Origin of the sequence: Pseudomonas sp. yb_9, from assembly GCF_043103635.1 — a bacterium.
Classification (GTDB): Bacteria; Pseudomonadota; Gammaproteobacteria; order Pseudomonadales; family Pseudomonadaceae; genus Aquipseudomonas; species Aquipseudomonas monteilii.
On the sequence record NZ_JBICKA010000039.1, the window covers coordinates 1 to 55,916 of the forward strand.

Annotated in this window: 54 protein-coding genes and 1 pseudogene; 21 read left to right on the plus strand and 34 right to left on the minus strand. The window is 63.1% G+C overall.

What is annotated here, in order from left to right; all coding sequences use genetic code 11:
• The coding region (locus tag ACF8MI_RS09155) for a hypothetical protein (RefSeq protein ID WP_232905595.1) at window positions 1-209 on the minus strand (209 nt) is incomplete at its 3' end.
• Between the two features lie 191 nt (window positions 210-400).
• Between ACF8MI_RS09155 and rhtA the strand changes: the two genes are divergently transcribed.
• On the plus strand, window positions 401-1,288 hold the full coding sequence (gene rhtA, locus ACF8MI_RS09160; RefSeq protein WP_200929241.1) for a threonine/homoserine exporter RhtA: 888 nt from the start codon (window positions 401-403) through the stop codon (window positions 1,286-1,288).
• A 193-nt stretch (window positions 1,289-1,481) separates the two neighbouring features.
• A complete protein-coding gene (locus ACF8MI_RS09165) occupies window positions 1,482-1,763 on the plus strand; it encodes a hypothetical protein (protein ID WP_016714998.1) in 282 nt (93 codons plus the stop codon).
• A 39-nt stretch (window positions 1,764-1,802) separates the two neighbouring features.
• Here the strand turns inward: ACF8MI_RS09165 and ACF8MI_RS09170 are convergent, their stop codons facing one another.
• Complete coding sequence (locus ACF8MI_RS09170; RefSeq protein WP_200929240.1) at window positions 1,803-3,611, minus strand: aminopeptidase P family protein; 1,809 nt, start codon at window positions 3,609-3,611, stop codon at window positions 1,803-1,805.
• 220 nt (window positions 3,612-3,831) lie between these two features.
• Between ACF8MI_RS09170 and ACF8MI_RS09175 the strand changes: the two genes are divergently transcribed.
• Entirely contained in the window at window positions 3,832-4,947 is a 1,116-nt protein-coding gene (locus ACF8MI_RS09175; RefSeq protein ID WP_060500567.1) for a DUF3182 family protein, read from the plus strand.
• A complete protein-coding gene (locus tag ACF8MI_RS09180; protein ID WP_060500565.1) occupies window positions 4,931-5,701 on the plus strand; it encodes a S9 family peptidase in 771 nt (256 codons plus the stop codon). The genes ACF8MI_RS09175 and ACF8MI_RS09180 overlap by 17 nt, the downstream gene beginning before the upstream one ends.
• Here ACF8MI_RS09180 and ACF8MI_RS09185 read toward each other — a convergent pair.
• Window positions 5,680-6,060: an antibiotic biosynthesis monooxygenase gene (locus tag ACF8MI_RS09185; RefSeq protein WP_060500563.1), complete on the minus strand. Its 381-nt coding sequence runs from the start codon at window positions 6,058-6,060 to the stop codon at window positions 5,680-5,682. The genes ACF8MI_RS09180 and ACF8MI_RS09185 overlap by 22 nt on opposite strands.
• 54 nt (window positions 6,061-6,114) lie before the next feature.
• A complete protein-coding gene (locus ACF8MI_RS09190; RefSeq protein WP_104835191.1) occupies window positions 6,115-7,134 on the minus strand; it encodes a GlxA family transcriptional regulator in 1,020 nt (339 codons plus the stop codon).
• Between the two features lie 82 nt (window positions 7,135-7,216).
• On the opposite strand from ACF8MI_RS09190, the gene ACF8MI_RS09195 reads away from it, so the two are divergent.
• Window positions 7,217-7,765: a cysteine hydrolase family protein gene (locus ACF8MI_RS09195; RefSeq protein WP_060500558.1), complete on the plus strand. Its 549-nt coding sequence runs from the start codon at window positions 7,217-7,219 to the stop codon at window positions 7,763-7,765.
• Between the two features lie 48 nt (window positions 7,766-7,813).
• Here ACF8MI_RS09195 and ACF8MI_RS09200 read toward each other — a convergent pair whose 3' ends face one another.
• A complete protein-coding gene (locus ACF8MI_RS09200) occupies window positions 7,814-8,377 on the minus strand; it encodes a helix-turn-helix domain-containing protein (protein ID WP_060500556.1) in 564 nt (187 codons plus the stop codon).
• 83 nt (window positions 8,378-8,460) lie between these two features.
• On the opposite strand from ACF8MI_RS09200, the gene ACF8MI_RS09205 reads away from it, so the two are divergent.
• The 7 genes from ACF8MI_RS09205 to ACF8MI_RS09235 all read left to right on the plus strand — a co-directional run bounded on the left by ACF8MI_RS09205 (window position 8,461) and on the right by ACF8MI_RS09235 (window position 15,615).
• Window positions 8,461-9,408 (plus strand): DMT family transporter, encoded by a 948-nt coding sequence (locus ACF8MI_RS09205; protein ID WP_060500548.1) that lies wholly within the window; start codon window positions 8,461-8,463, stop codon window positions 9,406-9,408.
• Between the two features lie 149 nt (window positions 9,409-9,557).
• The gene (locus tag ACF8MI_RS09210; protein ID WP_104835194.1) at window positions 9,558-12,473 is read left to right on the plus strand and encodes a monovalent cation/H+ antiporter subunit A; all 2,916 of its coding nucleotides are present in this window, start codon (window positions 9,558-9,560) and stop codon (window positions 12,471-12,473) included.
• On the plus strand, window positions 12,473-12,817 hold the full coding sequence (locus tag ACF8MI_RS09215; protein WP_003250128.1) for a Na+/H+ antiporter subunit C: 345 nt from the start codon (window positions 12,473-12,475) through the stop codon (window positions 12,815-12,817). The genes ACF8MI_RS09210 and ACF8MI_RS09215 overlap by 1 nt, the downstream gene beginning before the upstream one ends.
• Window positions 12,814-14,493, plus strand: coding sequence for a monovalent cation/H+ antiporter subunit D (locus ACF8MI_RS09220; RefSeq protein ID WP_104835196.1), 1,680 nt, complete (start codon window positions 12,814-12,816; stop codon window positions 14,491-14,493). The genes ACF8MI_RS09215 and ACF8MI_RS09220 overlap by 4 nt, the downstream gene beginning before the upstream one ends.
• The gene (locus ACF8MI_RS09225) at window positions 14,490-14,978 is read left to right on the plus strand and encodes a Na+/H+ antiporter subunit E (RefSeq protein WP_060500536.1); all 489 of its coding nucleotides are present in this window, start codon (window positions 14,490-14,492) and stop codon (window positions 14,976-14,978) included. Before ACF8MI_RS09220 ends, ACF8MI_RS09225 begins: the two co-directional genes overlap by 4 nt.
• A complete protein-coding gene (locus ACF8MI_RS09230) occupies window positions 14,975-15,253 on the plus strand; it encodes a K+/H+ antiporter subunit F (protein WP_003250109.1) in 279 nt (92 codons plus the stop codon). The genes ACF8MI_RS09225 and ACF8MI_RS09230 overlap by 4 nt, the downstream gene beginning before the upstream one ends.
• A complete protein-coding gene (locus ACF8MI_RS09235; RefSeq protein WP_060500534.1) occupies window positions 15,250-15,615 on the plus strand; it encodes a Na+/H+ antiporter subunit G in 366 nt (121 codons plus the stop codon). Before ACF8MI_RS09230 ends, ACF8MI_RS09235 begins: the two co-directional genes overlap by 4 nt.
• A 10-nt stretch (window positions 15,616-15,625) precedes the next feature.
• Here the strand turns inward: ACF8MI_RS09235 and ACF8MI_RS09240 are convergent, their stop codons facing one another.
• From ACF8MI_RS09240 to ACF8MI_RS09300, 13 genes and pseudogenes are all read right to left on the minus strand, one after another.
• Window positions 15,626-15,838: a hypothetical protein gene (locus ACF8MI_RS09240; RefSeq protein ID WP_060500529.1), complete on the minus strand. Its 213-nt coding sequence runs from the start codon at window positions 15,836-15,838 to the stop codon at window positions 15,626-15,628.
• Window positions 15,835-16,305 carry a hypothetical protein gene (locus ACF8MI_RS09245; RefSeq protein ID WP_060500527.1) on the minus strand — a complete coding sequence of 157 codons (471 nt, stop codon included), beginning with the start codon at window positions 16,303-16,305 and terminating at the stop codon, window positions 15,835-15,837. The genes ACF8MI_RS09240 and ACF8MI_RS09245 overlap by 4 nt, the downstream gene beginning before the upstream one ends.
• A gap of 345 nt (window positions 16,306-16,650) precedes the next feature.
• The gene (locus ACF8MI_RS09250; protein ID WP_012271507.1) at window positions 16,651-16,845 is read right to left on the minus strand and encodes a hypothetical protein; all 195 of its coding nucleotides are present in this window, start codon (window positions 16,843-16,845) and stop codon (window positions 16,651-16,653) included.
• Window positions 16,846-17,023: 178 nt separating this feature from the next.
• Window positions 17,024-17,428 (minus strand): TraR/DksA family transcriptional regulator, encoded by a 405-nt coding sequence (locus tag ACF8MI_RS09255; RefSeq protein ID WP_003250099.1) that lies wholly within the window; start codon window positions 17,426-17,428, stop codon window positions 17,024-17,026.
• A 284-nt stretch (window positions 17,429-17,712) separates the two neighbouring features.
• Window positions 17,713-18,486, minus strand: coding sequence for an enoyl-CoA hydratase (locus ACF8MI_RS09260; RefSeq protein ID WP_060500526.1), 774 nt, complete (start codon window positions 18,484-18,486; stop codon window positions 17,713-17,715).
• A 13-nt stretch (window positions 18,487-18,499) separates the two neighbouring features.
• Window positions 18,500-19,627 (minus strand): acyl-CoA dehydrogenase, encoded by a 1,128-nt coding sequence (locus tag ACF8MI_RS09265; protein WP_060500525.1) that lies wholly within the window; start codon window positions 19,625-19,627, stop codon window positions 18,500-18,502.
• Between the two features lie 8 nt (window positions 19,628-19,635).
• A complete protein-coding gene (locus tag ACF8MI_RS09270; protein ID WP_060500524.1) occupies window positions 19,636-20,829 on the minus strand; it encodes an acetyl-CoA C-acyltransferase in 1,194 nt (397 codons plus the stop codon).
• Window positions 20,830-20,840: 11 nt separating this feature from the next.
• The gene (locus ACF8MI_RS09275) at window positions 20,841-21,608 is read right to left on the minus strand and encodes an SDR family NAD(P)-dependent oxidoreductase (protein WP_060500522.1); all 768 of its coding nucleotides are present in this window, start codon (window positions 21,606-21,608) and stop codon (window positions 20,841-20,843) included.
• Window positions 21,609-21,621: 13 nt separating this feature from the next.
• Entirely contained in the window at window positions 21,622-23,268 is a 1,647-nt protein-coding gene (locus ACF8MI_RS09280) for an acyl-CoA synthetase (RefSeq protein WP_060500519.1), read from the minus strand.
• 122 nt (window positions 23,269-23,390) lie between these two features.
• Window positions 23,391-27,837, minus strand: a pseudogene (locus tag ACF8MI_RS09285) (NEL-type E3 ubiquitin ligase domain-containing protein).
• 83 nt (window positions 27,838-27,920) lie between these two features.
• Entirely contained in the window at window positions 27,921-28,250 is a 330-nt protein-coding gene (locus ACF8MI_RS09290) for a hypothetical protein (protein WP_125474438.1), read from the minus strand.
• A gap of 60 nt (window positions 28,251-28,310) precedes the next feature.
• A complete protein-coding gene (locus tag ACF8MI_RS09295; protein WP_164524347.1) occupies window positions 28,311-29,333 on the minus strand; it encodes an AraC family transcriptional regulator in 1,023 nt (340 codons plus the stop codon).
• Between the two features lie 57 nt (window positions 29,334-29,390).
• Window positions 29,391-30,254, minus strand: coding sequence for a LysR substrate-binding domain-containing protein (locus ACF8MI_RS09300; RefSeq protein ID WP_060500512.1), 864 nt, complete (start codon window positions 30,252-30,254; stop codon window positions 29,391-29,393).
• Window positions 30,255-30,366: 112 nt separating this feature from the next.
• Here ACF8MI_RS09300 and ACF8MI_RS09305 point away from each other — a divergent pair, with 112 nt between their 5' ends.
• Both ACF8MI_RS09305 and phnX read left to right on the plus strand, forming a co-directional pair.
• Window positions 30,367-31,473 carry a 2-aminoethylphosphonate--pyruvate transaminase gene (locus ACF8MI_RS09305; RefSeq protein ID WP_060500510.1) on the plus strand — a complete coding sequence of 369 codons (1,107 nt, stop codon included), beginning with the start codon at window positions 30,367-30,369 and terminating at the stop codon, window positions 31,471-31,473.
• Between the two features lie 34 nt (window positions 31,474-31,507).
• Window positions 31,508-32,335: a phosphonoacetaldehyde hydrolase gene (gene phnX, locus ACF8MI_RS09310; protein WP_200929238.1), complete on the plus strand. Its 828-nt coding sequence runs from the start codon at window positions 31,508-31,510 to the stop codon at window positions 32,333-32,335.
• A 39-nt stretch (window positions 32,336-32,374) separates the two neighbouring features.
• On the opposite strand, the gene ACF8MI_RS09315 is transcribed toward phnX, so the two are convergent.
• Entirely contained in the window at window positions 32,375-33,439 is a 1,065-nt protein-coding gene (locus ACF8MI_RS09315) for an AI-2E family transporter (protein ID WP_104835202.1), read from the minus strand.
• A 133-nt stretch (window positions 33,440-33,572) separates the two neighbouring features.
• Here ACF8MI_RS09315 and yegQ point away from each other — a divergent pair, with 133 nt between their 5' ends.
• The 3 genes from yegQ (at window position 33,573) to ACF8MI_RS09330 (ending at window position 35,850) form a co-directional block, all read left to right on the plus strand.
• On the plus strand, window positions 33,573-34,907 hold the full coding sequence (gene yegQ / locus ACF8MI_RS09320; RefSeq protein WP_060500503.1) for a tRNA 5-hydroxyuridine modification protein YegQ: 1,335 nt from the start codon (window positions 33,573-33,575) through the stop codon (window positions 34,905-34,907).
• 77 nt (window positions 34,908-34,984) lie between these two features.
• The gene (locus ACF8MI_RS09325; protein WP_060500502.1) at window positions 34,985-35,413 is read left to right on the plus strand and encodes a DUF411 domain-containing protein; all 429 of its coding nucleotides are present in this window, start codon (window positions 34,985-34,987) and stop codon (window positions 35,411-35,413) included.
• Window positions 35,413-35,850, plus strand: coding sequence for a YqaA family protein (locus ACF8MI_RS09330; RefSeq protein WP_060500501.1), 438 nt, complete (start codon window positions 35,413-35,415; stop codon window positions 35,848-35,850). The genes ACF8MI_RS09325 and ACF8MI_RS09330 overlap by 1 nt, the downstream gene beginning before the upstream one ends.
• Before the next feature lie 44 nt (window positions 35,851-35,894).
• Here the strand turns inward: ACF8MI_RS09330 and zapE are convergent, their stop codons facing one another.
• The 5 genes from zapE to ACF8MI_RS09355 all read right to left on the minus strand — a co-directional run bounded on the left by zapE (window position 35,895) and on the right by ACF8MI_RS09355 (window position 40,740).
• Complete coding sequence (gene zapE / locus ACF8MI_RS09335) at window positions 35,895-37,001, minus strand: cell division protein ZapE (protein WP_200929237.1); 1,107 nt, start codon at window positions 36,999-37,001, stop codon at window positions 35,895-35,897.
• Window positions 37,002-37,040: 39 nt separating this feature from the next.
• Window positions 37,041-38,186, minus strand: coding sequence for a PQQ-dependent sugar dehydrogenase (locus ACF8MI_RS09340; RefSeq protein ID WP_104835205.1), 1,146 nt, complete (start codon window positions 38,184-38,186; stop codon window positions 37,041-37,043).
• 22 nt (window positions 38,187-38,208) lie between these two features.
• A complete protein-coding gene (locus tag ACF8MI_RS09345) occupies window positions 38,209-38,526 on the minus strand; it encodes a hypothetical protein (protein ID WP_104835206.1) in 318 nt (105 codons plus the stop codon).
• Between the two features lie 143 nt (window positions 38,527-38,669).
• A complete protein-coding gene (gene speB, locus ACF8MI_RS09350) occupies window positions 38,670-39,635 on the minus strand; it encodes an agmatinase (protein ID WP_060500494.1) in 966 nt (321 codons plus the stop codon).
• 25 nt (window positions 39,636-39,660) lie between these two features.
• Window positions 39,661-40,740 carry a polyamine ABC transporter substrate-binding protein gene (locus tag ACF8MI_RS09355; protein ID WP_104835210.1) on the minus strand — a complete coding sequence of 360 codons (1,080 nt, stop codon included), beginning with the start codon at window positions 40,738-40,740 and terminating at the stop codon, window positions 39,661-39,663.
• A gap of 102 nt (window positions 40,741-40,842) precedes the next feature.
• On the opposite strand from ACF8MI_RS09355, the gene ACF8MI_RS09360 reads away from it, so the two are divergent.
• Window positions 40,843-41,733 carry a LysR family transcriptional regulator gene (locus ACF8MI_RS09360; protein WP_060500490.1) on the plus strand — a complete coding sequence of 297 codons (891 nt, stop codon included), beginning with the start codon at window positions 40,843-40,845 and terminating at the stop codon, window positions 41,731-41,733.
• Window positions 41,734-41,785: 52 nt separating this feature from the next.
• Here ACF8MI_RS09360 and ACF8MI_RS09365 read toward each other — a convergent pair whose 3' ends face one another.
• Window positions 41,786-44,212 (minus strand): TonB-dependent receptor, encoded by a 2,427-nt coding sequence (locus tag ACF8MI_RS09365; RefSeq protein WP_164525235.1) that lies wholly within the window; start codon window positions 44,210-44,212, stop codon window positions 41,786-41,788.
• A 227-nt stretch (window positions 44,213-44,439) separates the two neighbouring features.
• Window positions 44,440-45,564, minus strand: coding sequence for a sigma-70 family RNA polymerase sigma factor (locus ACF8MI_RS09370; protein WP_060500485.1), 1,125 nt, complete (start codon window positions 45,562-45,564; stop codon window positions 44,440-44,442).
• A gap of 134 nt (window positions 45,565-45,698) precedes the next feature.
• Here ACF8MI_RS09370 and ACF8MI_RS09375 point away from each other — a divergent pair, with 134 nt between their 5' ends.
• The gene (locus ACF8MI_RS09375) at window positions 45,699-46,181 is read left to right on the plus strand and encodes an LEA type 2 family protein (RefSeq protein ID WP_186723372.1); all 483 of its coding nucleotides are present in this window, start codon (window positions 45,699-45,701) and stop codon (window positions 46,179-46,181) included.
• A gap of 15 nt (window positions 46,182-46,196) precedes the next feature.
• Here ACF8MI_RS09375 and ACF8MI_RS09380 read toward each other — a convergent pair whose 3' ends face one another.
• The gene (locus ACF8MI_RS09380) at window positions 46,197-46,460 is read right to left on the minus strand and encodes a hypothetical protein (protein ID WP_060500481.1); all 264 of its coding nucleotides are present in this window, start codon (window positions 46,458-46,460) and stop codon (window positions 46,197-46,199) included.
• Window positions 46,461-46,589: 129 nt separating this feature from the next.
• Here ACF8MI_RS09380 and ACF8MI_RS09385 point away from each other — a divergent pair, with 129 nt between their 5' ends.
• Window positions 46,590-46,910 carry a YqjD family protein gene (locus ACF8MI_RS09385; protein ID WP_200929236.1) on the plus strand — a complete coding sequence of 107 codons (321 nt, stop codon included), beginning with the start codon at window positions 46,590-46,592 and terminating at the stop codon, window positions 46,908-46,910.
• A gap of 22 nt (window positions 46,911-46,932) precedes the next feature.
• Here ACF8MI_RS09385 and ACF8MI_RS09390 read toward each other — a convergent pair whose 3' ends face one another.
• Window positions 46,933-47,550: a tRNA-(ms[2]io[6]A)-hydroxylase gene (locus ACF8MI_RS09390; protein ID WP_016714954.1), complete on the minus strand. Its 618-nt coding sequence runs from the start codon at window positions 47,548-47,550 to the stop codon at window positions 46,933-46,935.
• Between the two features lie 157 nt (window positions 47,551-47,707).
• Here ACF8MI_RS09390 and ACF8MI_RS09395 point away from each other — a divergent pair, with 157 nt between their 5' ends.
• On the plus strand, window positions 47,708-48,571 hold the full coding sequence (locus tag ACF8MI_RS09395; protein ID WP_200929235.1) for a universal stress protein: 864 nt from the start codon (window positions 47,708-47,710) through the stop codon (window positions 48,569-48,571).
• 65 nt (window positions 48,572-48,636) lie between these two features.
• Here the strand turns inward: ACF8MI_RS09395 and ACF8MI_RS09400 are convergent, their stop codons facing one another.
• The 6 genes from ACF8MI_RS09400 to sfnG form a co-directional block, all read right to left on the minus strand.
• Window positions 48,637-48,840 (minus strand): formate dehydrogenase subunit delta, encoded by a 204-nt coding sequence (locus ACF8MI_RS09400; RefSeq protein ID WP_060500475.1) that lies wholly within the window; start codon window positions 48,838-48,840, stop codon window positions 48,637-48,639.
• On the minus strand, window positions 48,837-51,719 hold the full coding sequence (fdhF, locus tag ACF8MI_RS09405; protein WP_060500473.1) for a formate dehydrogenase subunit alpha: 2,883 nt from the start codon (window positions 51,717-51,719) through the stop codon (window positions 48,837-48,839). Before fdhF ends, ACF8MI_RS09400 begins: the two co-directional genes overlap by 4 nt.
• Window positions 51,716-53,275 carry an NADH-quinone oxidoreductase subunit NuoF gene (locus tag ACF8MI_RS09410; protein ID WP_104835215.1) on the minus strand — a complete coding sequence of 520 codons (1,560 nt, stop codon included), beginning with the start codon at window positions 53,273-53,275 and terminating at the stop codon, window positions 51,716-51,718. Before ACF8MI_RS09410 ends, fdhF begins: the two co-directional genes overlap by 4 nt.
• Entirely contained in the window at window positions 53,269-53,751 is a 483-nt protein-coding gene (locus tag ACF8MI_RS09415) for a formate dehydrogenase subunit gamma (protein WP_019098738.1), read from the minus strand. Before ACF8MI_RS09415 ends, ACF8MI_RS09410 begins: the two co-directional genes overlap by 7 nt.
• Before the next feature lie 227 nt (window positions 53,752-53,978).
• The gene (locus tag ACF8MI_RS09420) at window positions 53,979-54,539 is read right to left on the minus strand and encodes a hypothetical protein (protein WP_060500469.1); all 561 of its coding nucleotides are present in this window, start codon (window positions 54,537-54,539) and stop codon (window positions 53,979-53,981) included.
• Between the two features lie 94 nt (window positions 54,540-54,633).
• Entirely contained in the window at window positions 54,634-55,728 is a 1,095-nt protein-coding gene (gene sfnG, locus ACF8MI_RS09425) for a dimethylsulfone monooxygenase SfnG (RefSeq protein ID WP_060500467.1), read from the minus strand.
• Window positions 55,729-55,916: the final 188 nt, after the last annotated feature.

Below are 55,916 nucleotides of genomic sequence, written 5' to 3' on the forward strand. Positions count from 1 at the left end.
CCACTTGTGATGCTGATAATCTTTTTGACTATCAGTCCGTACTCACAAGCACCCACACGAATTGCTTGATTCGATTTGTTAAAGAGCGTTTGGTTAAGAGCTTTTCGTCTCAACCGAGGCGCGCATTCTACGCTTTCCTCAGAGCCTGTCAAGCGTTTATTTTGAAGTTTTTTGCGAGAAACTCGTTTAGCTTCAAACACTTGACTCAACAGGGTCGCTAGCTTTGCTTCGCTACCGCGTTGGAGTGGTGCGCATTATAGGGCCGCCTTCAAGGAGGTCAACCCTTAATTTCAATGTTTTGAAATATTTATGCCGAAGGCGCTTCAGGGCTACCACGCGCCCCATCAATTGCGCACTATATTGCTCATCACCCACCCCGCCCAAGGATCGCCGCGCAGAAATGAAAACCCAGCCCCGCAGCCTGGCCGCCACCTTCTTCCCGATTGGGCTGCTGCTTATCGCCATGGCATCGATTCAATCGGGTGCCTCCCTGGCCAAAAGCATGTTCCCCATTATCGGCGCACAAGGCACCACCGCCCTGCGCCTGATATTCGCCAGCATCATCATGCTGCTTATATTGCGCCCGTGGCGGGTACGCATGACCGCCAACACCCTGCGTAACGTGGTCATCTATGGCATGGCCCTGGGTGGCATGAACTTCCTCTTCTATATGGCGCTGCAAACGGTGCCCATCGGCATTGCCGTTGCACTGGAGTTCACCGGGCCGCTCGCCGTGGCGATCTTCTCTTCACGCCGGCCAATCGACTTTCTGTGGATTGCCCTGGCCATCGCCGGCCTGCTGCTGTTGCTGCCAGCAGGGCACAGTGGCCAGGCACTCGACCCGGCCGGTGCTATCTACGCGCTGGGGGCTGGCGTGTGCTGGGCCCTGTACATTCTGTTCGGCCAGCGTGCCGGGGCCGAACACGGCATCCAGAGCGCCGCGCTCGGCGTGGTGGTCGCTGCACTGTTCGTCGCCCCCATCGGCATTGTCCACGCGGGCAGTGCGCTGCTCACGCCCGCTGTCATCCCCATGGCGTTGGGCGTGGCGATACTGTCCACCGCACTGCCCTACAGCCTGGAGATGGTTGCCCTCACGCGCATTCCGGCTCGGACCTTCGGCACCCTCATGAGCATCGAACCGGCATTCGGGGCGTTGTCCGGCCTGCTCTTCCTGGGCGAAGTGCTGACGGTTACCCAATGGCTGGCGATTCTGGCAATTATTACGGCCTCTGTCGGCACCACGCTCTCCATGCGCAAGGAGCCCGCCCCAGCCGTCGCAGCAGACTGACATGAGAAATATTTTCATTTGAGACAGGATTAAAGATTGTAGCGATCCGTCTCGCTGATTAAGCTGTCACAGAATCATCATCTTTACGCTATCTACTGAACCGAACAGGGACGCTGGGGAAATTTCAGGAAGAACCGAAGCGATAACGACAGGGCCAGACGACAGCTGATCGGCCCTGCATTTAAGGACAGGAATGAAACGTATTTTTCTCATCCTGGCCATCTTGGCTATTGCTGGATGTGCCGCCACGGCCAAGACTGAGGTCAAGAGGGGCAAGAAGGGCCTGCATATCAACTGCTCCGGCCTCTCCTCTTCGTGGGACAACTGCTACAGCAAAGCCGCGAGCTCTTGCAGCACACGCGGCTACCGGGTCATCGCACGCTCGGGCGACAGCGATGAAGAAGCCGGCGATTACTTGTTCGGCATCAACCCGGCGGGTTACACCAGCCGCAGCATGATCGTCATCTGCAAGTAGAAAAAAGGGCAGCTCACAAGCTGCCCTTTTCATTTGCCGTTACAGCGGCGCGGTACGCGTCTCTAGCCAGGCCAAGGCGTCACCCTTGAGCAACGGCGCCAGGCGCTCACGCACCGTGGTGTGATAGCGGTTCAACCACTCCACCTCTTCTTTTGACAGCTGTTCGGCTAGCAGGCAGCGGGTGTCGATCGGGCACAATGTCAACGTCTCGAAGTTCAGGAAGCCGCCAAATGCACTGTTGCCGGCTTCGCGATTGACCACCAGGTTCTCGATGCGTACACCCCATTGCCCCGGGCGATACGTACCTGGCTCGATCGAGCTGATCATGCCCGCCTGCATCGCCGTCTGCGGTGCAGGTGCCGCCTGGTAGGCAATGACCTGTGGCCCTTCATGCACATTCATGAAGTAACCTACCCCATGCCCGGTACCGTGGCCGTAATCCACCTGGTCTGCCCAGATCGGTGCACGAGCAATGGCGTCGAGCAACGGCGACAGCACCCCACGCGGAAAGGTGGCACGCGACAGGGCAATCATGCCCTTGAGTACCCGGGTACAATCCTGCTTCTGCGGGTGGCTGGGGTTGCCCACCGGCACCATGCGTGTGATGTCGGTGGTGCCGCCCAGGTACTGCCCGCCCGAATCGATCAGCAAAAGCCCGTCGCCCTCGATGACCGCGTGCGACTGCTCGGTAGCGCGGTAATGCGGCATGGCACCGTTGCCATTGAAGGCAGCAATGGTCGAGAAACTCAGCGATACGAAACCCGGGCGCCGAGCACGGGCGGCACTCAGTCGCTCGTCAATCGTCAGCTCGGTGATAGTCTCTTTCCCCAGGCTGGCCTCGAACCAGGCGAAGAATTCGCACAAGGCCGCACCGTCCTGCTCCATGACCTGACGGATGTGAACAAGGTCTTCATCACCTTTGCATGACTTGCTCAGGGTGGTGGGGTTGATCCCCTCGATCAGCACAACCTCTGCCGAACGGTTTTCCAGCAGGCCACAGGTGACCCGTGCCGGGTCCACCAGCAACCTGCTACCGGCCGGTACGGCACCTAAAGCCTTGCCAGCCTCGCTGTAGTCGCGCACCTCGATGCCGTCGACTGCCAGCACTTGGCGCAAATGCGCATCCATCTTGTCCTGGCCAACGAACAGGATGGCCTGCTGCTGATTGATCAAGGCAAAGGCCAGGAACACCGGGTTGTAGGAAACATCGCTGCCACGCAGGTTGAACAGCCAGGCGATGTCATCGAGGGTCGCAATGAAATGCCAGTCCGCGCCCTTGGCTTGCATGCCTTGGCGCAACTGCGTGAGTTTTTCCGCCCGGCTCACCGTGGCATGAGGTGGCAAGTGCTGGTACACCGGGTTGCCGGGCAACGCCGGGCGCCCATCCCAGACCTGCTCCAGCAAGTCCTTGTCAGTCACCAACCGCGCACCACGCACTTTCAACCGTTCGACCAACTGGCGTGCCGAAGCCAACGCCATGACCGCACCATCCACCGCGACACTGCCGTTGAGCTCGACGTTTTCACCCAGCCACTCCAGTGCCCCGGGTTTGCCCGGCAAAAGCTTCATCAGCTCAATACCGCTGCCAGCCAACTCATGTTCCGCCTGCTCCCAGTAGCGGCTATCTACCCACAAGCCGGCAAACCCCGGGGTAACTACCATTGTGCCGACCGAGCCGTGGAAACCCGAGAGCCACTGACGCCCCTGCCAGTAACCGGGCAGGTATTCGGAAAGGTGGGGGTCGGCCGAAGGCACCAGCAAGGCATCGATGCCCTCTGCCGCCATGGCCTGGCGCACGCGTGCCAGGCGCTGTGGCACGCTTTGCTCAAGGGTGGTCTGGACGTTCATGCGCTCTCCTGCGGCAACATCACGGTTGATCCAATGTGCCGATAATGGAACAGCCGCCAGAACCCTGCAATCGCGACGACCAAGACACGGCATGCATTGCCCGCCACGCCTTGCACTGATCAGACACTTCATACAAGGCGCTCAGGACCACCGATCAAGTCCCGCTGAACTTCCGCAAAAGGGCGGCTTCACACACAGTACACTCACTGCCCACAGGCAAATGACCATGCCCAGTGCCTGGCATTCGAAAACCGGCGTGGTGCTGCTCGACACCCGCGAGAAAACGCCCGAGCATGAGCACGCCGTGCACCTCAAGCTTGCCGACGGCCTCGCCCGCCTGCTGGGTTGCCCACATGTGCTCAGGCAGCAGGCCAACACCAACGATAACTACTACTTCGTGCCCACCGAGACCCTGATCGACCACAGGCGCTATGCCGCCCTGGGTATTCTTGGCGAACAGGATCTGTTTGGCGGCCTGGTGTCCTACCCCCACATGGCGACCAAGGCAATCTCCCACCCGCTGCCGGCCAAGGCCAGCTTCCCACCGGGCTGGACCGATGCCTTCGCCCAACAGGCTTGTGATGCACTGCTGCGCGGCTACACCGTGTTCAGCAAAGCCGATGCGCGCACTGCCGCACAGTTGCTGCTGCTCGACGGCCCGCTACGGGTCAAGCCGGTACTGGCGAGCGCAGGCCGCGGACAACATGTCATCAGCACAGCGGACGCACTGGAACCCCTACTGGACGATATGGACGAACAGGCGCTGGCCGTGTGGGGGCTGGTACTCGAAGAAGACCTGAACGACGTAAAAACCTTCAGCGTCGGCCAAGTGCGCGTCGCGGGGCTGACATGCAGCTATCACGGTACCCAACAGCTGACCCATGACCACCAGGGCATCGAGGTGTATGGCGGCTCCGACCTTGTGGTGGTACGTGGCGACTATCAAGCGCTGCTGGAACTCCCCCTGGAAGACCACCTGCGCCTGGCGATCAACCAGGCCATGACCTACGAGCAGGCTGCCGAGCAGCACTTCCCTGGCTTCATCGCCTCACGGCGCAACTACGACATCGCTCGCGGCATGAGCCCTCAGGGCCACCTGCGTAGCGGTGTGCTCGAGCAATCCTGGCGCTTGGGCGGTGCCAGCAGTGCCGAGTTGCTGGCCCTGCAGGCATTTGCCGATGACCCGGCATTGCAGCAGGTGCATGCCTCCACTCACGAAGTGTTCGGCACGCCCGACCTGCCCGCTGATGCCACCCTCTTCTACCAAGGAAACGACAGTGAACTCGGACAATTCAGCAAATTTGCACGGATTCGCGAACATGGCCGTTCAGAGTGAAACCGTTGAACTGCAAGTCGACAACGACAGCATTGTCGGCACCCTGGTCAGCCCCGGCAGCAAGATGCCGGGCATCCTCTTCGTGCACGGTTGGGGCGGAAGCCAGCAGCGTGATCTGGCCCGGGCCCGGCACATCACCGGGCTGGGCTGCGTGTGCATGACCTTCGACCTTCGCGGGCACGAAAAGACCGAAAGCCAACGCCTGACAGTCACGCGTGAACAAAACCTGCATGACCTGATGGTGGCCTACGACCGGCTGCTGAGCCATCCAGCCGTGGACAGTAGCGCCATCGCCATCATCGGCAGCAGTTATGGTGGCTACCTAGCAACGCTGCTGACCCGCCAACGGCCAGTCAAATGGCTGGCCCTGCGGGTACCCGCCATGTATTGGGACGACGAATGGAACACCCCTAAGCAAACCCTCGACCGCCAACGCCTGAACGCCTACCGGCAGCAATCGCTTGGCCCGGCGGACAACCGTGCACTGGCAGCGTGCGCCGAGTTCGACGGGGACGTTTTGCTGGTAGAGTCCGAACAGGACGACTATGTACCGCACAGCACACTGATGAGCTACCGCTCGGCATTCATCAGCGCCCATTCACTCACCCATCGCATCGTCGACGGGGCCGACCACGCGCTGTCCAGCGAACAGAGCCAGAAAGCCTACAGCTCAATCCTGGCAGCCTGGATCAGCGAAATGGTCATCGGTGCCCGACTGGACCGCTACCCGCATTACGCGCCTTGGTATGCCTGAAGCTCGCCTACCTGACAATGCAGGCCGCCATCGGCGCCGCGCACCAGACTGCGCAGCGTCTGGTAGGCTGCAAAGTTCACCCCGCGCGCCTGATGCTGCCCCAGCAGCTCAAGGAAGGGCTCCTCAACGAAGTACACGGCCGCCGCCGACCAGGCCTGGCGTGACCGCCATTGCAGGTATTGCAGCACCCGGCTGCCATCGTCACTGGCCTGGACACTGACACCCTGCAGCCCTTCACAGCGCGCAGCAAGCGCTTCGCTGCGCGCCACCAAGGCCTGAGCCAATGCTTGTTGGCACATGCTAGGCACTTCGTACTCGATCATCTGGGTGAACCAAAGGGCATGAGGGATTGCCGACATCGGCGGTCTCCTGGTAACGGACGCATGCAGCGCGATGCCGAGCAGGGTAAAACCTCAAGTAAAGTCAAGGTCAAGTGGTTTATGCGTCCCCTCACCTGATACCGCAAAACGCCGCCGGTAGTCACTCGGCGTCAGGCCGGTAATGCGCTGGAACACCTTGCGAAACGCACCCGGGTCCTGGTAACCGACACCCCAGGCAATCTGTTCGACGTTGCGCCGGGTGAACTCCAGCAAACGGCAGGCTCGCCCTACCCTCACCTGCTGGCAATACTCGGTCGGCCGCAGCCCGGTGGCGGCACGAAAGCGCCGCAGGAAGGTGCGCGCTTCCAGCCCCGCGCACGCAGCCATCGCCGCAAGGTCAGCATCCTGCCCGCCATTGCCCTGCAACCAATGTTGCACCTTTAACACGGCCTCGTCGCCGTGGTCCAGGCGCGGGCTGAAGAGTGCTCCGGGCAAGGGCACTGTCGTCGGCTCGACTGCCAGGTAGCGAGCGGTCTCTCGCGCCACCGTCGCCCCAAGAAATCGCTCCAGCAGACGCAAGCCCAGGTCAGTCCAGGCCATCAACCCTGCCGAGGTCACGATATCGCCGTCGTCCAGCAACGGCTGCCGGGCCTCTACCCGCACCTTGGGGAAGCGCTGGGCCAGGGCATGTACGTAGTTCCAGTGGGTGCAGGCCGGGCGCCCGTCGAGTAGCCCACTGGCGGCAATGAAAAACACCCCGATGCAAACCGAAGCCAGCACCGTACCGCGCCCGTGCAACTGGCACAGCGACGCGCGGTGACGGTCAAGCAGCTCGGCTTGCGGGGCCGACTCAAGGCTTGGTGGAATGATCAATACACCCAGGCCCGGTGCAGCGGTCGCTGAGCTATCCGGGGTTGGCAGCAACTGCCCTGCTTCATCGGCCTGCCAGAAGCTGACCCGAATGTGCGGCAGCTCGACAGCCCCCAGTTCGGCCGCAACCCGGTTGGCCACCAGGAACAGGTCGGCCAGGCCGTATACGGCCGCGCGCTGCACGCCGGGGTACAGCAGCAGACCGATGTCCAGGCTGGCGGGGATGTCAGTTTTTGCCCGCATAGTGTCGTTCGCGCCAATCCTCAGGTTCGTGCACACAGCCTATAACTAACGCCTACCAACGACTACTGCCACAGGAGGCAGCATGAGCAAGCAGGCGCTGATCATCATCGACATCCAGAACGACTATTTCCCGGGCGGCAAATGGACCCTCGATGGCGCCGACGAGGCGGCCGACAACGCTGCCCGGTTGCTGGCAGCCGCGCGCCAGCGCGGCGACCTGGTGGTGCATGTACGCCATGAGTTCGACAGTGCAGATGCACCCTTCTTTGCACCGGGCTCGCAGGGCGCGGCCATTCACGCCAAGGTCGAACCGGCAGCAGGCGAGCCGGTGGTGCTCAAGCACAAGGTCAACGCCTTCCTCGGTACCGACCTTGAGCACACGCTGGACCGGCATGGCGTCGAGGCCCTGACCATCGTCGGCAGCATGAGCCATATGTGCATCGATGCCGCCACCCGTGCTGCGGCCGACCTGGGTTACGAGGTGACCGTGGCGCACGATGCCTGTGCGACCCTGCCGCTGGCGTTCGACGGCAGACAGGTACCGGCGGCGCAGGTTCATGATTCGGCGATGGCGGCGCTGGCATTTGCCTATGCAAAGGTCGTGAAGACCGATGAGTTGCTTGAAGGCTGATCGGCTCGAAAGCTTTGGGGCTATGCATCAGCCCCAAAGCTTGCAGGCTCAAATCACCACATTACGCACGAACCGCACCGCCACCGCCCCATCATTGCGGTATGCATACCGGCAGTTGCTGGGAAACACATGGAACTGCCCAACCAGCAAACGACGCTCGACCCCTTCGATGATCAACGTCAGCTGCCCTTGCGCCACATAAATCTGCTCGCTCCAGCCTTCGGCATCGGCCTCGCTGGAATAGCACTCGCCAGGCGCCAAGGTCCACTCCCACAGCTCCACCTCACGCCGCGCCGGGCTGGTGCCAAGCAACACTGCGCGACTCTGCGGATGCTCACCCGCCCAGGCCAGCTCTTCGATACGCCCGGGATCACGCCGATCAGGCGCCTGGATCAAGGTACTGAATGCCACCCCAAAGGCTTCGGCGATCAAGTCCAGCGTGGTCAGGCTGACGTTCTTTTCCCCCGCCTCGATCGCCACCAGCATGCGCCGGCTAACCCCGGAGCGCTCGGCCAACGTCGTCTGGCTCATGCCGGCCGCGTTGCGCAGGCTGCGCACATTGAGGCTGACATGTTGAAGCACCGATGCGCGGTGCGCGGAATCTTTGTGCACTATATTGCTCACTGGTCGAGATTGCGCAGTATACTGCCCACTTTGCGGCGATTGTGCGCCGCCCCCTTCGAGTGCGCAAGACCATGAGCCAGGCCAGCAACAAACCGACCCCCACCGTCACTTTTCGACTCAGCAAGGCTGAACTGGTACTGGTGTTCATCACCATGCTGTGGGGCGGCACCTTCCTGCTGGTGCACAACGTGATGACCGTCAGTGGCCCGATGTTCTTCGTCGGCTTGCGCTTTGCTGCAGCTGCACTGTTCGTGGGCGTGGTCTCGGCGCGGGCGTTGCCAGGGCTGACCTTCACCGAGCTCAAGGCCGGCATGCTGATCGGCGTATCGATCATGCTCGGCTATGGCTTGCAAACCATGGGCCTGCAAACCATCAGCAGCAGCCAATCGGCGTTCATCACTGCACTGTACGTGCCGTTCGTGCCACTGCTGCAGTGGCTGGTACTGGGCCGACGGCCAGGCCTGATGCCCAGCATCGGCATTTGCCTGGCGTTCATCGGCCTGATGCTGCTGGCCGGGCCGGAAGGCGGCAGCCTGCATTTCAGCGAGGGCGAGGTGGTCACCTTGGTCAGCGCAGTGGCCATCGCCGGCGAAATCATCCTGATCAGCCGCTACGCCGGCCAGGTCGACGTGCGCCGGGTTACCGTGGTGCAACTGGCGACCGCGTCGTTGCTGGCATTTCTGATGATCGTGCCCACCCAGGAGCGTATCCCCGACTTCTCCTGGCTGCTGCTGGGCAGCGCCGTAGGCCTGGGCGCCATGAGCGCAGTCATCCAGGTGGCGATGAACTGGGCACAAAAGTCGGTTTCCCCCACCCGGGCCACGCTCATCTACGCCGGTGAGCCAGTGTGGGCCGGAATCGTCGGGCGCCTGGCGGGCGAACGCCTGCCGGGCGTGGCACTGCTCGGTGGCCTGCTGATCGTGATCGCGGTGGTGGTGAGCGAGCTCAAAGTACGTCGAGCACGCGCCACCGAGGCACGCGATGTACAGAATGAAGGCGAACGCCAGGCGGAGCTGTGAAGTCGCTAACAGCAGCTATGCTTTGTAAACAAATGTTATAAAAAAACAGCTTGTCACAGCCTGTTTGTAGGATTCTGCGACAGCTTGCGTGTTGGTGATCACCCCCTTGGCACGTATGATCTTTGCAAACTTCTCCAGAATAGGCCGCTATGTCATTGATAGTGCTATTGCTTCTGCCGTTCGTGGGCAGTTGCCTGGCAGCCGTGCTGCCGCACAACGCACGTAACGCCGAGTCCATTCTTGCCGGGCTCGTAGCCCTGGTCGGTACCGTCCAGGTAGCACTGCTGTACCCCCAGGTTGCCCATGGCGGTGTGATTCGCGAAGAGTTCCTGTGGCTGCCCAGCCTGGGGCTCAACCTGGTACTGCGCATGGACGGCTTCGCCTGGCTGTTCTCGCTGCTGGTACTGGGCATCGGCACGCTGGTGTCGCTGTACGCGCGCTACTACATGTCACCGCAAGACCCGGTACCGCGCTTCTTCGCCTTCTTCCTGGCCTTCATGGGCGCCATGCTTGGCCTGGTGATCTCCGGCAACCTGATTCAGCTGGTGTTCTTCTGGGAGCTCACCAGCCTGTTCTCCTTCCTGCTGATTGGCTACTGGCACCACCGCGCCGACGCCCGTCGTGGTGCCTACATGGCGCTGATGGTGACCGGTGCAGGCGGCTTGTGCCTGCTGGTCGGGGCCCTGCTGCTCGGCCATGTGGTCGGCAGCTACGACCTGGACAAGGTCCTGGCTGCCGGCGATACCATCCGCCAGCATGCGCTGTACCCGGTGCTGCTGCCCCTGATTCTCATCGGCGCCCTGAGCAAGAGCGCACAGTTCCCCTTCCAGTTCTGGCTGCCCCACGCCATGGCAGCGCCCACGCCGGTATCGGCCTATTTGCACTCTGCCACCATGGTCAAGGCCGGGGTTTTCCTGCTGGCGCGGCTGTGGCCGGTGCTTTCCGGCAGCGAAGAATGGTTCTGGATCGTCGGCGGTGCCGGTGCCCTCACCCTGCTGCTCGGCGCGTTCGCCGCCATGTTCCAGAACGACCTCAAGGGCCTGCTGGCCTATTCGACCATCAGCCACCTGGGCCTGATTACCCTGCTGCTGGGCCTGAACAGCCCACTGGCTGCCGTTGCAGCGGTGTTCCACATTCTCAACCATGCCACGTTCAAGGCCTCGCTATTCATGGCCGCCGGCATCATCGACCACGAAAGCGGTACACGCGACATCCGCCGCCTCAGCGGCCTGATCCGCCTGGTGCCCTACACCGCGACCCTGGCCATGGTGGCCAGCGCCTCGATGGCTGGCGTGCCGCTGATGAACGGCTTCCTGTCCAAGGAAATGTTCTTCGCCGAAACCGTATTCATCAGTTCCACCGCGTGGGTCGAAGCCACCCTGCCCGTGATCGCCACCCTGGCTGGCACCTTCAGCGTGGCGTATGCCCTGCGCTTTACCGTCGATGTGTTCTTCGGGCCGACCGCCCAGGACCTGCCCCACACCCCGCACGAGCCGCCACGCTGGATGCGTGCGCCGGTCGAACTGCTGGTGCTCACCTGCCTGGTGGTGGGGATCTTCCCTGCCCAGTCGGTCGGCCCACTGCTGGCCGCTGCGGCGCTACCGGTGGTAGGCGGCACCCTGCCGGAGTACAGCCTGGCGATCTGGCATGGCTGGAACGCACCGCTGATCATGAGCCTGGTAGCCATGAGCGGCGGTATCGTGCTGTACCTGTTGCTGCGCAAGCAGCTGCGCCTGGGCCGCTTCCCCTACCCGCCGGTGATCGAGCGCTTCAACGGCAAGCGCCTGTTCGAGCACGGGCAGGTTCACCTGATGGTGCTGGCGCGTCGCGTCGAGCGCCTGTTCACCTCTCGCCGCCTGCAATCGCAGCTGTTCATGCTGGTGGTCGCCGCCTTTCTCGCAGGCCTCACGCCCATGCTCTACAGCGGGCTGAGCTGGGGCGACCGGCCGAAAATTCCGGGCTCGGGCGTGTTCGTCGCACTGTGGCTGATCGCCATTGCCTGCGCCATCGGCGCCGCCTACCAGGCCAAGTACCACCGCCTGGCGGCACTGATCATGGTCAGTGTCTGCGGCCTGATGACCTGCATCACCTTTGTCTGGTTCTCCGCGCCTGACCTGGCCCTGACCCAGCTGGTGGTGGAAGTGGTCACGACTGTGCTGATCCTGCTGGGCCTGCGCTGGCTGCCACGGCGTATCGAAGGCGTATCGCCACTGCCGGGTAGCCTGGAGCGCGCGCGCATGCGCCGCCTGCGCGACCTGCTGCTGGCCGTGCTGGTGGGTGGCGGCATGGCCGTGCTGTCCTACGCCATGCTGACCCGGCCAACGCCCAACGACATCTCGTCGTTCTACCTAAGCCGTGCGCTGCCCCAAGGCGGCGGCACCAACGTGGTCAACGTGATGCTGGTGGACTTCCGCGGCTTCGACACCCTCGGTGAAATCACCGTGCTGGTGGCCGTGGCGCTGACCGTGTTCGCCCTGCTGCGCCGCTTCCGCCCACCCAAAGAGAGCATGCAACTGCCGGCGCAGCAGCGCCAGCTGGCACCCGACGTGGTCACCGACCTGATCAACCCACGGCATGCCACCGACACCGCCCTGGGCTTCATGATGGTGCCTGCCGTGCTGGTGCGCCTGCTGCTGCCCGTCGCGCTACTGGTCTCGATGTACCTGTTCATGCGGGGTCACAACCAGCCGGGCGGCGGCTTTGTCGCCGGCCTGGTAATGTCGGTGGCGTTCATCCTGCAGTACATGGTGGCCGGTACCCAGTGGGTCGAAGCGCAGATGAGCCTGCGCCCGCTGCGCTGGATGGGCACCGGACTGCTGTGCGCGACCCTGACCGGGGTCGGCGCCATACTGCTGGGTTATCCGTTCCTCACTACCCATACTGCCCACCTGCACCTGCCACTGCTGGGTGATGTGCATGTGGCCAGCGCGCTGTTCTTCGATGTCGGCGTATACACCGTGGTGGTCGGCTCGACCTTGCTGATCCTCACGGCCCTGGCGCACCAGTCGGTGCGCGCTTACCGCCCGGGCAACCCGGCGAAAACCAGCCAAGCAGGAGCCGCCTGATGGAAGAAGTGATTGCAGTCGCCATCGGCGTGCTCGCCGCCTCGGGGGTGTGGCTGATCCTGCGCCCCCGTACCTACCAGGTCATCATGGGCCTGTGCCTGCTGTCGTACGGGGTCAACCTGTTCATTTTCAGCATGGGCAGCCTCTTCATCGGCAAAGAGCCAATCATCAAGGACGGCGTCACACAGGACCTGCTGCACTACACCGACCCGCTGCCGCAGGCGCTGGTGCTTACCGCCATCGTCATCAGCTTTGCCATGACCGCGCTGTTTCTGGTGGTGTTGCTGGCCTCACGCGGCCTGACCGGTACCGACCACGTGGATGGCCGGGAGCGTGACGAATGAATGGAATGAGTCAACTGATCGTTGCACCTATCCTGCTGCCGCTGGTCACTGCCGCAGTCATGTTGTTGCTGGGTGAAAAGCACCGGCAGATCAAGGCCCGCCTAAACCTGCTGTCAACCTTCGCCGGCCTGGCAATCGCCGTCAGCCTGCTGCTGTGGGTGCGCACCCAGGGGCATGCAGCGTCGATCGGCGTTTACCTGCCGGGCAACTGGCCGGCACCGTTCGGCATCGTGCTTGTCGTGGACCACTTGTCGGCCCTGCTGCTGACCCTGACCGGGGTTATCGGCTTCAGTGCGCTACTGTTCGCCCGCGCCCGGTGGGACGGTGCCGGGGCAAGCTTCCATGCGCTGTTCCAGATCCAGCTGATGGGCCTCTACGGCGCCTTCCTCACGGCCGACCTGTTCAACCTGTTCGTGTTCTTCGAGGTGCTGCTGGCCGCGTCCTATGGCCTGCTGCTGCATGGCTCGGGCCGCGCCCGGGTGCGGGCCGGCCTGCACTACATCGCCATCAACCTGTTCGCCTCGTCGCTGTTCCTGATCGGCGCCGCCATGCTGTATGGCGTGACTGGCACCCTGAACATGGCCGACCTGGCCCTGAAGATTCCCCTGGTACCAGAGGCCGACCGTGGCCTGCTGCACGCCGGTGCGGCGATCCTGGCGATGGCGTTCCTGGTCAAGGCCGGTATCTGGCCGCTGAACTTCTGGCTGGTGCCCGCCTACGCTTCGGCCAGCGCACCCGTGGCTGCGCTGTTCGCCATCATGACCAAGGTCGGCCTGTATGCCGTGCTGCGCCTGTGGACATTGTTGTTCTCCGGGCAGGCCGGGGCCTCGGCGCATTTCGGCGGCGAATGGCTGGTATACGGCGGCCTGGCCACCCTGGCGGTGGCTGCGGTATCGATCCTGGCTGCACAGCGCCTGGAGCGCATGGCGGCCCTCAGTATCCTGGTCTCGGCTGGCACCCTGCTCGGCGCGGTTGGCTTTGCCCAGGCGCCGCTGACCGGCGCGGCGTTGTTCTATCTGGTCAACTCCACCCTGGCCCTGTGCGCGCTGTTCCTGCTCGCCGAACTGGTCGAACGCTCACGCTCGGCCAATGAGGCGCCCCTGGACGAAGAAGAAGACATGATGCCGCCCCCGCTGGAGTCGCTGCACCCGCCCAAGGGTATCAACCTCGACGACGAGCAAAAGGCGGTGATCGGCCAGATCATCCCGTGGACCATGGCCTTCCTGGGCCTGAGCTTCATCGCCTGCGCGCTGCTCATCATCGGTATGCCGCCACTGTCGGGCTTTGTCGGCAAGCTCAACCTGATCAGCGCGCTGTTCAACCCGCAGGGCCTGGGTGTGCCGGCCGAACAGCCGTTGAGCCCGGCAGGCTGGGGCCTGGTGGCACTGCTGATTCTGTCCGGCATGGCGTCGCTGATCGCCTTTGGCCGCGTGGGCATACAGCGCTTCTGGAAGCCCGAAGAGCGCCCGTCACCCGTGCTGCGCCGCTATGAGTGCCTGCCCATCGTCATCCTGCTCGGCCTGTGCATGGTCCTCAGCCTCAAGGCCGAGCCTTTGCTGCGCTACACCCAGGACACCGCCGCCAGCCTGCAGGCACCGGACGCCTACATCGAAGCCGTGATGGCCGCCCGGCCGATTCCTGGCCCCACCTCGCTCGACGTACAGGTGCAGCCATGAGCCGACTGTTCCCCGCCCCGCTGCTATCGGTTTCGCTGTTCGGCCTCTGGCTGTTGCTGAACCTCTCGGTCAGCCCCGGCAACCTGCTGCTGGGTGCCGCACTGGGTGTGCTGGCACCGCTGCTGATGGCACCGCTGCGTCCGCAGCATGCCCACGTACGTCGGCCGCTGGTCATTGCCCGGCTGATCGGCCGGGTCGGCATTGATGTGATCGTCTCCAACCTGCTGGTGGCTCGCGGCGTACTGCGTGCCGGCAAGCAGCCGCCACGCTCGGCGTTCGTGCACATACCGCTGGCATTGCGCGACCCGCACGGCCTGGCGGCACTTTCGATGATCACCACGGTGGTGCCCGGCACCGTCTGGTCCGAGCTGGCGCTGGACCGCAGTGTCTTGCTGCTGCATGTGTTCAACCTGGACGATGAAGCGGCCTTCATCGAGCACTTCAAGGACACCTACGAACGCCCGCTGATGGAGATCTTCCAATGACAGGCCTGCTCGCCAATGCTGTCCTCGCCAGCCTGTTCATCTTCGCCCTGGCCATGGGCCTGGCGCTGATCCGGCTGTTCCGTGGCCCGTCCGCCCAGGACCGGGTGCTGGCGCTGGACTACCTGTATATCCTGGCCATGCTGACCATGCTGGTGCTGGGGATCCGTTACGCCAGTGACACCTACTTCGAAGGTGCCCTGCTGATTGCGCTGTTCGGCTTCGTCGGCTCGTTTGCCTTGGCCAAGTTCCTGCTGCGCGGAGAGGTGATCGAATGACCGAAACCTTGGTACTGCCCTTCTGGCTGGAGGTGGTCACTGCCGTGCTACTGCTGACCGGCAGCCTGTTCGCCCTGGTGGGTGCCATAGGCCTGGTACGCCTGAAAGACTACTTCCAGCGGATGCACCCACCGGCACTGGCCTCGACCATTGGCGCCTGGTGCGTGGCGCTGGCCTCGATCATCTACTTTTCCTGGCTCAAGGACGCGCCTGTGCTGCACGCCTGGCTGATTCCGATCCTGCTGTCGATCACCGTGCCGGTCACCACGCTCTTGCTGGCACGGGCGGCGCTGTTCCGTAAGCGCATGTCAAAAGAGCCAGTGCCCGAAGAGGTCAGCAGCGGTCGCGACTGCGGTAACTGAAGGTTGCGTCTCACGTTTGGCTGAGGCGCTGCAGCTCCCGCCGGACCATGGCGACATAAGGCGGTGGGCCGAGCCGGTAGAGCTCACCCGCCACCCAGCTCAACCAGGTGCTTTGCAGTTCCTCGCGCCTGGCCAGCAAACGTTCGGCCTCGGCCACGGCATCCGCCTGATGCTGCCGATGAAATTCAGCCCGCGAGGCAGGTGCACCGTCAGCGCCGGTCACTCACTGGCCTTGAAGGTGGTCAGTTCACCCTTGCGCCATTTGGCAACCTTGCCGGTCACCGCCTTGAGCAACTTGCCCAGGCCTTCCTGCACTTGCTGCTGTGCGGCGAACACCAGCATCACGCCCTGGCCCTCACGAAACACGATGCCCTCGCCTTCCGGCACCGAAACGAAGGCGTAATCGCCCACGCCATACACATTCAACTTGATTTCGCGAAAGCGCATTTCCAGCTTGCCACCCTCACGGCTGGGCAATACAGCAGCGCGGAAGTGGTCGCCTACTTTTAGCTCCAGACGTTGCTTGTCATCGACCACCAGTGCACTTTCGGTGTCGATTTCGGCCATGTAAAGGCCTTCTGGATTCTGTTCGGTGACATAGATGAAGCGGCCCTGGAACAGTTGGGCCAATTTACCGCGCAAGTCGCCCAGGGCGAACAATGCATGGGTATCAAGAGTGCTGACTGCCAATGAAGTAATCCTCAACCGGTTACAACCCGCCCTCACCCAAGCTCGGGGAGGCACGGCCATTTCTTATCGATAGGCGAAAAGAGTAATAAAGCGATATACGAAATGTCTGTGCCCGCTGGCGATGCAGCGTGCAGGAATCTTTACTCTGGTTTGCCAGATTCGCCCTCAACCGAAGGCGTTTGGCTCATTCCCGGCGTGGGAAGCGTGATGCCTGAGATCACTCGCCAGAAAGCGCAACCAAGGAAGCGGGCCTGCGAGAACACAAGGCTTGCCATCCCGATGCGCATTACTGTAGGACAAATATGCCCGAAAACACCGAAACCCGTCGAGAGGCAATAAACATTTTCAGGCAGCCAGCCCTTTCTTCAGTTGTTGCTGCCAGGCGGCCTGACATTCCAACGCCTCTTCACGGGTGGCAAATGCAGTACCACGGCGTTCGCCATTGACCAGCACCACCCAGCAGATGCGTTTGCCCAGCGCTTGCAGGGTGGCCGGCACCCCCGAACCAATCATCACGGCTACATCGACTCGGCTATTCATCATTCCCTCCGGAACTTAATTAGCAACCTAACGATATAGCCATGATACGCCTGCTCGTGGCGAGGAAACAGCGCATGCCGGTACAGCAGTGTTACGCACGGGGCAACAAAAACGGCGCCAACGAGAAACGCAAAAAGCCCCAGGGATTGCTCCGTGGGGCTTGGCACCGCGCGCGGGGTTATACCTGGCGCTGGTGGCGGTCGAGCTGCTCGTGGCGCTCCTGGGCTTCGATGCAATACTTGGTGGTCGGGCTGATCAGCAGTCGCTTCAGGCCAATCGGCTCACCGCTGTCATCGCACCAGCCGAAGCTTTCGTCGGCAATACGGTCCAGGGCCATTTCCAGCTGTGGCAGCAGGCGCTGGTCGCGGTCGATGGCATTGACCAGCCAGCTACGCTCTTCTTCGACCGAAGCCACGTCGGCAGGGTCCGACGGTGTGTCCAGGCCTTCGATGGTGGTGCGGCTGAGCTCGATGCGCTCATGGGTTTCGACTTTCATCGCCTGCAGCAGCTCAGTGAAGAAGGCTAGCTGGTCGGCGTTCATGTAGTCATCGGCCGACATGGCCAGCAACTGTTCCTTGGTCATCGATTTCTCTATGAAAAAATGTGCATTTGGGCGATTCATGTGCCGCCGACGCCTTGGCCTCGGCAGCGGAATTCTTCAAGCGCCAACCGGCACTCTTTTACAGGGGGCGGCAGTCTAAGGCGCCACGTCGCGTGGAGCAACTGCAAATGGGGCTGAATTTGCCTCAGGTGCTTACAATCCGCTGGTCGGTGCCAGGGAGGTAGCGTTGGGAAAGGCCGTGCTGGCCTGGCGCCGGGCTTCTCCAGGCATGCACCTGGAGGCCCGGCTAAAATCCCCTGCCAGTATTAACGGTCCTTGAACTGCGCCTCGCGCTTGGCGATGAACGCGGCCATGCCTTCTTTCTGGTCTTCAGTGGAGAACGCCGCATGGAACACTCGACGCTCAAAGCGCACACCCTCGCTAAGGGTAACTTCGAACGCCCGGTTGACGCTTTCCTTGACCATCATGCTCACCGGGATCGATTTGCTGGCAATGGTCGCTGCCACCTTCAGCGCCTCTTCCACCAGCTCAGCCTGCGGCACAATCCGCGCCACCAGGCCAGCACGCTCGGCCTCTTCGGCACCCATCAGGCGGCCAGTCAGGCACAGTTCCATGGCCTTGGCCTTGCCCACCGCACGGGTCAGGCGTTGGGTACCGCCCATGCCCGGCAACACGCCGAGGTTGATTTCCGGCTGGCCGAACCTGGCGTTGTCGGCGGCCAGGATAAAATCACACATCATCGCCAGCTCGCAGCCACCGCCCAGGGCAAAGCCAGACACCGCAGCAATGATCGGCTTGCGGCGGTTGGCAATGCGGTCGGCATCGCTGAACAGGTCGTCAACGTAGATCTGCGGGTATTGCAGCCCGGCCATTTCCTTGATGTCGGCGCCAGCGGCAAAGGCCTTGGCCGAACCTGTCAGCACCACGCAGCCGATATTCGGGTCACGCTCCAGCTGGTCCAGGGCCTGGTTGATTTCACCGACAATCTGCGCGTTCAGCGCATTGAGCGCCTGCGGGCGGTTGAGGGTGATCAGGCCGACCTTGCCGTGGATGTCCAACAGGATGGTTTCGAATGCCATGCAGTCTGCTCCTTCAAAGATTGCGCGCAATAACCATGCGCTGAATGTCGCTGGTGCCTTCGTAGATCTGGCAAACCCGAACGTCTCGGTAAATCCGCTCCAGCGGGAAGTCACTCAGATAGCCATAACCGCCCAGGGTCTGCAAGGCATCCGAACAGACCTTTTCGGCCATTTCCGAGGCAAACAGCTTGGCCATCGACGCTTCCACCAGCGCTGGGCGCCCGGCATCACGCAGTGCGGCAGCGTGCAGCACCATCTGCCTGGCTACGGCAATTTTCGTGGCCATGTCGGCCAGGCGGAACGCCACGGCCTGATGCTCGATCAGCGCCTTGCCGAAGCTTTGCCGTTCGTTGGCATAGTCGCGGGCCACTTCGAATGCGGCGCGGGCCATACCCACAGCCTGCGAAGCAATACCGATGCGACCACCCTCAAGGTTGGCCAGGGCGATCTTGTAGCCTTCGCCCTCCGCGCCCAGGCGGTTGGCCACGGGCACACGCACATTGTCGAAAACGATCTGGCACGTGTCGGAGGCATGCTGGCCGAGTTTGTCCTCGACCCGTGCCACCTGGTAGCCCGGCGAATCGGTCGGCACGATGAAGGCGCTAATGCCACGCTTGCCGGCGTCCGGGTCGGTCACGGCAAACACGATCACTACCCCGGCGTTTTGCCCAGAGGTGATGAACTGCTTGCTGCCGTTGAGCACGTAGTGGTCGCCATCAAGCTTTGCACGGGCTTTCAGGCTGCTGGCATCAGAGCCTGCCTGCGGTTCGGTCAGGGCGAAGGCACCGAGCATCGCGCCCGTGGCCAGGGGGGTGAGAAACTGCTCTTTTTGCTGCTCGCTGCCAAAACGCAGAATCGGCACGCAACCTACCGAATTGTGCACGCTCATGATGGTCGAGCAGGCGCCATCACCGGCAGCGATCTCTTCCAGGGCCATGGCATAGGCCACATAACCGGTATCGCTGCCACCCCACTGCTCCGGCACCAGCATGCCGAACAGGCCAAGCTCGGCCATCTCGTCGATGGCCTCTTTCGGAAAGCGGTGTTCCTTGTCCCATTGTTCGGCAAACGGTTTCAGGCGCTCCTGGGCGAAAGCGCGCACGGCGTCGGCGATCTGTTGTTGCTCGTCAGTTACCAGCATGGTTCACCTCAGTACAGGCATTCGACAGCCATGGCCGTCGCTTCGCCGCCGCCAATGCAGATGGCCGCTACACCCCGACGCAGGTTGTTCTGGCGCAGGGCTGACAGCAGGGTGACCAGAATGCGCGCGCCAGAAGCACCGATCGGGTGACCCAGGGCGCAGGCGCCGCCGTGAATGTTGACCTTGTCGTGGGGCAGGTCGAGGTGCTTCATGGCCGCCAGGGTGACCACCGCGAAGGCCTCGTTGATTTCGAACAGGTCGACCTCGGCCAGGTTCCAGCCGGTGCGTTTCATCAGTTTGTCGATGGCCCCGATCGGCGCGGTCGGGAACAGCGCCGGGGTGTCGGCGAATGCGGCGTGGCCATGGATCACCGCCAGCGGCTTGAGGCCACGTTTCTCGGCTTCGGAGCGGCGCATCAGCACCAGCGCGGCAGCACCATCGGAAATCGAGCTGGCGTTGGCTGCCGTCACCGTGCCGCCTTCGCGGAAGGCAGGCTTGAGCTGCGGGATCTTGTCCAGGCGCGCCTTGGGCGGCTGCTCGTCATCCTTGATGACGCGTTTTTCCTTACCCTCGGTGACTTCCACCGGCACGATCTCGGCGGCAAAGCGGCCGCTCTTGATCGCGTCCTGGGCACGGGTCAGCGAGGCGATGGCGAACCGGTCCTGGGCTTCGCGGCTGAAGGCATTGGCTTGGGCGCAGTCCTCGGCGAAGGTGCCCATCAGGCGGCCTTTGTCGTAGGCATCTTCCAGGCCGTCCATGAACATGTGGTCGATGATCTTGCCGTGGCCCATGCGGTATCCGCCACGGGCTTTGTCCAGCAGATAGGGGGCGTTGGTCATGCTCTCCATGCCACCCGCTACCACCACGTCTGCGGTACCGGCCAGCAGCAAGTCATGGGCCATGATCGCGGCTTGCATGCCCGAGCCACACATCTTGTTCAGGGTGGTGCAGGTGGTGTGCTTGTCCAGCCCGGCGCCCAGCGCCGCCTGACGCGCCGGTGCCTGGCCCTGGCCGGCAGGCAGCACGCAGCCGAACAGCACCTGCTCGACGCTGGCAGCGTCGATGCCGGCGCGCTCCACGGCGCCGCGAATGGCCGCACTGCCCAGTTGTGGCGCGGTCAGGCTTTTAAGGTCGCCCTGCAGGCCGCCCATGGGCGTGCGCACGGCGCTGACGATTACGATTGGGTCATTGGCGAGGGTCATGTTCGCTCTCCTTACTTGGCTGCCATGCGCAGTGCGCCGTCGAGGCGGATCACCTCGCCGTTGAGCATGCTGTTCTCGATGATGTGACGGGCCAGTGCAGCGTATTCCTGTGGGCGGCCCAGGCGTGGCGGGAATGGCACACCGGCCGCCAGCGAAGCACGCACCTCTTCGGTCATGCCGGCCATCATCGGTGTTTCGAAAATGCCCGGGGCAATGGTCATCACGCGGATGCCAAAGCGCGCCAGTTCACGGGCGGCCGGCAAGGTCAGGCTGGCGATGGCGCCCTTGGATGCCGCGTAGGCAGCCTGGCCAATCTGCCCGTCATAGGCGGCAATCGACGCCGTGTTGATGATCACGCCACGCTCCCCACCCTCATCGGCAGACCCTTCGGCCATGGCCGCCGCAGCCAGTCGCAGCAGGTTGAAACTGCCGACCAGGTTGACGTTGATGACCTTGGCGAAGCTGGCCAGGCCATGAGGCCCCTGCTTGCCCAGCACCTTCTGCGCACCGACGATGCCAGCGCAGTTAACCAGCCCATGCAGGCTGCCAAAGCTGCTGACAGCCGCATCGACAGCCGCTTGGGCCGCCTGCTCATCACTGATGTCAGCCACGGCGAAACGGGCGTTGTCACCCAGCTCCCGGGCCTTGGCCTCGACAGCCTGGGCATTGAGGTCGACCAGCATGACCTTGGCGCCGGCCTCGACCAGCATCTGCGCAGTCGCGGCACCCAGCCCGGAGGCGGCGCCGCTGACGATGAAGTGTTTGTTGGCTATCTGCATGATCGGTTTCCTTTCAGGCGCTGGCAGGGGTGGCCTGTTGCGCGTTTTGTTTGGCGACTTCCTGGTTACGCAGGATGAAGCGTTGCAGCTTGCCGCTCGGGGTTTTGGGCAGCTCGCTGACGAATTCGATTTCTCGGGGGTAGGCATGCGCGTACAGCCGCTGGCGTACGTGCTGACGCAAGGTTTCTTCCAGCTCGGCACTGCCGTTGTAGCCACTGGCCAATACCACGAACGCTTTGATCAGCTCGGTACGCTCCGGGTCGGGCTTGCCGATCACCGCCGCCTCGATCACCGCCGGGTGCTCGATCAGCGCGCTTTCCACATCGAACGGGCCAACCCGGTAACCGGAGGTGGTGATCACATCATCGCTGCGGCCAACGAAGCTGATGCTGCCGTCCTGGTTCAGCTCGACGGTGTCACCGCTGAGGTAGTACTTGCCAATGAAGGACTTGGTCGGCAACCCGTGGTAGCCACCGAACCAGCACAACGGCGATTGCTCACGGTCGACAGCAAGGATGCCCGGCTGGCCGGCCGGCAGTTCGTTACCCTGCTCGTCCACCACCACAATGCGGTGGCCAGGGATGGCAAAGCCGGCCGAGCCCAGGTGCACCGGGTGCTTCAAACCATGGTGGTTGCACAGCACCATGCCCAACTCGGTCTGGCCGTAGTGATCGTGAATGGTCACGCCCAGTTCGTCGGAGAACCAGCGGATCACCTCCGGGTTAAGCGGTTCGCCAGCACTGCTGACCACCCGCAGGCGGCCCTTGATCGGCGCCGAGAATTCATTGCCCGCCGCAATCAGCAAACGGTAAGCGGTGGGAGAGCCGGCCAGGTTGGTGATGCCCAGCTTGTCGATCACCCGGGCACAGCTTTCAACACTGAACGGGCCATCGTAGAAGGTGGTGGCGTGCCCCAGTGACAACGGGCCGGTAACGGCGTAGTACAGGCCATACGCCCAACCCGGGTCGGCCAGGTTCCAGAAGTTGTCCTCTGGACGCAGTTCGATGGCATCGCGCATGTAGCCCTGGAACGCGACAATCGCCCGCAGTGGCACTTCCAATGGTTTCGCCGGGCCGGTGGTTCCGGAGGTGAACATCAGCAGGAACGGATCGTTGCCCGAGCGCATCACCGGCTCGCAGGCATCCGCTGCGCGCTCCAGGCATTGCTGGAAGTCCAGCTCACCGCTGCGGGCCCTGACGGTGATGATGGTCGGACAGGCCTGCACATCGTCCAGCTTGGCGCGGTTCTGGCTGTCGGTGACGACCACTCGGGCATGGGATTGCTCAAGCCGGTGCTCGATAGCCTTGGGGCCGAACGCCGTGAACAAGGGCTGGTAAACCGCCCCCAGGCGCCAAGTGGCGAGAATGGTGACCAGCAGTTCGGGCGTGCGCGGCATCAACCCGGCCACCCGGTCTCCGGCCCCCACCCCCTGCGCCTTGAGCACATTTGCAAAGCGGGCTGCCTGCGCCTTGAGCTGATCGAAGCTGTAGCGCGCGCTGTTGCCATCGCGGTCTTCGTAAATCAGCGCCAGCTTGCCGTTTCCGGCATGCCGATCACAACATTCGACACAGGCATTGAGGGCTTCGAGGTTGCCATGCAATGCCGCCGTAACAGCATTGGCATGGTCGAACGCACGGGCGGCCTCGGCGTAATCGCGCATCGTCAGACTCCTGGCTTCTTGTTTTTGGAGTTAAACCATCGGTCCAACGATGTTCGCGCCGCTCAAGCGCGGCGGCAATGGCCAAAGTTGTCAATCTGGATGACCGGTTTGGCCGCCACTCGTTACCCTTGCCCGCGCTCGGCTGCACGCAGGTAGGACTGGGTGAGCGCCACGACCAGGCGCTCGATATCGACGCCCTGTTGCTCTCGTAGTCGCGTTTGCTGCTGCTCAAGGGCCGTCGCCGACAAGGCAGGCCGCTGAGCCTGCAGCCGAAGCAGGCGCTGCGAATAGTCTGCACGGATGGCATCAAACATGCGGCCATGCTGCTGGCGCAGGTAACGGTTCCAGAACGCGCGCTGACTCAGGCTATCGGCCAAATTCTCGAGGGTCTGCGCGTGGTTAACCCGCCGAAATGCATCCTCTATCCGGGCCTGTGCAAGCGTGACAGCGTCGGGATAGCGCATGGCGTACGGCTGACCAGGCAGCTGCAAACGGCTGCGAAGGCGGATCCTGTAGGCAAGTCCCAATGCCAGTTCATCAACGGGCTCACCGGCGGCCAGACGCTGCCGGTAATCCTGGCGGGCAATTCCTTCCACCTGATCCAGCCGGAACAGTTGCCGGCCCAGTTCCAGCAGCTGGTTGCCGCTTTCAGGATTGACCGCGTTTGCCTCAGCCTGCGCCTGGCTGGCCTGTACCCTCAATTCACTGAACCGGCTGGCGACAGCATCCGAACACGACAGCGGCGCGTCAGCCCGTTCAAATATTCGCCGGCAGAGCACGGGATCGTTGTCCAGCGCGCCCAGCAGCACCCATACTCCGTCAACCAGCGCAACACGTCCGTCGCCAGCGCCCGTGTAGTCAGCCGTCATTTCCAGGCGAGCCAACAACCTGAAGAACCCACTGCTATTCGCTTGCGCCAGCAAACGCTGCCACAGGGCCTCTCGCGTCGCCCGAACCGCCGTATCGTCATGCTCGGCCAAGAGCGTGCGAGTCCGGGCCAGGTCAAATGTCCATGACGGCTCAGGCGAGTGCCGATGCTCCTCAATCACATCGAGCGCGTAAAATCTACGGAGCTGCATGGACGACAAGGGGTTGCGCTCTATCAGAATGGAACGCCGAAACGCATGAGGCATCTGCTGGATTTGCGCCGGCACCTCACGCAATTGGTTGTCGCGCAGGTCAGCACACTCAAGCAGGCCACACAGCTCCAGGCGTCGCGGCCAGGCGCCGAGACGGCAATGGCGCAGGTTCAGGTTTTTCAGTCGGGAGAGTTGATAGAAGCTCATGTCCAGCGCTTCCAGCCGGTTGTAGCTCAGATCAAGAAGCGTAAGGTTTGGCAGCCCATGCAGAATACCGATTGCCTGGGCGTCAAGCCGTAGCTGGTTACGCGCCAATCTGAGCGCTTGAATACCTGGGAGGTACGCAAGCCCCGTCGGCATGCGCATCAAACCGTTGTTGTTGAGATTCAGGTGCGTCAGTGCAGTGAAAGGACGAAGGAAATCGACCGGAATGTCAGTGACCAAGGTGTCGTTCACGCTGAGCAGGGTAATGCGATGGAAGTCGATTTGTGGTGGCAGTGCCGGCAGCGTACGCAAGTGCAAACCGCTCAGCGACAGGCGCTGCTCCTGTGTTTGCGCTTGACCGGTCGAGACAGGCTCGCCCTGCAATCGCCAGGCGCGCAATATGCTGTCGGCCGTCAACCTGCGTGCGGCTTGCCGCCCCTCCCCCAACTCGGCACTGACCCAGCGGTTCAGGTGCTGCATCAGCTGATCATGGTCATCCTGCAGCGCCACGAGGCGCTCCAGCACGGGCTGCGCGCTTTCCTGCAAACGCGCCAGCTCCACGTCAAGCGCGGCCTCATCCAGGCCAGGATAAAGCGATCGCAGCTGGTTACGAGCGATTGCCCGCTCATCGCGGGGCGCAGCTGAAGCGCGGCCACTGAGCGTGTAACCCACGCGCCCGTCCTCCAGGCGGCGCCCCGGATTGAACCAGGCACCTTGCTCCGGCCAACCGAGCATGCGTGCAATACCCCAATGGGTACCGGGTAACCGCTCCAGAAGCAGCGTACGCAGTTGGCCGGCCAAACCACTGCCCGTCAACTGCATCGCCGCGCGCTGTTCAGACGTGAGGGCGGCAACGAGTGCCTCGAAGATACAGCCAGGCTCGCCGGGCGGAGCCGCTTGTTGCTCACCTAACCCGTTGTAGACCTGAAACCTGCCTTCATGGCGAACCAGTACCCTTTCCGCCTCGCTCTGCCCGCCGCTACCGAGGTGCTTGACAGACCGCCCATCCAGCGCGCTGTCACGCAAGTCGATGTCGAGCTGGTCAAGCTCGAAGGAATCCAGCAACGCAAGGGCCAGCTCGCCGGTGACGTCACTATAGGCTGTACTCAGATACAACCCGGCCAGCCCCCGGTTCAACCGCGCCAGGCGCAGGAGCGAACGGGCGTGCTTCGCGCACGACAAAGGCAAGCGCTGCTCGACCCGCGCCATTTCGTGCTCAAGCTCACCTGCCTGGCCGACAAGCTCGTTTATGTAGGCGGCAGGCAGGCCGGGGAAGTCGCGCTTGACCAACAGGCTCAAGGGGCCTTGCACAAGCGGCTGGTCTGTCAGGTGGGCAAACAGTTGCGGGCGCAACTCGGCCTCGTGCGCCAGTAACGGCTCCAGCCCCACCCCAACATCTGGTCGGCCTTCACTCCAGGTCAACAGCTCACTGTCGGATGGCATCAATGCCTTCAGCCGAACGCGCTCGAAAAATGTCTGAATACGCGCATGTGCCTGGAAGGCGCGCAGGGTTTGCCCGAGGTTCACGGGGGCCGCTCGGTTCTCCACCAGCACCGCGCGTAACTCATCTTCATCCATATCAGCGACCCGCAGTATCTGCTCGGCCTGATGCGCATCGACAGCGGGATGCTGTGGCCACAACGCATCCAGCATGCGCGCAGGGTCCTGCCAGCCAAGCGGTTGCTCGCGCATTAGGCGCCAGCCACGCTCACCGTTGTGCAACACGACCGGCCCGTAGCCACCCTCACCCGCGGCATGACGCAAGCGATAGGGGCCGCCAGGGACCGGCTGATGCACTTCGTGATAGCGCCCGTCGATACGAACCCAGCGACGTGCATCCTCACCATACCGTCCCTCTTCCAGCAGACCGATAGAGCCCGGCATGGAGCGATAATTCGCGGGATCGAAATGCCATAGCCGACCGCGCCCATTCCCAATGGCTTACCGGCTCAAGGCGCGCGACAAACGCACTGCGCACAAAACTGACCGCCGCCACTGTCGCAGCCGTGGCCGCCAAGGTCTCGGCCACCCCTAGCAAATGCTCCAGCGCTTCATGTTGGTGCCCGCTCGACCAGTCCCTTATCCCTTCGAACACGTCCGAGCAGGTCTGGGCAACCAACTGACCCAACAACAAGGCGCCCACGACGGGAATGAACAATCCGGCGAGGTTTATCAGGTCCAGACCCGCAGCCTTCCATTGCGCGTGTCTGGCGCTTATGGCCTGGCTATCAGCATCGGCGGTTGGTACCAGCAACAAGCGGGCATCATGCTTGACCCTTTGCACTTGCCGGGTAGCCAGTTCCGTGAAAATCCCCCCGCCCGGTGCCGTGCCTTCAAGCGCCAGGTCCGGTAGTGCATCCTTCAGGCGCTTGCCAAGGGTGCTGACAAACGCGGCGCGGTGCTCAATGCTGATCAGCTGCGTGAAGTACTGCCTATACGATGGCTCCTTCAACAGCGATGCCAGCCTGCTGTTCATGGATGGCGCATCATCGAAAAAACGCAGCGCTTGCCGAGGATCACTCGCCAGGTAAAGGACGATGCCCCGTTCATTCCCTGCCTTGTCACGCAGGCGAATCAGCAACCCATCGGCCACAGGTTGCCCTAGCGCCTTCAGCAGCATGGGGTCGCCCGTCAACCCTTGCTGTCGGTGCGACTTACCGTGGTCCACCACCTCACGCAAGGCGATCTGTACATCGGCGCTTATGTTTCCCTGCAAAGCTGCAATTTCGGTGGCCAGTTTCAACCCCGAACGTTTGTCTGCAGCCAGCATCGCTTGAGTAGCCGGATGAAAGATCCTTTCCAGCTCGTCCTGATATTTCTGGCCAACGTCCAGATCGCGACAAGCCGCAATCAATGCGTCCAGCGATGCATTCAAGGGCTTATCGCTGCCGGGCAGAACCAGCCCGGTACCTATGTAATAGCTTGTATTCGCAGCGAAGTTGCGCATCAGCCGCAGCAACCCGTTTTCACGTGTCTGGCTGTACGCGTACGTCTGCTGCAATGTGCCTGGCAGAGTGCCGAACCGCGGAGCAACCCTCAGCCATTCGAGCTGGGCAAACGCCTGCCCATCAGGCAACGGTGCATCCAGCAGTGCCAGCAGGTGTTTCTCGGCAAACGGCTGGAGCGGCAGTAGCTCGACGGTGAGCCCACGCAGGCGCGCCTGGCTGGCATGATGCGCGTTCAGGCTGGTACGCAAGGCATTGATCTGGCCCTTTGAAGCACGTTTGAGCCACTCAGGTAATCTGGCAGCCATGAATTGATCGTGGCCAGTCGCGTTGGTGGTCATGGTTGGTTCCCCAGCTATTGGACGAAGCCAACCATGTTGCTCAACTGCCTGACCAGGATGCAGAGGGAACGGGTGCGGGCAGCTCAGACGCCTTGGTGCGGCTGCCCCTGCAACGGCAGGTTCAGTTCCTGCTCGGTAAGCTGCAAGGCAAGCGCCTCGAACGCCTGTTCCGTTTCCCGTTTAAGCTGCTCACAGCGGTGCACATACTCACCACTGCCGGGCTTCCTTTTCCTGACCCAGGGTATCCATCCGCGTGTCGAAATCGTCGGAGATACGCGCATACGCCTCGGGATACCTGGCACCCAGGTACGGCGCCCAGAAAAATGTGCCGTCATGCAGGCCCGCAGCAACGCCAGTGGTTTTGGTCCGGCACCCCTCAGCCAGGCGGGCAACTGCTCGGCGATATCATGCATGATTCGACCTGCCACCTTGCCCTTACCGCTTGCCGCACTACAGCCGGAAGCGTTAGTCCCTCAGTGCCCTGCCCCGCGCGCCTGAATCAATGCCCGATAATGCCCAGGGTTGCAGCCAAACCATTTGCGAAACGCCTTGTAGAACGAACTGTTGTCGGCAAACCCCAACTGCTCGGCAAGCTCGCCCATGGCCACGTCTTCCCGGCTTAGCCAGGCGATCGCCAACTCTCTGCGTACACTGTCCTTCAACCCCTGGTAGTTCTGCCCCTCTTCGGCCAGGCGCCGGCGTAGAGTCGAAGGCGACAGGCACAGCTGCCGTGCCAGGCTGTCGGCATCTGGCCAATGTTCAGGGGCCAGGCCCAGCAGGTCGGTACGTATGCGTCGCCCGAGGCTGGCCGGATCACGGTACTTGACCAAGATATTGCCCGGCGCTTCGGCAAGAAATCGCTGCAGTTCCTCCTCGTTGCGCTTCAGCGGCAGGTCAAGGCACGCCGAGGCAACGATCATGCGTGTGCGCGGGCGCTCAAAATGCAGGTTTTCCGAAAACATCACCCGATAGTCGTCACAAAAGGGTGGCTCGGCACAACGCAGGTCAATGCTCAGGATCGGGATACGCCGCCCAGCCAGCCAGCACGCCACCCCATGCACGATCATCCAGAACGTGAAATAGGTGAACGCGCGGCGCGGTTCGTCACGCGGCTCATTGATGACAATCTCGGCCAGACCTTCCTGGCGCACCAGGCTGGGCTGCATGTCCTGAAGCATCAGCGAAAGGAATGCCAGCGCGGTTTCCAGCCCCGCGCCCAAGGTCGGTTGGCCCATGCTGGCACGGCACATGAACGCCAGGCTGCCACTGCGAAGGCCGCGTGGGTCCATGGCGAAGAACTCGTCGTTGCAGCGGCGTGCCAGCAGGCGCCACAACCGGGCATAGGACTCTGCACTGACACGCGCCTCTGGCAATTGCAAGTGTTCAACGGCGATTCCCGCCCGGGCCAGCAAGGCGCTATCGGGCTCACCGGCGGGGCAGGTCTGCAACAGCGCTTCACGCACCAGCTGCATGGAAATAGTGTCTTTTTCGCTCATCGACGGTCCTGTCGGCGGGTTGCCGGCCATCTTAGGCCGCCTTGCTGAAAACAGCCATCACAGCCCCACCGCCAGGCCCAGGAACGCCTGGATCAGGCGCAATTCGCGACGGCGCTCCAGGCAACCGATCAGGTGTTGGTTGACCAGGCCCTCGCCAGACAATGGCCGTGCCACCACCCGCGGATCATTGGCCACTTCTGTAGAAGAAACAACACCAATACCCAGCTCCGAAGCCACCGCCTCGGTCACCGCCTCACGGCTGTCCAGTTCCAGCAGTACACGCGGCTGCACGCCCGCCGTGATGCAGGCTTTGTCGAAGGTGCGCCGCGTGGTGGAGCTGGGCTCGCGCAGCACCATGATCTGCTGGTGCAGTTCGGCCAGGGGCAAATCGCCGTCGCCGTGGGCCCAGCCATGCCCCGCAGGCAACAAGGCACACAGGCGTGATTCGCAGAGGTTCTGCAGGTACAGGCCCTTGCGCGGCTCGATCTCGGTCAGCACCGCCACGTCGGCATGCTCGGACAACAGCGCAGCCAGCGTCTCCTGAGCATTGCCCAGCCGCAAGTTGACAGTGATGCCGGGGTAGCGCTCACGCAGCTGCGCCAGCATGGGCATGACCCGGTGCGGGCCATCGGCCGCCACCTCCAGCCGCCCGGTCAGCAATTGCCGGTTGGCTTCGAGCATGGCCTGTGCTTCTTCGGCGAGGCCGAACATGGCGCGGGTGATGGCCGCCAGCCGGGTGCCCTCTTCGGTCAATTCCACCCGCCGTGCGGTGCGCCGCAGCAAGGTGATCTGGTAGTGCTCCTCCAGCGCCTTGACGTGCCCGGTCACGGCCGGCTGGCTGATGAACAGCCGCTCGGCGGCACGGGTAAAGCTGCCCTCGCGGGCCACGGCATCGAAGGCGCGGAGCTGGAACAGGTTCATTTCTATCGGCCTGACTTATAGCTGAGATAACAACAAACAATTTGATTGATAGCAGCGCGAATTGCAACCTAGGCCCCGTCGTTTCAGCCCACCGCTTGTGAGGAATAACGGAATGAGCAACGCCCCGATTCTGCTGACCCCAGGTCCACTGACCACATCAATCCGCACCCGCCAAGCCATGCTGGTGGACTGGGGCTCCTGGGACCGCGATTTCAACCAACTGACGGCCAGCGTGTGCGAGCAGCTGCTGGCGATCATCGACGGCAGCGCCAGCCACCACTGCGTGCCCCTGCAAGGCAGCGGCACCTTCGCCGTGGAAGCGGCCATCGGCACTCTGGTGCCACGCGATGGCAAGGTTCTGGTGCTGATCAACGGCGCTTACGGCCAGCGTCTGGCAAAAATCTGCAAAGTGCTGGGCCGCACGTACAGCACCTTCGAAACCGCCGAAGACCAGCCAACTACCGCCGCTGATGTCGACCGCCTGCTGGCTGCCGACCCGTCCGTGACCCACGTGGCATTGATTCACTGCGAAACCAGCACAGGCATCCTCAACCCGCTGCCCGAGATCGCCCAGGTCATCAAACGCCACGGCAAACGCCTGATCATCGATGCCATGAGCTCGTTCGGCGCCTTGCCAATCGACGCCCGCCAAATCCCCTTCGAAGCACTCATCGCCGCCTCCGGCAAGTGCCTGGAAGGCGTACCCGGCATGGGCTTCGTCTTCGCCGAAAAAGCAGCCCTGGCCGCCGCCGAAGGCAATGCCCACTCGCTGGCCATGGACCTTCACGACCAGCACGCCTACATGGCCAAGACCGGTCAGTGGCGCTTCACACCGCCCACCCACGTGGTCGCGGCCCTGCATGAAGCACTGCAGCAATACAACGAGGAAGGCGGCCTGCCAGCGCGCCACCAGCGCTACGCCGACAACTGCAAGACCCTGCTCGACGGCATGGCTGCCATCGGCCTGCGCAGCTTCCTGCCGGCCGAGATCCAGGCGCCGATCATTGTCACGTTCCATGCACCCAACGATGCCCGCTACCAGTTCAAAGACTTCTACGAGCGGGTCAAGGCCAAGGGTTTCATCCTTTACCCAGGCAAGCTGACCCAGGTCGAAACCTTCCGTGTCGGTTGCATCGGCGTGGTCGGAGCCGACGGCATGCAAGCCGCCGTGAATGCCGTGGCCCAAGTGCTGCGGGAAATGGAAGTGCTGGACATCTGACCCCTTTGCCCACCCGACTTCAGGAATTAGCCACATGAACTACAACAACCCTACCCAGCTGCAAGCCGCCATCCTCGACTGGGCCGGCACCGTGGTCGACTTCGGCTCCTTCGCGCCGACCCAGATCTTCGTCGAGGCGTTCGCCGAATTCGACGTGCAAGTGACCATCGAGGAAGCCCGAGGCCCGATGGGCATGGGCAAATGGGACCACATCCGCACCCTGTGCGACGTACCGGAAATTGCCGAGCGCTACCGCAAGGTGTTCGGCCGCCCCCCCACCGACGATGATGTCACCGCCATCTACAACCGCTTCATGCCGCTGCAGATCGAGAAAATCGCCGTGCACTCGGCATTGATCCCTGGCGCCCTGGAAACCTTGACCAGCCTGCGCCAGGACGGCCTGAAGATCGGCTCCTGCTCGGGTTACCCGAAAGTGGTGATGGACAAGGTGGTGGAGCTGGCCGCGCAGAATGGCTACGTGGCCGACCATGTGGTAGCCACCGATGAAACCCCGAACGGTCGCCCATGGCCAGCCCAGGCCTTGGCCAATGTGATTGCCCTTGGCATCGACGACGTAGCGGCCTGCGTGAAGGTGGACGACACCGTGCCGGGCATTCTCGAAGGCCGACGCGCCGGCATGTGGACCGTGGCCCTGGTATGCTCGGGCAATGCCCTGGGGCTGACCTGGGAAGGCTACCGGGCACTGAGCGCCGAGAAGCTGGAAAGCGAGCGCACGCGCATCCACGCACTGTTTGCAGGCTCCCGCCCGCACTACCTGATCGACACCATCAACGAGCTGCCCGAAGTGATCGCCGACATCAACCGGCGCCTGGCCAAGGGTGAAATGCCGCAATCTTTCTGATCCGGCCAGTGGGGCTGCTTTGCAGCCCCCGTGCACGTTCTACTGCGGCAACTGCACTTGCGGTTTGGTCGAGGCAAAGATTGCCCAGCTGGACACGAACAGCGCCGCAATCAATGGCCCGATTACGAAGCCGTTGAGCCCGAACACTGCCAGCCCACCCAGCGTCGACACCAGGATCAGATAGTCCGGCATACGCGTGTCCTTGCCCACCAGGATCGGCCGCAGCAGGTTGTCCACCAGGCCGATCACCAGCACACCGAACGCGCTCAGAATCACCCCCGGCAATATGGCCCCGGTCAGTAGGAAATACGCTGCAACCGGCGCCCAGACGATGCCAGCGCCCACTGCCGGCAGCAGCGACAGAAACGCCATCAGCACCGCCCACACCAACGCACTGGGGATATCCAGCGCCCAGAAGATGAAGCCGCCCAGCGCCCCTTGGGTAATGGCCACCAGCACGTTGCCTTTCACCGTCGCCCGCACCACCCGGTTGAATTTCAGCTGCAAACGGCGCTTCTGGTGTTCGGGCAGTGGCACGGCCAGGCGCACACGGCGGGCCACCTCGGCGCCTTCTCTCAGGAAGAAGAACAGCAGGTACATCATGATGCCAAAACTGATCACGAACTCGAATGTACCCTGACCGAAGCTGAACGCCTGGCTGGCCAATACCTGGCTACCCTGGGTTGCCCACTTGGTGATTTTTTCGCGCAACCCGTCGAGGTTGCCCATGCCTATGTTGTCCAGGCCATGCTGGGCAAACGCCGGGAGCATGTCCTTGCCACGCTCGATGTAACCGGCGATGTCCAGTTGCCCGCTTTCGATACGCTGGTACAGCGTGGCCCCCTCCTGCACCAACAATGCACTGGTGATGATCACCGGCAGGATCGCCACCAGCAGGCACACCAGCGTCGTGGTGGCAGCGGCCAGGTTGCGCCTGCGCCCAAAGCGGATCAGCAGGTGCCGCTGCAGCGGGGCAAACAGAATGCCCAGTATCACCGCCCAGAAGATCGCACCGTAGTAAGGCAGCAATATCCAGAAAAAGGCGATGGTCACCAGCGCCAAAAGTACGGCCAGGGCTTTGTTCTGTAGCGCAGCTTCGTTCATCGCAGGTCCTCGAATGGCTTCTGGGATATTAGTGCGCGCCGCTTGGGTAAAAGTGCCACCACTCCCTTGATGTAAATCAATACGTGTATTGTCCGCCGGCTATAGCATCCGCGCCTTTTGCCCCGGTGCGCACATGAACCCGACCGCCAAGCCCGAACTGCTGGCCCCCGCCGGCACCCTCAAGACCATGCGCTATGCCTTTGCCTACGGTGCCGACGCAGTCTATGCAGGACAGCCGCGCTACAGTTTGCGGGTGCGTAACAATGAGTTCGACCATGCCAACCTGGCGCTGGGCATCCAGGAGGCGCATGCGTTGGGCAAGCGCTTTTACGTGGTGGTCAACATTGCCCCGCACAACGCCAAGCTCAAGACCTTCCTCAAAGACCTGGCGCCCGTGATCGACATGGCGCCGGATGCACTGATCATGTCCGACCCCGGCCTGATCATGCTGGTGCGCCAGCACTTCCCGCAGATGCCGGTGCACCTGTCGGTGCAGGCCAATACGGTCAACTGGGCCAGCGTGCAGTTCTGGCAGCAACTGGGCCTGAGCCGGGTCATCCTGTCACGCGAGCTGTCGCTCGAAGAAATCGAGGAAATCCGCCAGCAGGTGCCGGGCATGGAGCTGGAGGTGTTCGTCCACGGCGCCCTGTGCATGGCCTACTCCGGCCGTTGCCTGCTGTCGGGCTACCTCAACAAGCGTGACGCCAATCAGGGTACCTGCACCAACGCCTGCCGCTGGAAGTACGACGCCACGCCGGCCACCGAGAACGCCACCGGCGACATCGTACGCGAAGTGCAGCCCACCCTTGGCCTGGGAGCCCCGACCGAGCAGGTGTTCCTGCTGCAGGAAAGCAACCGCCCCGGCACTGAAATGCCCGCTTTCGAGGATGAACACGGCACCTACATCATGAACGCCAAGGACCTGCGTGCCATCCAGCACGTCGAGCGCCTGGCCACCATGGGCGTGCATTCGCTGAAGATCGAAGGGCGCACCAAGTCGCATTTCTACTGTGCCCGCGCGGTGCAGTCGTATCGCCAGGCCATCGACGACGCGGTGGCCGGGCGGCCGTTCGACCGCACCTTGATGGGCAACCTGGAGTCCCTTGCGCAACGAGGCTACACCGAAGGGTTCCTGCGCCGTCACGTACACGATGAGTACCAGAACTACCAGCGCGGTAATTCGGTCTCGGAGCGCCAGCAGTTCGTTGGCGAGCTGACCGGCGTGCGTGTCGATGGCCTGGCCGAGGTCAAGGTGAAGAACCGCTTCGCCGTGGGTGACCACCTGGAGCTGATGACCCCGCGCGGCAACTACCACTTCGACCTGCACCGCCTGTGCAACCGCCAGCAGCAGGCCATCGAGGTGGCGCCGGGCGATGGCCATGTGGTGTACCTGCCCATTCCGGAGCAGGTCGCGCTCGAGCATGCTCTGCTGATGCGCGACCTCGGTGCCGACGAGGCAGCAAGCTGACAGTAGTGTAACGTGCAACTCAGCGACCAGCCGCTTACGCTATGCTGCTGAACCCATGCTGGAAGGAGTGCTTTACCATGCTGCGCAAACACCTGCTGACCCTGGGGCTGCTGGCCATCACCGGCCTGGCCCAGGCCGCCGAGACCATCGATGTCTACCGTGACCCCAACTGCGGCTGCTGCAAGGCCTGGATCAGCCACCTGCGTGACAACGGGTTCACCGTCAATGACCACGTCGAGCCGAACATGAGTGCGGTGAAGCAACGCCTGGGCGTGGCGCCACGCCTGGCGTCGTGCCACACGGGGGTGATCGACGGCAAGTTCGTCGAAGGCCACGTTCCGGCCGAGCAGGTACGCCTGCTGGCCAAACGCAATGACCTCAAGGGCCTGGCCGTACCGGGCATGCCCATGGGTTCGCCAGGCATGGAAATGGGTGACCACAAGGACGCCTACCAGGTTATTGGTATGACCCAGGATGGGCAGGACACCGTGGTCGCCACCTACTGATGCTCAGCCTGTGGGCGCTGTTTCTCAGCGCCTTTGGCGCCGCCACCCTGCTGCCGCTGCAATCGGAGGCCGTGCTGGTCGGCCTGTTGCTGCGCCAGCCCGAGGCCTGGGCGACCCTACTACTGGTGGCCACCTTGGGCAACGTGCTGGGTTCGGTGGTGAACTGGCTGTTGGGCCGGGCCATCGAGCACCTGCGCGACAAGCGCTGGTTCCCGTTCAGCGCAGCCCAGCTGGCGCGTGCGCAGGAGCGCTACCAGCGCTGGGGCCAGTGGTCGCTGTTGCTCAGCTGGATGCCAGTGATCGGGGACCCGCTGACGCTGATCGCCGGGATCATGCGCGAACCGTTCTGGCGCTTTCTGCTGCTGGTCACCCTGGCCAAGGCTGGCCGCTATGCAGTGCTGGCGATGATTACCCTGGGCTGGTTTCACGCCGGCTAACACTGAACCCGTGCGGTGGGGCCGCTTTGCGGCCCTTGCACCATTCAGCCAAACCGCTGCAGTTGCATCTCCCGCAGGCGGCTGAGGGTTCGTTGGTAGGGAAACGCCAGATACCCCTGCGTATACAACGCTTCAAGCGGTACCTGCGCCTCCAGGTACAACGCCACCCGGCGGTCGTAGCACTCGTCGACCAGGGCAATCAAGCGGCGCACTGCGTCGTCCTTGGGCGACAGTGCCGGCAGCTCGCGATCACCGGCCACCACCCGTGCGGCAGCATCTTCAGTGCCACGGGCAATGCGCCCGGCCCGCTGCTCGCCACCCAGCGCAGGAATGCCCGACACCAGGACGGCGGGATAATGATCGCACAGGGCCATGAACTCCATGGCTGCCAGCGGTTGCTCACACAGGTCGGCGAAACGGCACCAGATCGCCTGCTCGCTGCGCCGCACGACTTGAATGTGCCTGGAGCCAATAACCAAGGGCTGATCAGTGCCGGCGTCATCCGGGCTAAGCTGGCGGAAAACCTCGGCCAACCGGCTGGCCTGCCCCACCTCGGCCACCCAATAGCGCTGCCGCGCTGCACCAGGGTGCAGGCGGTGGTCCTGTTCGCCCGCCACTGGCAGCACCTGCATATGCCGCTGGATAGCGGCGATGGCCGGCAGGAACCGCTCGCGGTTGAAGCCGTCGCGGTAGAGCTGCTCGGGTGGCTGGTTGGAGGTGGCGACGATCACCACGCCCTGGTCGAACAGCACCTGGAACAGGCGGCCCAGGATGATCGCATCACCGATGTCGTTGACGAACAGTTCGTCGAAGCACAGCACGCGGATCTGCCCGGCCAGTTCCCGGGCCAAGGCCAACAGCGGGTCGGCCGTGCCGTTCAGCTGGAACAGGCGCTGATGGACCCAGGCCATGAAGTGGTGGAAGTGCTGGCGCAGGCTGGGCAGGCGCAGGCAGCGGTGGAACTGGTCCGGCAGCCAGGTCTTGCCGCGACCGACCGGGCCCCAAAGGTAGATGCCCTGGGTGGAGCGGCCCTGTTCGACGGCCAGGAAGCACGCTTGCAGCGCCTCGACGGCGCGGGCCTGTGCAGGGTCGGCGACATAGCCCTGAGTGGTCAGGGCTTGCTGGTAGAGGGATTGGGGATCTATGGCCATAACGAATTCTACACGGCTAACGCTATCCGTGTAGGAGCGTCAGTTGGCCAGGCCTACCTTCAGCAACGCGCCGTCCTTGTCATCGGTCAGCACATACAGGTACCCATCCGGCCCTACCCGCACATCGCGGATGCGGGCCTTCAGGTCCCCCAGCAGGCGCTCTTCATGCAACACCTTGTCGCCGTCCAGCTGCAAGCGAATCAGCTCCTGCGTTGCCAGCGCACCTATGAACAGGTTGTGGTCCCAGGCCTTGAACGTGGGGCTGTCGTAGAACGCCATGCCGCTGATGCCTGGCGACTTCTCCCACACATGGTGTGGGTCGACCATGCCGTCCACATGCTTGCCCTTGGCCTCGGGGATCGGCAGGAGCGAGTAGTTGATGCCGTGGGTCGCAATCGGCCAGCCGTAGTTCTTGCCGGGCTCGGGGATGTTGATTTCGTCGCCACCTCGCGGGCCGTGCTCGTGGGTCCACAGCTTGCCGGTCCACGGGTTGAGCGCGGCGCCTTGCTGGTTGCGGTGGCCGAACGACCAGATTTCCGGTCGCACGTTGTCGTTGCCTACAAAGGGGTTGTCCTTGGGTACTTCACCATCGGGAAGGATGCGCACGATCTTGCCTTGCAGCTTGTCCAGGTCCTGGGCAGTGGGGCGCTGGTTGTTCTCGCCCAGGGCGATGAACAGGTAGCCGTTGCGGTCGAACACCAGCCGCGAGCCGAAGTGGTTACCCACCGACAGTTTGGGCTGCTGGCGGAAGATCACGGTGAAGTTTTCCAGCCGGGCCCGGTCTTCGGACAGCTGGCCACGGCCGACCGCGGTGCCGGCCTTGCCGTCACTGCCCTCCTCGGCGTAGGACAGGTATACGGTACGGTCTTTGTCGAACGCCGGCGACAACACCACATCCAGCAGGCCGCCCTGCCCCTCGGCCCAGACCTTGGGCACACCGCTGATCGGCGGGCCGACCTTGCCTTCGGCGTTGACCAGCCGCAAATTGCCGGCACGCTCGGTCACCAGCATGTCCTTGCCGCCCGGCAGAAATGCCAACGCCCAAGGGTTGCGCAGGCCGTCGGCCAGGGTACTGACTGTCAAGGTGCCTTCTTCACTGCGAAACTGTTGCTCGGCCGCCGCCTGTGCCAACAGGGGCATGAGTGCGGCGGCGGTCACGGTGACCAGCCAGGTTGCTCTGGGCATGCAGGATTCCTTTCGTATGGGCTTAGGGCGCACGCGTGCTGTCGCGCGGCGGCCGGGTAGGTTCCAGGTTCGGGGTTTGCTGCTGGCGGCGCAGGTTGTCGCCATTGCCAATGCCCCGGTTGTCCAGGCTGGGCGTGCGTTGGTACGGGTCGGTGGAGGGGCCACGCACGGGCGGCGTGGTAGGCATGCTGCCTTGGCGGCTGTTGGGGTTGGCGCGCTGGATCGGGCTGTTGTAGGGGTTATTGTTGCCGGCAGCGAGCTGCAACGGTGGCTGCGGAGCAGCGTGCGCGGGCAGGCACAAGGCCAGGCCAAGCGCCAGGATGGGCAATGACGGGTTCATGCTTCACCTCCTGTACGAAAATGCCGCGCCTTGGGGGTTTTGATAGCCTAAGGCGCGAAGGGTTCGCGGCAAAAGTGTGAATGCGGGTGGAGTTGATTCCTGATATTTCAGTATGGACCTTGAGGCCGCTTCGCGGCCCCCGATTACTGGCCTTTGTCTACCTTGTGCCGCGCCGCATACAAGCACAGCATCTCCATCGCCAACGTCGCCCCGGCCAATGCGGTGATATCGGCATGGTCATAAGCCGGTGCCACCTCCACCAGGTCCATGCCCACCAGGTTGATACCACGCAGCCCGCCCAGAATTTCCAGCGCCTGCACCGTGGTAAGCCCACCACACACCGGAGTACCCGTGCCAGGCGCATAGGCCGGGTCAAGGCAGTCGATATCGAACGTGAGGTACACCGGCCGGTCGCCCACCCGCTGACGAATTGCCGCAATGATCGCCTCGGTGCCCTGGCGGTGTACCTGCCGGGCATCCAGGATGGCAAAGCCCTGGCTGTCGTCGTTGGTGGTGCGCAGGCCGATCTGCACCGAACTGCCCGGGTCTACCAGGCCTTCACGGGCGGCATGCCAGAACATGGTGCCATGGTCGATTCGCTTGCCCTCCTCGTCCGGCCACGTATCGCTGTGGGCATCGAAGTGAATCAGCGCCAGCGGGCCATGGCGGCGAGCGTGAGCTTTGAGCAGCGGGTAGCTGATGAAGTGGTCGCCGCCCAAGGTGAGCATGGCGCAACCGGCCTGAAGGATGTGCTCGGCATGGGCCTCGATGCTGTCCGGCACCGACTCCGGCGTGCCGCTGTCGAAGGCGCAGTCGCCGTAGTCGATCACTGCCAGGTGGTCGAACGGGTCGAACGCCCACGGCCAGTGCCGGGCCCAGGCCTGCTGCACCGAGGCAGCGCGGATCGCGCGCGGGCCAAAACGTGCGCCAGGGCGGTTGCTGGTGGCGGTATCGAACGGCACACCGCTGACGACCACATCCACACCACGCAGGTCGCGGCTGTAGCGTCGGCGGGAGAAACTGGTAATGCCGGCGTAGGTACTTTCTGCGGCAGTGCCGTACAGGCTGTCGCGGGTCATCGCCTGGTCATTGCTTGCGGCTTGGTCCACGGTCGGGCTCCTGGGTTGTTATGCGTTATTGCCGGGTGCGGAAGGCCGTCCACAGGCGGTTGCGCTGGCGCAGGTCGGACAGCGCCATGCTGCGGTCGGCGAACAGCCGCTGGCGCACTTCGGCCGGCGGGTAGATGTCGGGGTCGTTGCGCACCGCTTCGTCCACCAGCGGCGTGGCCGCCCGGTTGGCGTTGGCAAAAAACAGCGTGTTGGTCAGCGCAGCCACCGACTCTGGCTTGAGCATGAAGGCGATGAACGCACGCGCTGCCTCGGGGTGCGGGGCGTCTTTGGGGATGACCAGGTTGTCCTGCCACACCAGCGTGCCTTCCCGGGGAATACGGTAAATCAGCTCGAACGGCTTGCCGGCACGGCGCGCCTGGTCGGCGGCCATCGCCGCATCGCCGTTGTAGGTCAGCGCCAGGCACACACTGCCATTGGCCAGGTCGCTGATCTGCCGGCCATTGGCGACGTAGCTGATCGAGGGTTGTAGTTGGCTCAGCAGGCGCTGCGCAGCCGCCAGATCATCCTTGCTCTGGCTGTACGGGTCCTTGCCCAGGTAGTTGAGGGCCACGCCAATCACCTCCTGCGGTGAATCGGGCATGGCAATGCCGCAATCCTTAAGGCGGCTGGCGTATTCGGGCTTGAACAGCAGGTCGAGGCTGTCCAGCGGCACATCACCCAGGCGCTGGCGCACCGCTTCCACGTTCACACCCAGGCCCAAAGTGCCCCAGGTGTACGGCACAGCGTGGCGGTTCCCGGGGTCGGCCTCGGCAAGCTTGGCCAGCAGGTCCTTGTCGAGGTTGCTGTAGCCGGGCATGGCCTGGGGGTCGAGCGGTTGCAGGGCGTTGGCCTTCAGCGCCCGGGCCAGTACGGTCGACGATGGCACCACCACGTCGTAGCCACTGCCACCGGTCAGCAGCTTGGTTTCCAGTACTTCGGTGGTGTCGAAGGTGTCGTAGCGCACCTTGTAGCCGGTTTCCTGCTCGAAGCGCTTGAGGGTTTGCGGGGCAACGTAGTCGGCCCAGCTGTAGAGGTTGACGACCTTTTCTTCGGCTTGCAGCGGCAAGGCCAGAACCAGGGACAACAGGCACAACGATCGACGCATGGCGGACACCTCGGCAAATGGGTGGATGCCGCGAGCATGCCAGCCGGGTTACATTGCAGGAATGGCAAGTTTGCAAAGCTGACATTCAACAGGAGCAATGTAATGCTCGGACAAGTGCACGACCCCGACCTGCACCTGCTGCGGCTGTTCGTCACTGTAGTCGAGGCCGGCGGCTTCAGCGCCGCACAAGGCGTGCTCGGCCTGAGCCAGCCCACTATCAGCCAGCGCATGGCACAGCTGGAAGCACGCCTGGGTTATCGCCTGTGCAGCCGGGGCAAGGGCGGCTTTCACCTCACGGAGAAAGGCACGTTGCTATTGGAGGCGGCGCGCGGGCTGCTGCTGAACATCGAGCAGTTTCGCCAGCAGGCCAATGGGGTTGCCGGGCGGTTGCTGGGGACCGTGCGCATCGGCATGGCGGAGAACCAGGACAAGGCGGTGAGCCTTAAGCTGGCCGCAGCCATTTCGGCATTTCGCACACGAGAGGAAGCAGTGCAACTGGAACTGATCAGTGCGCCGCCAGCGGAGCTGGAACGGCTGTTGCTGGAGCAGCGGCTGGACTATGCCATCAGCTACTTCTCCGGCAACCAGGCGGCCTTTGATTACCAGCCACTGTTCGAGGAGCGACAACGGCTTTATTGCGGGAAGCAGCATGTGCTGTTTGGTGTTAAGGACGTTGAACATGAGCGGCTGCTGGACATGGATCAGGTGTGCCACCCGTACCGGTTTCTCAAAGGCGGCGAACCGTTTCAGAGCCGGCGCAGCATGGCCGTGGCGGAGCAGATCGAGAGCGTGCTGACGTTCATTTTGTCGGGGCGGCATATTGGCTATCTGCCACGCCATTGTGCGCTGGGGTGGGAAGCCGAAGGGTTGTTGTGGGCGCTGGACCCGGGGCTGGATTTTGTGGTGCCGTTTACCCTGGCTCGGCACCGGGCACAAGCGGTGGGCGAGGCCCAGCAGGCGTTTGCGCAGGATTTGCTGGCCGCGTTTGCCTGAACCGGCCTCTTCGCGGGTTCACCCGCGAAGAGGCCAGAACAGACAACATCAATCAGTAAGCCATGCTCCAGGTCAAGGTGTAGGTACGCCCACGCCCTTGATAGTCATACAGGTACGCCGGCCCATAAGTCGGCGAATAGAACAACGTCGCACGCTGGCCCCAGACCGTGCTGTACTGCTTGTCCAGCAGGTTCTGGATGCCGGCGCTGAAGGTGCCGAAGCCGGTGTCCTGGCTACCCAGCAGGTCGAAGGTGGTGTAGCCGTCAATCTCGTGGTCGGCATCGTCCTTCAGGCTGAAGGCATGGTTGGCCTGCAGCCGCGCACTGCGGCCATCGCCCTTCCAGCCGACAAATGCAGTGGCCTTGGACAACGAGGCATACCGGGCATCACGCTTGATCCAGCCACCGTCGGCAGCCTCTTCCTCGGAGCGCGTCAGGTGCAAGGTACCACCCGCCTCCCAGCCGGTCTGGAAATGCCGGGTCAGCGCACCTTCAAAGCCAAAGTCGCGGCTCTTCTGCTCTTCCACGTTGATGGTCAGCGTTTGCGAATCGACGTTGATGATCTTGTCCGACCAGATGTAGTACAGCGCCGCCTGGGCATCCCAGTCCAGATCTGCATAGCGCCAGCCCAGTTCCACCTGGCGGCTCTTGATGCCGGCCAGCGGGTTGTCGGCCACACTCAGGCCTGGCTTGCCGTAGTACTTGGCCGGGTCCGGCAGGTCGAAGCCTTCGCCGTAGTTGGTCCACACCTGATGGCCGTTCTTGAAGTCGTAAATGGCACCGACGTTGAACAGGTTGACTTGGTAATCGTTGCTGCCGCCCGGCACGCCCTTGAAGTCGCTGACGTCCACGTCCATTTGCTGGCGGCGGGCGCCGCCGGAGAAGGTCAGGTTATCGGTGGCATGCCAGTCCAGCTGGGCGTACACCGACACACCATCAACCCGGTAGCTGGGATAGCGCGCGGCCTTGCTGTCCTTCTCCATCTCCAGACCGCCCGACTCGGACGAAGTCAGGGCATTGAACGTGGTCTGCTCGGCGTTGAAACGCTCACGGTCCAGGTCGACGCCGTAGGTCAGCTTCAGCGTGTCCCATTGCTTGGCGAACAGGCCCTTGAGGCTGGTGACCTCGAAGTTTTGCTGCGAAGCGGCGAAGTACACCCCGCGCGAGCCGGTGGGCGTAGCGCGGTTGTAGTACGGGAACGGATAGAAGTTGTCGTCTTCCTTGCGGTACGAGGCCTGCAGGTAGAAGTCCTGGCCCAGCACATCGGTGTGGTGGTAGTTGGCGTTGAGCAGCAGGCGCCGGGTACGCGGCTCCAGGTCGGACGAGTAGCCGCTGCGCAGTTCGGCATCTTCCAGGTCGGACGGTGCGTTGTAGTTGAGGTTGGGGAAGTAGATACCCGTGCTGCCGTGGTTGCCCGAGTCGTAGTACTGGGCCAGCAGGTCGAGGCTCTGCTGGTCGTTCAATTGCAGGCCCAAGGTACCGAGCACATCGAGGGTGCGGTTGTACTGCAGGTCGGTCTGGGTGTTGTCGATGAAAATCTGGTCGCCGGCACCGTCGTAGAAGGCTTCGTTCTGCTCACCGGAGATACCCAGGCGGGCATTGACCCGTTCGTTACCGCCGCTGATCGACTGGGCGAAGCGGGTGGCCAGGTCATCGCTGTTGTTGAAACCGCTGCTGGCACCCAGCTGTGTTTCGAAGCGCGCCGGGCCGGGCTCGCCCTTCTTGGTGACGATGTTGATAATGCCGCCGGTGGCTCCGCCGCCGTAGATGGCGCTGGCGCCAGACAACACTTCGACACGCTCGACGTTGAACGGCGAAATGCTGTCGAACTGGCGCGACAGGCCACGCGAGCTGTTCTGGCTGACCCCGTCGATCATCACCAGCACGTTGCGCCCGCGCATGTTCTGGCCGTAGTTGGTGCGCCCTTCCGGCCCCAGGTCGAGGCCGGGTACCAGCTTGCCGATGGCTTCCTTCAGGCTGACGCCGCTGTCGATCTGTTCGCGCAATTGCTGCTGGTCGACCACCCAGACCGTGCCGGGGATTTCGCTGATTGCAGTGCTGGTACGCGAGGCCACGCTGACTTCGATCGGCTTGAGGTTGACCGCCTGCGGCGCAGCCTCGGCCTTGCGCAGGGTGACCGTGCGGGCATCGCTGAACTGCCAGCCCATGCCGCTGCCGGCCAGCAACTGCTGCAGGGCCTGCTCGACGTTGTAGCTGCCGTGCAACGCAGGGCTGGCCAGGCCTGCAACATCGCCCGTGGTGTACAACAGGTGCAGGCCGGCCTGGTCGGCGAAGGCAGTCAGGGCCTGGTCCAGCGGCTGGGCGGGCAGGTCGAGCTGAACCTGACGGGCCTGGACCTGGGCCTGGTCGGCAGCGGTCGACGCCCATGCCGACAACGGGCCGGCCAGCATGGCCAGGGCGCTGCAGGACATCAGGGCATGGTGAAGTGAACCGCGACGGCGGTGCAGGGGCTTGAGCATCAGAGGCACGAATGAGCTTCCTGACAAGTCGTAAATGAGAATGGGTTGCTGATCAGTCCCACTACGACGATCTGGCTTGCAGGAACTTGCAGTCGCAAATGGAAATTATTTTTCCTGTACCGGCCCCTTCGCGGGCAAGCCCGCTCGCACAAGTACATCACAGTCCTTGAATTCTGTGGCGTACCTGTGGGAGCGGGCTTGCCCGCGAAGAGGTCGGCACAGGCTGGTCAATGAACCACGGCCAACCACGGCAGGTAGGTCACCTTCAGGCCATACCGCTGCTCCAGCGTGCGCAACAGCGCCTCCGGCTCGTCAAGGTCAAACACCCCGCTCACCTCCATCGCTGCCAGCTTGCTATCGGACAGCACAATCCGCCCATGCCGGTAACGCTCAAGTTCCGCCAGCACCTGCCCCAGCGGCTTGCCGTTGAAGATCAGCTTGCCGCGCTGCCAGGCCATCTGCGTTCCGGCATCGGCGGCTACCACCAATGAACGTTCGCCAACCTTGGCCTCACCACGCGCCAGCACCACACGGCCATCGCGGCGCACGCTGAACGTGGCTGCACCACCCTGCACACGCTCACCCGCCGTCTCGACCACAAACGGCCGCGCCTCATCAGCGGTCTCGAACAGGGCCTCACCGGCATCCAGCACCACCCGGCGTTCGTGCGCGTTGAACACCACGCTCAGCGCACTGGCGCTGTTCAATGTCACCCGCGTGCCATCTGCCAGGGTGATCACCTGCCGCTCGCCCACTGCAGTGTGGTAATCCGCCAGCAGCATCGGCGCCTGTTGCCAAGCCGCCATCGCGGCGACCAGCAACACCACGGAGGCCGCCACACCCGCCTGTTTGAGCCAGTCGCGGCAATGGCGCAAGGCTTGGCCGATGTACTTGGCCACCATGCTCTCGGAAACCCCCAGCCGCTGTGCAATCTGCGCCTGGGTCAGGCCTTCGACGCGGTTCAGCAACAACGCCTGGCGGGCATTGTCGGGCAGTTTCAGCAGCGCATCGTCAAGAATTTGCAAGCGCTCCCGGGCCAGCAACATCGCCTCGGGTGCTGGCGCCGGGCAGGCCAGTTCCGCTGCCCCGTCACAGTCGTCATGGCTGGCCGCCAGGCGCTGTTCGCGGCGCAAGGCATCGATTGCCAGGTTGCCGGCCACGCGGAAGATGAAGCTGCGCGCATGCAGCACCGGCAGCGCTTGCTCATCGATCTTGACCAGCTTCAGGTAGGTTTCCTGGGCCACGTCGGCGGCGCGCTGGCGGTCGCTCATGCGCCGGGTCAGAAACTGCAGCAGGTCGTCGTAGTGCTCCTGGAAACTCGCCAGCAGCCCCGACACGGGTGACGTCAGCATGGGTTTGGGAACAGCCAGTAGGAGGAGTTATCGGGCGTTAATGAGAAACAGTATCTTTCATCCCGTGGGGCACTTTCAACGCCCACTTGCATTTGCCACACTGACACTTCGCTCACTCTGGCAAGGTCGCCCTCATGACTGCCCGCCTGTACCGCTTTACCCGGTTAATGCTTGTGCTACTGATGGCCTACGGCCTGAACGCGTGCGCACTGTTCCAGCCACGTGACCCGGTCAATATCAGTGTGATCGGCATCGAACCGTTGCCCGGCCAGGAACTGGAACTGCGCATGGCCGTGAAAATGCGGGTGCAAAACCCCAGCGAATCGCCCATCGACTACAACGGCATTGCCCTCAACCTGGAAGTGAACGGCCAGCCGCTGGCCGCCGGGGTCAGCGACCAGCAGGGGCACATCGGCCGTTATGACGAAGCGGTGATCGTGGTGCCGGTAAGCATCACGGCATTTTCCTTCCTGCGCCAGGCCTATGGACTGGGCAAGGTGGACTCGCTGCAGGGCCTGCCCTACAAGCTGCGCGGCAAGCTGGCCGGTGGTCTGCTGGGGACTGTGCGCTTTACCGACGAGGGCAAGCTGGACCTGCCCAAGGGCGCCTACTGGTAAGCACCTGGGGGGTGTTCAGCGGCTGGCGCTGGCGGCGGCCATCAGCTTGTTGACTTCGCTGCGCACCATGCTGGCGTATTCGGGGGGCGTCATGCCGTCCAGCTCGGCGCGTACCCACTCGGCCCACTTGCCCTTGCGACGCGGTTTTTCGGCAATCAGCCGGGCCGCTTCGCCCTTGGCCTTGCCCAGGTTGTTCTGCCACAGCTCGAACAACCGCGCCTTCTCTGCCTCGATCTGCGCCCGTTCCTCGAAGCTCATGTTGGCCAGATTAAAACTCATGAAGGTACCTGCAGGTTTGAAAATGGCCGCTATCTTACACCCAGGCAACGCAACATCAGTAAGCCGGCGCAACTTTCCCGACGCGGCGGCATCCATTGTTCAAACCACCCCATCGACGAGGACGAGTTCATGGCCCGGAAAAACGCCGCACTGGCAGACAGCGATCAGATCAAGGACCAGGTATTCAGCGAACTGCAATCGCTGATCGAAGAATCGGAAAAACTGCTGAACGACAGCGCCGCCCTGGTGGGCGAAGAAGCCGAAACGTTACGCGCGCAGGTCAACCTGAAGCTGCGCCAGGCCGGCCAGGCGGCCAGCAATATGCGCAGCAAGGCGCAACCGGTGGTGGACGCTACCCAGGACTACATAGGTGGCCATCCGTGGCAGACCGTGGCCATTTCCGCAGGCCTTGGCCTGGTGGTGGGCCTGCTGCTGGGCCGGCGCAACTAACGGCTGGGCCGCCTGGTGCGAATCAGGCGGCCAGCGCTTGCGGGATGCCGCTGTGGAAGCGCAGTTCCTGGTCCGGTGACTGGATCAGCTCGACCTCAGCGGCACGCACCAGCTCCACCCGGCGGGCGATGTCTGCCTCATCACCGTAGTTGTGCGCCAGTTTCAGGTAGCCTTGGTAGTGGCGTGCTTCGCTTTTCAGCAGGCCGTGATAGAAGCGGCCCAGTTCCTCATCCAGGTGCGGCACCAGCGCGGCAAAGCGCTCGCAGCTGCGCGCTTCGATAAATGCCCCCACCACCAGCGTATCCACCAGCTTGACCGGCTCGTGGGCGCGCACCAGGCGGCGCAGCCCCGACGCATAGCGCCCCGCCGACACCGGGCGCAGTGGCACGCCACGGCGCTTCATCAGCCGCAGCACCTGTTCATGGTGCACCAGCTCTTCACGGGCCAGGCGCGACATCATGTTGATCAGGTCGAGGTGGGTGTTGTACTTGGCCATCAGGCTCAAGGCCGTGCTGGCAGCCTTGAATTCGCAGTTCTTGTGGTCGATCAGCAGGGTTTCCTGGTCGGCCAGCGCCGCTTCGATCCAGGCATCTGGCGTCGGGCAGCCAAGAAAGGCGTCGATTTCGGGGATCAGGGACATAAGCGTGCAACCACACAGAACAGGCAGGGCCGGCGATTATAGCGGCGGCGGCGGGCGGCGTCAGTGACTATGCTTCTTGATGTACATCAAGCGCCAGCGGGGGCCGCGCCGTCTATAGTCAGGCATTGGTCGCCACCTTTGAAGGGAGCTAACGCCCATGCAAGCCGTCCGCAGCATCCTTGTCGTCCTCGACCCCGAGCACGCCCACAGCCGGGCGCTGACCCGGGCCAAGCTGATTGCCGGCGTGACCGGCGCACGCCTGCACCTGCTGATGTGCGACAAACGGCATAACCACCATGCGCTGCTGAGCCTGTTAAGTAGTCAGCTGCACGATGACGGCTACGACAATGTCACCCATGAAGAGGCCTGGCGCGGCAACCTGCACGACACCATCATCTACGTGCAGCAGGCCGAGGGTTGCGAGCTGGTGATCAAGGAACACCGCCCGGACAACCCGCTGAAAAAAGCCCTGCTCACCCCCAGCGACTGGAAGCTGCTGCGCCAGTGCCCGTGTGCGGTGCTGATGGTGAAGAGTGAGCAGCCCTGGACGGGTGGCGTGATCCTGGCGGCGGTGGACGTGGGCAACCAGGACGAGGATCACCGCCGCCTGCATGCCAGCATCATTGACCATGGTTTCGAGATTGCCAAGCTGGCCAAGGGTGAACTGCATGTCATCAGCGCCCATCCGTCACCGATGCTGTCGGCGTCGGACCCGGCGTACCAGTTGAGCGAAACCATCGAAAAGCGTTACCGCGAGGCGTGCAAAGCGTTCCAGGCCGAGTACGACATTAGCGAAGAGCGTTTGCATGTGGCCGAAGGGCCGGCGGACGTGCTGATCCCGCATACCGAGCAGAAGCTGGGGGCGGTGGTGACGGTGATCGGCACGGTGTGCCGCACCGGGATTACCGGGGCGTTGATTGGGAATACTTCGGAGGTGGTGCTGGATGCTCTGGAAGGCGATGTGCTGGTGCTAAAGAGTGAAGAGGCCATCGCCCACCAAGCCGAGTTAGCCCACGGTTAAACCTACTGTTTCGCTTCACCGCACTATTACTGGGGCTGCTGCGCAGCCCCAATCAGCACCAGACGCTAGCCCAACGCCTCCCGCACCTTGGGGTCCAGCCCCTCCCCAGCATTGGCCTCGATCCACTCCGCCAATTGCCGGCGCATCGCCGGTGTCCAGAAGCTCTGCAAATGCTGCCGCACCCCTTGTACCGCCAAGGCCCGGTCCGGCTCGCTGTCGAAGTAATGGGCAATCTGGTTGGCCATCTTGACCAGGTTGTCGCTGCTCATCGGCGCACCTCGGCGTTCTCCTGTGTACGGCGCTCCTTCAGCAAACGCCGCTGCTCATCACTGAAGTCCTGATAACGCTTCTGCCACTGCGACGGCTGGAACACTTTCACCACTTCCACCGCCGTTACCTTGTACTCGGGGCAGTTGGTGGCCCAGTCGGAGTTGTCGGTGGTAATCACATTGGCCCCCGACTCGGGGAAGTGGAAGGTGGTGTACACCACGCCCGGTGCGACCCGCGCGCTGACCTTGGCGCGCAGTACGGTCTGCCCAGCGCGGCTGCCGATGCCCACCCAGTCACCGTCCTGGATGCCACGGCTTTCGGCATCGGTCGGGTGAATTTCCAGGCGGTCGGCGTCATGCCAGGCCACGTTGCCGGTACGGCGGGTCTGGGCGCCGACGTTGTACTGGCTGAGGATGCGCCCGGTGGTCAGCAGCAGCGGGTAGCGGTTGTTGACCTTCTCGTCGGTGGGCACGTAACCGGTGAGCATGAAGCGCCCCTTGCCCCGCACGAACTGGTCGATGTGCATGGTCGGCGTGCCATCGGGTGCGGCGTCGTTGCACGGCCACTGCAAGCTACCGTGGCGGTCGATTTCGGCATAGCTGACGCGGCGGAAGGTCGGCGTCAGGCGGGCGATCTCGTCCATGATCTCGGACGGGTGACGGTAGTTCATCGGGTAGCCCAAGGCGTTGGCCAAGGCCACGGTCGCTTCCCAGTCCGCCTTGCCTGCCAACGGTTCCATCACCTTGCGCACCCGCGAAATCCGGCGTTCGGCATTGGTGAAGGTGCCGTCCTTTTCCAGGAACGAGCTGCCTGGCAGGAACACGTGGGCAAACTTGGCCGTTTCGTTGAGGAAAATATCCTGCACCACCACGCACTCCATGGCGTGCAAGGCCGCCGTGACATGCTGGGTGTTGGGGTCGCTCTGGGCGATGTCCTCGCCTTGGCAGTACAACGCCTTGAAGCTGCCGTCCAGCGCGGCTTCGAACATGTTGGGAATGCGCAGGCCTGGGTCAGGCTGCAGGGTCACTCCCCAGGCGCGTTCGAACTCCGCACGCACATTCTCGTTGGAAATGTGCCGGTAGCCCGGCAGTTCATGGGGGAAAGAGCCCATGTCGCACGAGCCCTGCACGTTGTTCTGCCCGCGCAGCGGGTTCACCCCTACCCCTTCACGGCCGATGTTGCCGGTGGCCATGGCCAGGTTGGCAATGCCCATCACTGCGGTGCTGCCCTGGCTGTGCTCGGTCACGCCCAAGCCGTAGTAAATTGCCGCGTTGCCACCTGTGGCATACAACCGGGCAGCGGCACGGATCTGTTCGGCGGGCACGCCGCAGACCGGGCCGAGCACTTCAGGGGCGTTGTCTGCCAGGCTGACGAAATCACGCCAGCGGGCAAAGTCTTCTGTTTCGCAGCGCGCATCGATGAAGCGCTGGGCCAGCAGGCCCTCGGTGACGATCACATGAGCCAGGGCGTTGAGCATCGCCACGTTAGTGCCTGGGCGCAGTTGCAGGTGCAGCTCGGCGCGGGCATGGGGCGAGTCGACCAGGTCGATGCGCCGTGGGTCGATCACGATCAGCCGCGCGCCCTGGCGCAGGCGGCGCTTGAGCTGCGAGCCGAACACCGGGTGGGCATCGGTGGGGTTGGCGCCTATCACCAGCACCACGTCGGCCTGCATCACCGAATCGAAGCTTTGTGTGCCGGCCGATTCACCCAGGGTTTGCTTCAGGCCATAGCCGGTGGGTGAATGGCACACCCGCGCGCAGGTATCGACGTTGTTGTTGCCGAACGCCGTGCGCACCAGCTTTTGCACCAGATAGGCTTCTTCGTTGGTGCAGCGGCTGGAGGTGATACCGCCAATCGAGTCACGCCCGTACTTGAGCTGGATGCGGCGGAACTCGCTGGCGGCATACGTCACCGCCTCGTCCCAGCTCACTTCCTGCCACGGGTCTTCCAGCCGCTTGCGGATCATCGGCTTGGTAATACGGTCCGGGTGGGTGGCGTAGCCCCAGGCGAAACGGCCCTTGACGCAGGCGTGGCCATGGTTGGCGCCGCCGTTCTTGTCCGGGACCATGCGCACCAGTTGGTCGCCTTTCATTTCGGCGCGGAACGAACAACCGACACCGCAATAGGCGCAAGTGGTGATGACCGAGCGCTCAGGTTGGCCAAGCTGCACCAGGCTTTTTTCCGTCAGGGTTGCGGTCGGGCACGCCTGCACGCAGGCGCCGCAGGAGACGCACTCGGAAGCCAGGAAGTTGTCTCCGCCCGCCGCCGCCACCCGCGACTCGAAACCGCGCCCGGTAATGGTCAGGGCGAAGGTACCCTGGATGTCCTCGCAGGCGCGCACGCAGCGGCTGCACACAATGCACTTGCTGGGCTCGTAGTCGAAATACGGGTTGGAAACGTCCTTTTTCTCGGCCAGGTGGTTGGCGCCATCGTAGCCGTAGCGCACCTCGCGCAAGCCCACCTGGCCCGCCACGGTCTGCAGCTCGCAGTTGCCGTTGGCCGAACAGGTCAGGCAGTCCAGCGGGTGGTCGGAGATGTACAGCTCCATCACGTTGCGGCGCAGGCCAGCCAGGCGTGGGGTTTCGGTGCGTACCACCATGCCTTCGCTGACGGGCGTGGTGCAGGACGCCGGGTAGCCGCGCATGCCTTCGATTTCCACCATGCACATGCGGCACGAGCCGAAGGCTTCGAGGCTGTCGGTGGCGCAGAGCTTGGGAATACTGGTGCCAAGCATGGCGGCAGCGCGCATGACGGAAGTGCCGGCGGGCACGCTGATGGCACGGCCATCGATGCTCAGGCTGACCTGCACGTCGCTGTCACGGGCCGGGGTGCCGAGGTCGCCGCTTTTATCCAAAGCGGGGTCGAAGAAATTGATCACTGCGCGGCCTCCGTGGTGGTCAGCCCGAAATCGGCGGGGAAGTACTTGAGGGCGCTGGCCACCGGGTAGGCGGTCATGCCGCCCATGGCGCACAGCGAGCCGTACTGCATCGTGTCGCACAGGTCGCGCAGCAACAGGGCCTGGTCGTGGCGTTCAGTGAAATCCTGGGTCGCCATCAACCGGTCGACCACTTCCATGCCACGGGTAGAGCCGATGCGGCACGGGGTGCATTTGCCGCAGGACTCTTCAGCGCAGAACTGCAGGGCAAAGCGCGCCATGCTGGCCATGTTCAGGGTGTCGTCGGCCACCACTACACCGCCATGGCCAAGCATCGCGCCCATGGCGGCGAAGGCTTCGTAATCCAGCGGGGTGTCGAAGTGGCTGGGCGGTACCCAGGCGCCGAGCGGGCCACCGACCTGCGCAGCTTTCAGCGGTCGGCCACTGGCGGTGCCGCCGCCATAGCCTTCGACCAGTTCACGAAGGGTCAGGCCGAATGCGCGTTCCACCAAACCGCCCTGGCGGATATTACCGGCCAGCTGGAACGGCAGGGTGCCCAGCGAGCGGCCCATGCCGAAGTTGCGGTAAAACGCTGCCCCCTTGGCCAGAATGATGGGCACCGAAGCCAAGGTGAGCACGTTGTGTACGAGTGTCGGCAGGCCGAACAACCCTTGCAGCGCGGGCAGTGGAGGCTTGGCGCGGACGACGCCCCGCTTGCCTTCGATGGATTCCAGCAATGCGGTTTCTTCGCCGCAGATATAGGCGCCGGCGCCCACCCGCACTTCCAGGTCGAAGGACTGGCCGCTGCCGGCCACGTCAGTGCCGAGATAGCCGGCATCGCGGGCGATGGCCAAGGCCTGGTCAAGCACACGAATGGCATCGGGGTATTCCGAACGCACGTAGATGTAGCCTTTGTCGGCGCCCACAGCGAGGCCGGCAATGCTCATGCCTTCGATCAACAGGAACGGGTCGCCTTCCATCAGCATGCGGTCGGCGAAGGTACCGGAGTCGCCTTCGTCGGCGTTGCACACCACATACTTTTGCCCGGCGCCGGCGTCGCGTACGGTGCGCCACTTGATGCCAGCGGGGAACGCCGCGCCGCCACGGCCACGCAGGCCGGAATCGAGCACGGCAGCGACCACATCGGCGCCGCCCATTGCCACGGCAGCTTCCAGGCCGGCGAAACCACCCTGGGCGCGGTAGTCGTCCAGCGACAACGGGCGGGTGATACCGGCGCGGGCGAACAGCAGGCGCTGCTGGGTTTTCAGGTAAGGAATGTCTTCGACCGGCCCCAGCGCCAGCGAGTGGCCACCGGGTTCACCGGCCAGGGCATCGAGCAGCGAAGGCACCTCCTGCGGGGTGACCGGGCCAAAACCCAGGCGCCCTTGTGCGCTGTCGCACTCGACCAGCGGCTCCAGCCAGTAAAGCCCGCGTGAACTGGTGCGCTGGATATCCAGCGGTAGCTGGCGACGCTCGGCCTCGCGCTGCAAGGCATCGGCCACCTGGTCGGCCCCGACGGCACGGGCCACCGAGTCGCAGGGGATATAGAGCTTCAGCATGCTGCGTCCTCCCGGCAACCGTTGACCAATGCGCGCAGGCGCTCAGGGGTGAGCCGCGCATGCACCTGGCCGTCCAGCTCCAGCGCCGGCGAACAGGCGCAGGCACCCAGGCAGTACACCGGGCGCAGGCTGATGGCACCGTCGGCGCTGGTGCCGTGGTCGTCCAGTGCCAGCTGTTCGCGCAATTGCGCGGCCAGGGCCTCGGCGCCACGGCTCTGGCACGACTCAGCGCGGCACAGGCGCAAGGTGTGGCGCGCAGGCGGCGTGGTGCGGAAGTCGTGATAGAAGCTGATCACCCCGCGCACCTCGGCCAGGCTGAGGTTCAGGGCATGGGCGATTTCGGGAACAGCGGCATCGGGGATATAGCCGATGTCGTGCTGGATGGCATGCAGGATCGGCAACAAGGCGCCTGGGGTAGCCTTGTCACGGGCCAGAATGCGCTGGATAACGGGCAGGTGGAGCAATTCATCAGGCATACAGCGGACCTCGGCATCACGGACCCTGCCTGAATTATTGTGGGGGCAGGTGTCCGGCGTGTTCTGCTGCGGCGCGCCGGCCACGTCACGGTTGCGCGGTCTGGCGGCCTCCTTGCCGACGGCCGTGCATCTGCGTGCACTGGTCCGAGGCATCCTGCAAGCATGGCACTTGTGGCGCCAGGAGGTTGCGTGCGAACGACCAGGCGCGTCCTGAAACCGACCTGCGGTTAAGGCTTAGCGGTTTCAATCAGCTTGTCGAACTTGCGGTTCAATTGCGCAAACTTCTCGTCACTCTTCGCCCGGGCCTTGATGTTCCCGACCGAGCTGGCCTTGTCGGCAATGGTCACCACGGTCCAGTCCCAGTCTTTGGAGACCCAGTACACCAGCTCTCCCTCTGCAGAAAACGCTTCCAGCCGGCCACCGGTATTTGGCACCCGTTTGGCCTGCTTCGTCATCGGCAGCAGTTGCTGGACCCGCGCCTCGTCAGTGGTATCCAGCCGTACCTCAACCTGGCGAAGCTGGTCGGCTTCATTGAACGACGCTTTCACCTGTGAAACGGGAACACCGCCCAGGCTGTAGTCGTTCTTGGGGTTGGCGCCCTGATAAAATTCGGTGGGCACCTGATAGTGATAGCCCGTGAAATGCTCAACCTCGCCGAACTGCTGCTGCAGAATGGCCAGGACCTGAGCCTTGGGCATACCGAGGGTAAACTGGCCAACTTCAAGCGCCGACCAGGCTTGCAAGGGGAAAATCGCGCAGGCGAACAGGAGCGGTAAGGTCCGTTTCATGGGGTAGTCTTCCTTGAAGTAAGCCCGTCAACCTAACCCCTGCACGACAATCCGACAATACTGGCAGGGTGCCAAGCCCTCCCTGCCCACGGCCTCAGGCTACTGCTTTGTCCAGGCCACGCTCGGCTTCCAGCGCCCGCACCAGCGGCAACACGTGCTCGCCGAAGTACGCCACTTCCTCCTGGAAATGCAGGAAGCCGGAGAGGATCAAATCCACCCCCACCGCCTTCAACGCGACGATGCGTTCGGCAATTTGCTGCGGTGTGCCGATCAGGTTGGTCTTGAAGCCGTCGTTGTACTGCACCAGGTCCTCGAAGCTGGACTTCGCCCAGTTGCCCTCGCCCTCCGGGCTGGCCGAACCGGCATGCTTGACCTCCTGGCCAAACGCTCGCACCGCCTCGGGGTTGGCCTTGTCGATGATTTCTTGCAGCACTGCCCGCGCTTCTTCCTCGGTATCGCGGGCAATGATGAAGGCATTCACCCCGATCTTTACCGAGTGGCCGTTGGCCGCCGCCTTGCTGCGGATGTCGTCCACTTGGGCCTTGATCCCTTCCACGCTGTTGCCGTTGGTGAAGTACCAGTCCGACACACGCGCAGCCATGTCCCGTGCCGCACGCGAGCTGCCGCCCTGGAAGATTTCCGGGTGCGGTTGCTGCAGCGGCTTGGGTTTGAGGTTGTAGTTACGGAAGCGGTAAAAGTCGCCGTTGAAGGTGAAGTTGTCCTGGGTCCAGATGCCCTTCAACGCGCGGATGAATTCTTCAGAACGGCGATAGCGCTCGTCGTGATCCAGCCAAGGCTCACCGATGGCATGGAACTCGCCCTTGAACCAGCCCGAAACCACGTTGATGGCGATACGGCCCTGGGTGAACTGGTCGATGCTCGCCAGCTGCTTGGCCGCCAGCGCCGGGTTCCACGGGCCTGGCAGGATGGCGGCGATGACCTTGAGTTTTTCCGTGGCAGCCAGCAGCGCGTGGCTGATGGTGACGGACTCATGCTGGTTGTCGGCGCCATAGCCCGCTGTGAAACGGATTTGCGACAGGGCGTAATCGAAACCGGATTTTTCCGCAATTTGCGCCAGCTTGCGGTTGTAGTCGATGTCCCAGCTGGTGCGCTGCTCGATGGTGCTGACCACCAGGCCACCGCTGACGTTGGGGACCCAGTAGGCGAATTTGATTGGGGCGTGGCTCATGGGGAGGCTCCTTGGTGATTCGTGAGATACAAGGAGGTAAGAGCAGCAACTGTGCCAATGCTTTAATGTCTTTATTTTCAACTGGTTATTGAGAACGAAAGGCGATGTTGGGTGCATATGACCAAACAATCTGTGGGATCACTGTTGCCTGCGCAACATCACCACTAGCGGTTAGGTTATGCGGGCCT

Coding starts and splice junctions, on each gene's coding strand:
- rhtA (WP_200929241.1), top strand. CDS start 401: ATGAAAACCCAGCCCCGCAGCCTGGCCGCCACCTTCTTCCCGATTGGG.
- ACF8MI_RS09165 (WP_016714998.1), top strand. CDS start 1,482: ATGAAACGTATTTTTCTCATCCTGGCCATCTTGGCTATTGCTGGATGT.
- ACF8MI_RS09170 (WP_200929240.1), bottom strand. CDS start 3,611: ATGAACGTCCAGACCACCCTTGAGCAAAGCGTGCCACAGCGCCTGGCA.
- ACF8MI_RS09175 (WP_060500567.1), top strand. CDS start 3,832: ATGACCATGCCCAGTGCCTGGCATTCGAAAACCGGCGTGGTGCTGCTC.
- ACF8MI_RS09180 (WP_060500565.1), top strand. CDS start 4,931: ATGGCCGTTCAGAGTGAAACCGTTGAACTGCAAGTCGACAACGACAGC.
- ACF8MI_RS09185 (WP_060500563.1), bottom strand. CDS start 6,060: ATGTCGGCAATCCCTCATGCCCTTTGGTTCACCCAGATGATCGAGTAC.
- ACF8MI_RS09190 (WP_104835191.1), bottom strand. CDS start 7,134: ATGCGGGCAAAAACTGACATCCCCGCCAGCCTGGACATCGGTCTGCTG.
- ACF8MI_RS09195 (WP_060500558.1), top strand. CDS start 7,217: ATGAGCAAGCAGGCGCTGATCATCATCGACATCCAGAACGACTATTTC.
- ACF8MI_RS09205 (WP_060500548.1), top strand. CDS start 8,461: ATGAGCCAGGCCAGCAACAAACCGACCCCCACCGTCACTTTTCGACTC.
- ACF8MI_RS09210 (WP_104835194.1), top strand. CDS start 9,558: ATGTCATTGATAGTGCTATTGCTTCTGCCGTTCGTGGGCAGTTGCCTG.
- ACF8MI_RS09215 (WP_003250128.1), top strand. CDS start 12,473: ATGGAAGAAGTGATTGCAGTCGCCATCGGCGTGCTCGCCGCCTCGGGG.
- ACF8MI_RS09220 (WP_104835196.1), top strand. CDS start 12,814: ATGAATGGAATGAGTCAACTGATCGTTGCACCTATCCTGCTGCCGCTG.
- ACF8MI_RS09225 (WP_060500536.1), top strand. CDS start 14,490: ATGAGCCGACTGTTCCCCGCCCCGCTGCTATCGGTTTCGCTGTTCGGC.
- ACF8MI_RS09230 (WP_003250109.1), top strand. CDS start 14,975: ATGACAGGCCTGCTCGCCAATGCTGTCCTCGCCAGCCTGTTCATCTTC.
- ACF8MI_RS09235 (WP_060500534.1), top strand. CDS start 15,250: ATGACCGAAACCTTGGTACTGCCCTTCTGGCTGGAGGTGGTCACTGCC.
- ACF8MI_RS09250 (WP_012271507.1), bottom strand. CDS start 16,845: ATGAATAGCCGAGTCGATGTAGCCGTGATGATTGGTTCGGGGGTGCCG.
- ACF8MI_RS09255 (WP_003250099.1), bottom strand. CDS start 17,428: ATGACCAAGGAACAGTTGCTGGCCATGTCGGCCGATGACTACATGAAC.
- ACF8MI_RS09260 (WP_060500526.1), bottom strand. CDS start 18,486: ATGGCATTCGAAACCATCCTGTTGGACATCCACGGCAAGGTCGGCCTG.
- ACF8MI_RS09265 (WP_060500525.1), bottom strand. CDS start 19,627: ATGCTGGTAACTGACGAGCAACAACAGATCGCCGACGCCGTGCGCGCT.
- ACF8MI_RS09270 (WP_060500524.1), bottom strand. CDS start 20,829: ATGACCCTCGCCAATGACCCAATCGTAATCGTCAGCGCCGTGCGCACG.
- ACF8MI_RS09275 (WP_060500522.1), bottom strand. CDS start 21,608: ATGCAGATAGCCAACAAACACTTCATCGTCAGCGGCGCCGCCTCCGGG.
- ACF8MI_RS09280 (WP_060500519.1), bottom strand. CDS start 23,268: ATGCGCGATTACGCCGAGGCCGCCCGTGCGTTCGACCATGCCAATGCT.
- ACF8MI_RS09290 (WP_125474438.1), bottom strand. CDS start 28,250: ATGCATGATATCGCCGAGCAGTTGCCCGCCTGGCTGAGGGGTGCCGGA.
- ACF8MI_RS09295 (WP_164524347.1), bottom strand. CDS start 29,333: ATGAGCGAAAAAGACACTATTTCCATGCAGCTGGTGCGTGAAGCGCTG.
- ACF8MI_RS09300 (WP_060500512.1), bottom strand. CDS start 30,254: ATGAACCTGTTCCAGCTCCGCGCCTTCGATGCCGTGGCCCGCGAGGGC.
- ACF8MI_RS09305 (WP_060500510.1), top strand. CDS start 30,367: ATGAGCAACGCCCCGATTCTGCTGACCCCAGGTCCACTGACCACATCA.
- phnX (WP_200929238.1), top strand. CDS start 31,508: ATGAACTACAACAACCCTACCCAGCTGCAAGCCGCCATCCTCGACTGG.
- ACF8MI_RS09315 (WP_104835202.1), bottom strand. CDS start 33,439: ATGAACGAAGCTGCGCTACAGAACAAAGCCCTGGCCGTACTTTTGGCG.
- yegQ (WP_060500503.1), top strand. CDS start 33,573: ATGAACCCGACCGCCAAGCCCGAACTGCTGGCCCCCGCCGGCACCCTC.
- ACF8MI_RS09325 (WP_060500502.1), top strand. CDS start 34,985: ATGCTGCGCAAACACCTGCTGACCCTGGGGCTGCTGGCCATCACCGGC.
- ACF8MI_RS09330 (WP_060500501.1), top strand. CDS start 35,413: ATGCTCAGCCTGTGGGCGCTGTTTCTCAGCGCCTTTGGCGCCGCCACC.
- zapE (WP_200929237.1), bottom strand. CDS start 37,001: ATGGCCATAGATCCCCAATCCCTCTACCAGCAAGCCCTGACCACTCAG.
- ACF8MI_RS09340 (WP_104835205.1), bottom strand. CDS start 38,186: ATGCCCAGAGCAACCTGGCTGGTCACCGTGACCGCCGCCGCACTCATG.
- ACF8MI_RS09345 (WP_104835206.1), bottom strand. CDS start 38,526: ATGAACCCGTCATTGCCCATCCTGGCGCTTGGCCTGGCCTTGTGCCTG.
- ACF8MI_RS09355 (WP_104835210.1), bottom strand. CDS start 40,740: ATGCGTCGATCGTTGTGCCTGTTGTCCCTGGTTCTGGCCTTGCCGCTG.
- ACF8MI_RS09360 (WP_060500490.1), top strand. CDS start 40,843: ATGCTCGGACAAGTGCACGACCCCGACCTGCACCTGCTGCGGCTGTTC.
- ACF8MI_RS09365 (WP_164525235.1), bottom strand. CDS start 44,212: ATGCTCAAGCCCCTGCACCGCCGTCGCGGTTCACTTCACCATGCCCTG.
- ACF8MI_RS09370 (WP_060500485.1), bottom strand. CDS start 45,564: ATGCTGACGTCACCCGTGTCGGGGCTGCTGGCGAGTTTCCAGGAGCAC.
- ACF8MI_RS09375 (WP_186723372.1), top strand. CDS start 45,699: ATGACTGCCCGCCTGTACCGCTTTACCCGGTTAATGCTTGTGCTACTG.
- ACF8MI_RS09380 (WP_060500481.1), bottom strand. CDS start 46,460: ATGAGTTTTAATCTGGCCAACATGAGCTTCGAGGAACGGGCGCAGATC.
- ACF8MI_RS09385 (WP_200929236.1), top strand. CDS start 46,590: ATGGCCCGGAAAAACGCCGCACTGGCAGACAGCGATCAGATCAAGGAC.
- ACF8MI_RS09390 (WP_016714954.1), bottom strand. CDS start 47,550: ATGTCCCTGATCCCCGAAATCGACGCCTTTCTTGGCTGCCCGACGCCA.
- ACF8MI_RS09395 (WP_200929235.1), top strand. CDS start 47,708: ATGCAAGCCGTCCGCAGCATCCTTGTCGTCCTCGACCCCGAGCACGCC.
- ACF8MI_RS09400 (WP_060500475.1), bottom strand. CDS start 48,840: ATGAGCAGCGACAACCTGGTCAAGATGGCCAACCAGATTGCCCATTAC.
- ACF8MI_RS09410 (WP_104835215.1), bottom strand. CDS start 53,275: ATGCTGAAGCTCTATATCCCCTGCGACTCGGTGGCCCGTGCCGTCGGG.
- ACF8MI_RS09415 (WP_019098738.1), bottom strand. CDS start 53,751: ATGCCTGATGAATTGCTCCACCTGCCCGTTATCCAGCGCATTCTGGCC.
- ACF8MI_RS09420 (WP_060500469.1), bottom strand. CDS start 54,539: ATGAAACGGACCTTACCGCTCCTGTTCGCCTGCGCGATTTTCCCCTTG.
- sfnG (WP_060500467.1), bottom strand. CDS start 55,728: ATGAGCCACGCCCCAATCAAATTCGCCTACTGGGTCCCCAACGTCAGC.